The following is a 55,781-nucleotide window of genomic DNA, read 5'->3' as shown; positions in this document are numbered from 1 at the left end:
GGTTTGACCCACAGCCCATCGGGTACTTTGCTCAGCACCAGCGACGCCGTCGGAGCCGGCTCCATCGCCAGCGCCTCGATGACCAGCTGCATCGTCGCGGCACAGCGCCCGAGGGACGTCCGGTCCGCCTGTATCGGGATCAGCGCCGTCTCGGCTGCCGGGAGAACCGCCCGCAGCGCCGCCGGTGAACGGGACGGAGTGTCAATCACGACATGGTCGAAGCTGGCGGCGAAACCTCCCAGTCCATGCCGCAGCTGGGTGCCGGCGATCGTGGCGCTGTCGAACAGGGCCGGCAGCGCGTTCGCCCGGCGCCGCGCGATCCAGTCCCCGGTACCGGAAACGCCGTCGACGTCGAGCACCACCACCCGCCGGCCCTGCAGTGCCAGCTCGCCGGCCAGATTGACCGCCAGCATGGTCCGGCCGACGCCGGGCGTCAGGTTGACCAGAGCGGCGATCATGGCCGCTCCTCCCCGGCGAAGCGGGCTTCCAGCAGCTCGCGCAGCAGCACCGCCATGGTCACGCCGCGGCGGAACGCCGCGATCTTGATCCGCCCGCGCAGCTCCGGTGTGATGTCCACCGTCAGCCGCGCGGTGTAAATTTCCGCCTTGGCCGGCGACGCCTCGCCCCGCCGCACCCAGGCGTCCGGCGTGGGCTCGGGCTCGACGGGACGTGCGCCAAAGCCGATCCGCCCGCCGCTCATCGCCCGGCCTCCGGCTGCTCCGAGGACTCCAGCAGCTCGGCGGCCAGCGCCGCGATCTCGCGAGCCGCGGTCGATTGCGGTTCGCTCTCGAAGACCAGCCGGCCGGAGCGAATGCAGCGGGCGAAGGCGACCCGCTGACCGACGGAGGCCGCCATCGCCGGCGGCACCACTCCGGCCAGCTCACGCTGGGCATCGGCCAGCAGCCGGGTGCGGGCGATGCAGCGGTTAAGGACGAAACGGGCCGACAGGCCGGGCTTCCAGCCACGAGCCTCCTCAAGCAGGCGCAGCAGCTCGGCCGAGGCCCAGGCGTCGAACGGGCTGGGCTGCACCGGAATCAGCACCCGCTCGGCCGCCAGGATCGCCGAGCGCACCAGCCCCGTCACCCGTGGCGGTCCGTCGATCACCACATGCTCGACCCCGGAGGCCAGGTCGGGCACCTCGCGGTGCAAGGTTTCCCGCGCCAGGCCGATCATCGCGAACAGCCGGGGCAGCCCCTCGCGATTGCGCTGTTCCGCCCAGTCCAGCGCCGAGCCTTGCGGGTCGGCGTCGACCAGCAGCACGCGGGATCCCTGGCGGGCCAGTTCGCCGGCGAGATGGGTGGCGAGCGTCGTCTTGCCGACGCCGCCCTTCTGGTTCAGCAGCGCCACGATCATGACCCCGCCCTCCCCGTCCGAGGACGTTTATCCACAGGAGGAGGACTCGAGGAGTCAGCAGCCAAGATTCTGTTATTGTTTAAGTTATAGACGTTATAGGGACGAATCGGCGAGGCGGGCCAAGGGGTTGACTCCGAGTCGGGTGCGCGTTCTCCCGCGATTGGCAGGGCCGATGTCCCGATGCGATCCGAAGGCGATGTCCCGACCGCATTCACACCTTGTCCACAGGCGAGTGTGGGCAGGTTCGCCGCGGTGCGCTCCCGGAAGAACAGCAGCCGCTCCTCGCCGCCGGTGCGCACGATCGACAGCCGCTAGCCCGGCAGGCCGGCGACAACGATGCGCCGGACACCCACGGCGAAGTTGGCGTAGCGGGCCGGACTGCCGCTGCGGGCGTGCAGCCGGCGCAGGCCGATGGCGCCGCCGCCCTGCTGGCGGCCGCCCATCTTGCGCACCAGCCGGTAGAGCCAGCGCGCCAGCCCGCCGGTGAGGGCGAGGTAGCCGGGATCGAGCGTCAGCACCCGCCGCTCGCACACCGCGGCAAACAGCCAGTCCGGCAAGGTCAGGACGACACCAGTCTTGCCCGGCTCCCAGGACTCCAGCCAGCGGAAGCGGGCCGGCCCCTTGGGATCGCCCGCACGCAGCGTGGTTTCCACCCGGGTCGCCGCCAGCCGGTCGAGAGCGGCGCGCAGCAAGGCGTAGTCGTGACGGCCGGTGCCGCGGCCGAGGTCGCGGAGCAGCCGATAAGGGGACACCTCCAATTGCCGGGCTGGCGTCCGCCCGGCGTCGAGGGTGTCGGTCCAGCGGCTGGCCGCCCAGAGCAGGAGGTCGGCGTCCCAGATGGTGGCGAGACTGAGCGCTCCGGTGGGCTCGACGCGGATGGCGACATCGCCCTGTTCGAAAACGATGGGCAGGCGTCGTGGCGTCTTGGCCAAGCTGAACCACGGCCAGACCATCAGGTCGGCCATGTCGCGCAGCGCCGGAGGTTTGGGCGGCGACAGGAAATGCCGGTCCATGGCGGCCTCCCTCACGAGCGGCGGGCCGGCCGCACGGTGCCGGCGCCGGGATCGGACGTGGAGGTGCGCAGGCCCTGGTCGGCCCAGGCCTTCAGATCATCCAGCGCATAGACGACCCGGCCGCCGATCTTGCGGTAACGCGGCCCGGTGCCGTAGTTGCCGACCGCCTGACCCGGCGGTCGATCGAGCCCGCAACCGTCATCGCATGGTCGGCGTGGAGGCGATGCCATCAAGCGCTCGCCTGCCAAGCCCACCGTACAAAAGCGCAACTGTAATGCTAGGGCGGCCAGGGCGCGCACGAGCCCGTCGACATCGATGCGGTCGGTCTTGGCGCGCCGGGCGCGGCGATCGACCGGCAGGCTGGCGGCGTCGAGCACGTGGTTCTCGACGTCGTGAGCGACGAGGAGGCGGTGCAGCCAGAAGCCATCATATCCCGCCTCGTGGCAGTAGACGACCCGAACCGGCCGGCCGAGTGCGGCCTCAACCCGGCTGCAGGCCTGGGTGATCAGCTCGAGCAGGGCGGTGGCATCGCCGCGAGGAGGCCGGGAGCTTGCCGAAGCTGTCCGCTACCCTCGGCCCCATCCAGCCCGAACCGCGGCTGCCCAGCTATGAGGACATGGCGCCCAAGCCGGCCCCGGCCCCGTCGGCAGTTCCCCGCATCGAGAAGAAGGAACCATCTCCACCGGCCCGGCCACAGGCCAAGGCGCCTCCGAAGGAGGACGAGTTACGCAAGAAGGCGATGGAGGCAGGTGTCGGCGGCTGGAGCCGCATGGAGGAGGGCACGACCGTTGCCTCCGCGGCTCAGGCCGGCGCATCGGATTTCGCTACCACCCCCTCTGACTGCTTCGTGCCGCCCGGCACACCGATCCCTTTGCAGACGGTGAACCGGGTTGTAACCGAGCGCGGCGGCATCGACACCGCGTGGGTGACGCAGGACGTCTGGGACGCCGGCTTTGCCTGCCTGGCGGTGCCCGCCGGCTCGACGGTGACGCTGGACGTCGGTGCCACCGTCACCAGGGGGCAGACGCGCTTCGAGGTGGCCAACCCGGTGATCACCCGGCGCTGGCCACGCAACGACACGGCGCGCGTCGCCGCCATCGGCTCGGACATTACCGGTGCGGCCGGGATGGCCAGGTCGGTGGAGGTGACGTGGCTCCAGACCGGCCTGCTGATCGCCGCCAGCACGGCGGTGGACGTCGCGGCGGTCTGAAGGCTGACGATTTCCATCGCGGGCGCTGAGGCGGGCATTCTCGGTACAACCCATGTCCAATGGGCCGGCGGCAAGATCCTCCGGACCGTTGCCCTTCACCGTTGCGTTGAATACGTCGAGTGGCGATCCGGCCACTTGCCTGAGATCTTCGATTTCTTCCTGGCCGAATCACAACTCTCTTGAATCGTCTCGGACATTCGGCCTGGTGGATGCCACCCTGCGGGCGCGGATGTCGGCGCGCACGAGACCAGTGAGATATTGCGCGAGCATGATAACGTCACGGCTGATGTTCTGGATCGAATTCCAGTGGCGCACGTCGCCATTGCCGAAGTCCCATTGCCCTTCAGTCCAAGCTGTGCGACCTTTGAGGCATTCCATACCCTGGGCGAAATCATTCCGGCTGCGTGCGCCGTCGAGCAACGACAATATCTCCATGACGTAGCCCATAGCCTGGATGCCGGCACCATGAACCAAACGCGAGGTTGTCGGTCTCTGCTTTTTCCACGCCTCAGAGAAGACGTTTCCCACCGCATGGTAGAACTCGGACATCAATTCGAAGCATTTCTCTTCGCCATTCTTCCCGTGCATGAGTTCACGCATAACACCATCATTCAGCGAGTTCATGATCACTTTTTGTATGGCGGTGTCAGCATAGGTGCCAGCTGGGTTGGTGTGCTGGTAAATCCGGCCGTGGAAGGGCGACCGTATCTCGAAGTTGAGCTTGGCGGTAAGGGTGCTGGCGACGGAGCGCCTGCTAAGGCGCGCGGGCAACTCGTTCACGGTCGGCAGCAATTCGTAGATCAGCGATTTAGGTAGCGGGCGCGTATTGTTGATGAGCACAAACTGCCGGCGCAATTCGGCTTCGTCACGGCAGATCAGGGCGGAGACGAAAACCTGGAAATTTTTGGATGGCAACTGCTTCAAGGCTGTTAGTCGCTGTTGTCCGTCGACCACCAGCCCAGGTGCGCCGTTTGTCACGTCGACAGATATGCGGCAGACGCCGTGCTCCAGCTTTAACACCTCAATGCCGCGGGTGAACGCCACGATGATTGGGTTTGGCAGTACCGCTTCCGGCCTTTCAAGATAATCCCTAATCTCACGAATATGGCCAGCCATCTGTGGCCGTTGGAAGCCGCTGATCTGCCCCTCCGCGCCGCGAGTGACGCGGTCGATCACCGCAAAACGCAGTACGTCCGACACGCTCGCGGCGAAGGACAGAACGGTGTGCTCAGGACTTTGACAGGCATAGACGGCCGAAAAGTTCATTGTGTTTTTTACTGACACGGGTGAGATCCAGCCTCTCTGATGTGATTTTTGTATACGGCGAGGTTATGAATGCCCCGTCGTTTGTTACGATTGCTGGCGCGAAAGATTATAACCTCAATCGAGATTTTCCGGCAGATGCCACAATCGCAGGATTTCCAGGGGCGTGCGCCCAGCGTAATCCTGTATTGGTCGGCCATCCGCGCTAGCTTTGGATCGCTGCAAGCGTCCTCGGCAGGTCTTTCGATCAGCAAAGGGGCGCTGTAGGCGATCAGGCGTTGCAGCACATCCTCGAGTTCGGCCTCGCCCTGGTCAAAGGCCCGAAGCGCGCCGAGAGCATCAGCTTCCATCCTGGTGAGATCCTCGGCATGGAAGACGCCCATCTTTACCAAGCGCTGCAAACGAGGGTTCTCGATCGATTGCGGGACGCGAATGGCAGTAAAGTACTGTAATTTGCCGTTGCTGCTGGGCAGGTAATAGTTCTGTCTTGCATCCTTGAAAGCGCGAAGCAGCGGAGAAGTGCTGTCGAAGCTGGTGATCCGATAAGGACGAAACGTATCAATTTCGTCGGCCTTCGCGAAGCCCAATACGTGGAGGCGAGTAGCCTCGGGCACTGTGGCGCGGATTTGGGCAAGGGCTGCTCGGATATCCGGTGTTTTAAGCGGGACCATGCCGCCGACGGCAAGATAGCTGTAACCCATGGCCACGAGGCGGCGGGCTGCTTCGGCCATGCTGTCCGGCGACCATCCCTGCACAACACCCAATGGCGTGAAGCGAGCACCAGCGGCCTTGTGCGCGGCCAGGAAGGCATGCGCATTCTCCTGCGTAATGTCGAAGCGCTCACGCGCTATGGCGCTACCGCCCGCCATCCCGCATAGTTTGGTATCGAAATCGAAGATGATGTGATCAACGGAGCAGGCATGCGTGAACCCACACTCTTCATAGTAGGTAACCGTTTCATCAGGTTCATAGGGCGGTGCGACGGCATTGACGTAGGAAAAGGCGCCGCAATCGCCAAACAGGTCGAGCCCGGCATAGTTCGGCCCCTCCAACCGGAGAAAGGCGCGCGCGCCGACACGGCGGAAACGCATGGCTTGGCTGTCCGTGTATTTGCCCCTGATTCGGCGATCACCCACGATGGCACGCGATACAAGAACGCCATCATACGGCGCACTCTCTAAGATCTCATGCGGGTAAATGTCATCCCAATATGGATACCGCCCTGGTGAGCTGCGATCTGCCAGAAAATCATAGCCAGGATCAACCATATCAAGGCAATCAGAAAAAATAAACTTCATCGAATTCCCCGCCTTTGTTTTATATAATGTTATTTGCATTAAAATATCCGCGCAACATGGCGGTATGCTATATATTGTCCTAGCAGACAGATCATTTTTTGATGCTAATTGATTTGCAGTACTTGCAACTGAGCATGGGGAAAGCACTACGAGATGTGGGTGTCTATTCCCTCATCATCCTATGAATTGGGCATAGGGTACCTTCCCGGTGACGAGTAGGTGCGATGCGATTAGATCATTTTCAATCTCTAGTCGTTGGTGTGGCAGCCACTGTAAATCAGTTGCAAATGATACCTCCAGTGCGGCGGGATCAGAAAAGAGGGCGGCCTGCCGGTGCTCGGTTGCTTTTGCCTTAGCAAGATGGGCGCAAATCCGCTTAGCGATTATTCCTTGACCTATGTATGTAAGGATTGCTTCGCCCCTTCGCCGAATACGGTAAACACCAGTTGTCGACGACATCGAGGCAGTAGAGAGTGTTGAAAGCCCGAACCATCCTGACCACGTAAGGCCGACCCAGTCGGGCCCGGATACATTGCCGACGAGTGGCCCTGTTGGGTCTACCCCAGAGGTGTGGCTCTGGTTCAGATCGCTCGTGAGCCCTCCCCGGTAGCGCTTGCCAACGGTTTCCAATCGACGGGTGTTCCCGCTGGACATACGGTAGCCGGGAGGCATTCGACCGAAGTTCATCCGTGGTGAGAAGCCGAACTCCTGTCGATGGACCGCAATGACTAGGGCTTCCATCCCCTTACGTAGGGGCGTGCCCATACCAGGCAGTGGGACGGTTAGCGCCTCATAATCTTGCCCTGTACGGTGAAGTTCAGCCCAGAGCGCCGGAGCAGCGGTATGCGGATCCCGGTAGGGCATCTCGTCGCCGTAGACCCCTGAAAGCATCGCTAATCGCTTTCTGAGCGTCATGGTGCCGGACCCGGTTTGACCAACATAGTGCAAGTATGTTTGGCCAATTTGACGGATAAGATAAATACCCGGCTGCTTACAGCCCGTTTCGAAAGTTGTCGCTGACGTGGTGAGGGTCTGACGTAAAGGCTGTTGGCAGGGGACACACACCCTGCCGGAGGCCGCCGATGTGGACGCCCGAGGACCGCCGGCTGGTTGGCGATTACGGCGCCGGCCAAGCCCTGAGCGATGACCAGTACCGCTTGATCGAGCCCCTGATTCCGTCAGCCAAGCCCGGTGGACGGCCCCGCAGTACGGACATGCGTCGGTTGCTGGACGCCCTGTTCTATGTGGTGCGGACCGGCTGCCAATGGCGCCATTTGCCGCCCCCGCCGGCCTTTCCGCCCTGGCCCACGGTTTACCGCTACTTCCGCGCCTTCCTGGAAGCCGGCGTGTGGGAGGCCCTTCGCCACCATCTGGTGGTGATGCTGCGCGAGCAGGAAGGCCGTGATCCGACACCCTCGGCCGCCATCCTCGACACCCAGAGCGTCAAGACGACGGAAAAAGGGGCGCCCGAGGCTTTGACGCGGCCAAGAAGATCAAGGGCCGCAAGCGTCACATCGCCGTCGACACCTCGGGCTTCCTGCTCGGCGTCCTCGTCCACGCCGCTGACATTCAGGACGCCGACAGCGCCGGAGCGCTGCTGACGCGGATCAAGCGGCTCTACTGCTGGCTGCGCGCCATCTTTGCCGACAGCATCTACAATCGGATGCCGGTGATCCTCGCCTGCTTCCTGCTCGGGCTGACGCTGATCATCGTCCGGCGCATCGCCGGCGGCGGCTTCATCCTCGTTCCCCGCCGCTGGGTGGTCGAACGATCATTCGGCTGGCTCGGACGGTGGCGACGCTTGTCAAAGGATTACGAGGAGCGCACCGACGTCGCCGAGGCCATGGTCACCATTGCCGCCATCAGGATCATGATACACCGCCTCGCTCACCCAAACCGAAAGCGGCTTCCTTCACCAGACTTTTGAAACGGGCTGTTAGGAAAGCGGCCCTTGCCTTGGACGCCCCTAAGAGACTGCCATGGAGTGAAGCCAAGCAGGTTCAGCGCGAACTCTACCCCCGCAAATTGAAAATCAGTATGGCTCAATGGAACTCCGCCAGCTGGAGGTATCCCCCGCGATCCATCGTACTATATACATCCGCGGGTCGTATTGGCATGAATTAGCAGGGCTCCAAGCACACTGACCAGTCATCACCCAGCAGCTCCGGCGTCCTCAGCCGACCTGGGAAAACAGCGTCGTGACCCAGTCGACGAAAACCCGGACGGCCGGGGACAGGTGACGAGCGGTGGGGTAGAGCACGGACACCGGAACGGGAGCGGGGCGGTAGGGCTGCAGAATCTCGACCAGCGCCCCGCGTTCCAGATACGGTGCGGCGATCGGACGGGCGAGGCGGATGACGCCATGCCCCTCCACCGCAAGAGCCAGGTAGGCCAGCGTCTCGTTGACCGCCACGGGGTCGGACACCGTTACCTCAGTGATCTCGTCGTCTCGACCGAACCGCCAGTTCTCCCATGCCGGTCCGGATTCGGCGAAATAGCCGACAACCTCGTGACGGGCCAGATGCTGTGAGTGGCGCTTCACCTGTCATGGCGGCTGCCCGAAGCACCGCATCCATCGTGTCAGCGGCCAATGGCACAATCATTTATGCTCCGGCTACAAGGCGATGTTCGCGCACATGGCGCCTTCCATGCACTTCATGGCCGAGCAATGGCGCCGGCAGCGTTCCCCGCAGAAATCATGAAGCATGGGTCCATGATCCCACCCCCGGATGCGGCGTTGGACTGGCCCGCGCTCCGTGGCTGATCGTCGCCTTCCAGGTCGCCGGTATGACAGCCCTCCCCCATCCTCTTGTTCGACCGGGAATACGACCATCCTCCCGTCCCGACCTGCGATCCGGAGAGCCCCGCCCGCAGCGGCGGGCAAGGCTGGCCGCAGGCTACCGCCGGAGGCGGCGTGGCCTTGCCCGGCGCGAGGGCGAGGTTAGCCTCGGACGCAGCGGACGGGCGGCAGAGCGGCCCCTTCAGGCCGGCGGATGCGAAGTTATCATGGCTGCCCAGCGGCACGGGCATGCCTCGTGAGACACGGGTGTGACACCGACTGGAAAGCACTCAGAAAAAATCAAGTAAGATGCTGCCGTTGCAGGTAGTCCTCGCTCTGCATCTCCATCAGCCGACTCACCGTGCGTTCGAACTCGAAGGCGTGGGTGCCTTCCGGATAAAGCCGCTCGGGCGGGCCTTCGGCGGCGATGACGACGTTGACCTTGTGCTCGTACAGCGCGTCGATCAGCGTCATGAAACGCTTGGCCTCGTTGCGCAGTTCGTCCTTCATCGTGGGCACATGGTCGATCAGGACCGTGTGGAAATGGGTGGCGATGGCCAGATAATCGGCCGCCCCCAGCGGCTTGCCGCACAGGTTCCAGAAATCGACCCAGGCCACGCATTTGGCGGCGCGGTCGATCTCGACCCGGCGGCCCTGCACCGTAAGGCTGCAGGGCTCTCCCGCCGCGCCGCCGGTCAGGTCGGAGAATGCCTTGGCCAGGGCGGCGTCCGATGCGGCGCCCAGCGGGTGGTGGTAGATCGGCACGCCCTTCAGACGGTCCAGCCGGTAGTCGGTCGGGCCGTCCAGCGACAGGATGTCCAGCTTCTCCTTCAGGAGCGCGATGAAGGGCAGGAACAGCTCGCGCTGGAGCCCGTCCTTGTACAGCATGTCCGGCGGCCAGTTGGAGGTCGCCACCACCACCACGCCCAGGTCGAACAGGTTGGTGAACAGCCGGCCCAGGATCATCGCGTCGACGATGTTGGTGACGTGGAACTCGTCGAAGCAGAGCAGCCACGCCTCGTCGGCGAGCGCGCGGGCCAGTTCGGGCAGCGCCTCGTCCGGGCCGTCGCCCTTCCCCTTGCCGGACTGCCGGTGATCGTGGATGCGCTGGTGGATCTCCAGCATGAATTCGTGGAAATGGACGCGCCGCTTCTTGTCGACCGGAGCGGTCTCATAGAACAGGTCCATCAGCATCGACTTGCCGCGTCCGACGCTGCCGTAGATGTACAGCCCCTGCGGCGCGGTGGAGGCGATGTCCGGCGGCGGCGGCGCGGCGCGGCGGCGGCCCAGACCGAACCGTTCCAGCCACCCTCCCCCGGCCGGCCTGTCGTCGCCGGCGGGTTGCGGCTGATAGCCCTTCAGCGCCTGGTACAGGCTTTGGAACTTCTCCGCCGCCAGTTCCTGGTCGGGATCGGGGCGAAGCGTGCCGCTGCCGCGGCGGGCGCGGTAGAGCGAAAGCGGTCCGTCGGTCATGGGAATATGGGCGATCCGGCTGCCAAGATGGTCCCTTACCTAGCGGATGGAGCCGCTCCCGGCAACCGCCGACAGGATGGCGGGCGGGGAATGGCAGGGTGGCGCCACATGCCGTCGACGCCCCCCGGCGGCGCGGCATCTGCGCGCAGTGCGGACGGCAGATGTTTCCGTCCGGTTACACTTTCTTTAGGGTGGCGGTCGGTCTGATCAACACGGGCCGTCCAGCCGCAAGCACCACTGGAAGCCGCCACGCCGATGCCCGTTTCCGGGTCCCCTTCTCCGCCGCTGCCCCGCTCCGCCGCAACGCTGGCGGGGGCGCTGCGTGGCCGGTTGGGATCGGTGCGCTTCCTGATGACGGCCTCCGGCCTCGCCTTCATCCTGGTGGTGAACGCGCTGATCGGCTACGGCGTCCTGCTGGGCCGGCGCGAGGCGCTGGATGCGGGGGAGCGCGCCACCCGCGATCTTGCCCGCATGCTGGAATCGCAGACGCTGCGCACAGCCTTTTCTGTCGACCAGCTGCTGCGCGACCTCGCCTTCGCGCTCGACACGCTTCCCGACGGCGTCCGGCGCGGCAGTCCGGCCATCCATGACCATCTGCGCGGGCGGCGGGATTCCTTCGCGGAGTTGGCCGATCTGGTGGTGGTCGGCGCCGACGGCTTCGCCCTGCACCATTCGGCCGAGGCGCCCTTGCCGACGGCGACGCTGTCGGACCGCGCCTATTTCACCGGGCCGCGCGACGGCGGCGGAGAGGGGCTGCATGTCGGCGCCGCCATCGCCAGCCGGGTGAAGGCAGGGACGCGCGTCATCCCCTTCAGCCGGCGCTGGACGGACCGCAACGGCGGCTTCCGCGGCGTGCTGGTCGCGATGGTCGACCCCAACCGGCTGGCGGCGACGCTGGAATCGCGGGAGATCGACCGCAAGGGCGGCGTGATCCTGGGGCTGGCCGACGGCACCATCCTGCTGGACAGACCGCCGGGCCACAAAGGGCCGGCCCGTTTGACCGACTGGCCGGCGGTCTGGCAGGCATTGGCCGCGCATGACGAGGCCACCATCCGCGACGCCATGCCTGGGTCAGGTCCGGGCGGTGCCCAGCCCGGGGTCGACAGCCTGGTCAGCGTGCGGCGGGTGCAGGGATATCCCTTCGTCATCGTGGCGACGCTGCCGGTGGGGGCGGCGCTGGCCGAATGGCGGCGCGACACGGCAGCCTGGACCGCCATCGGCACGGTCATGACCGTCGCCATCGCCCTGCTGACCGCCTTCGTCGTCCGCCAGCATGCCCGGCGGGAGGAGGATCAGGCCCGTTTGGCCCGTGCCTCGCGCCGGATCCGCGGCATCCTCGAGTCCATGCTGGATGCGGTGGTGACCTTCGACAGCGCGGGGCGCATCGTCACCTTCAACCGGGCGGCCGAATTGATGTTCGGCGTGCCGGAGCGCGAGATGATCGGCCAGCCGATCGAGGCGCTGATCCCCGACGCCCGCGGCGGCGCCAACGACCGCGATCTGACCGCGATACGCCGCGACGGTCATGCCTTTCCGGTCGGCTTCACCGTCAGCGATCTGCGGCTGGGCGGCGGCCCCTGCGCCCCGGCATCCTACCCGGCGTCCGTCGGCGCGCTGCGTCCGGACGAACCGCGCATCTATGTCGGCGTCATCCGCGACATGACCCGCCGCAAGCAGCAGGAGGCGGAACTGATCGCCTCCAAGACCCAGGCGGAACTGGGGAACCGGGCCAAGAGCGAGTTCCTCGCCAACATGAGCCACGAGCTGCGCACCCCGCTGAACGCCATCATCGGCTTCGCCGAGGTGCTGGACAGCGAGTTCTTCGGCGCCGTCAACGACCGGCAGAAGTCCTGCATCGCCGACATCCACGACAGCGGCCGGCATCTGCTGGACATCGTCAACGCCGTGCTGGACATGTCGAAGCTGGAATCCGGTCAGTTCGAGCTGTGCGAAGAGGCGGTCGAGGCGCATGAGGCGGTCGGGCAATGCCTGATGATGGTGCGCGACCGCGCCGCCGCCGGCGGGGTCGCCATCCACAACGAGGTGACGGCTGCCATCGCCACCCTGTGGGTCGACCGCCGGGCCTTCAAGCAGGTGATCCTGAACCTCTTGTCCAACGCCGTGAAGTTCACGCCCAGCGGCGGCAGCATCACCATCACCGCCGGGCTGGACGAGGATGGCGGCTTTGCAATGACGGTGGCCGACACCGGGATCGGCATACCGCCCGATTTCATGGCCGACCTGTTCCAGCCCTTCCGTCAGGCCGAGAATGCCGCGAACCGCAGGTACGAGGGCACCGGGCTGGGCCTGTCGATCTCGAAGAACTTCATCGACCTGCATGGCGGAACGCTGACATGCCGCAGCGCGCCGGGGGCCGGGACCGCGATGACGGTATGGCTGCCGGCCGCGCGTGTGATCGATCGCTCCATCAAGATGGGCGGGCACGCCGCGCCCGCGGCCTGAGACCGCCTGGGCGCACGCGGCCGGAGGACGCAAAACCCATGCGACAGGGGCAGATCAGCGAATGCGCGACGCGGTGAAGCGCCGCGGCGGGTTGACGAAATCGTCCTGGGCGGCGATCAGCTGCAGCTCCCGCGTGCCGATGCGCTTGGTCGTCTCGAAGATGGCGTAGATCGCCGCCGCCGCCTTTTCCAGCGCGGCGGCCGGGTCGAAGGCGGTCAGGTAATGGGCGAGGAACAGCGCCGCCACCGCGTCGCCCGAGCCGTTGGGCGGCGGGTCGAAGGTCAGGCGCGGCGTGGACACCAGCCAGGAGCCGTCGGCGCCGTCCGCCAGCATCTCGATGCTGTCGGGATCGGCATCGCTGCGGGTCAGGCTGGTGACCAGGACCAGCCGCGGCCCGCGCGCCCGCAGCGCCGCGGTGGCGGCCAGCGCGTCATCCAGAGTCTCCACCTTGCGGTCGGTCAGATATTCCAGTTCGAACTGGTTCGGCGTCATCAGGTCGGCGGCGGGAACCGCATGGTCGCGGATGAATTCCGGCAGGCCGGGCCGCACGAAGAAGCCGCGCCCGACATCGCCCATCACCGGGTCGCAGCAATAGATCGCCTTGGGATTGGCGCCCTTCACCCGCGCCGCGGTCTCCACGATCACCTGTCCAAGTTCGACGGCGCCCATATAGCCGGACAGCACCGCGTCCTGAGCCGGCAGCACGCCACGGGCGGCGATGCCGTCGACGATGTCGGCGATATGCTCCGCCGTGAAGACCTGTCCGGTCCAGGCGCCATAGCCGGTGTGGTTGGAGAACTGGACGGTGTTCACCGCCGTGGCGTCGATCCCCAACCGCTGCAGCGGAAACACTGCGGCGCGGTTGCCGACATAGCCATAGGCGACGTGCGATTGGATGGTGAGGACGCTTTTCATGGGACGAAGCGTAAGCGACGGTCCGCCGGGCGTAAAGCCGCCGACTCCAGGGCGAAGACCGGGGTGTGCGGCATGGCTGCCATGCAGGGCGCTGGCCCGTACGCCACTGTGACGGCCTGGCCCATGGACAGGGCGGTGGTCCGCGGCTAAAGCTGCCGTCTCCAACCCTCCGCAAATCCGGAAAACCGCCATGGCCACGACCGTCCGCCCCCGCCGCAGCGTGCTCTACATGCCGGGTTCGAACGCCCGCGCCCTGGAAAAGGGGCGCGGCCTGCCGGCTGACGGGCTGATCCTCGATCTGGAGGACGCGGTCGCCCCCGATGCCAAGGCGACGGCGCGCGACACGATCGCCAGCGCGCTGGCCGCTGGCGGCTATGGCGGGCGGGAGCTGATCGTCCGCGTGAATGGGCTGAACACCCCCTGGGGCTATGACGATCTGCGCATGGCGGCGACCAGCGGCGCCGATGCCGTGCTGCTGCCGAAGGTGGAGAGCGCCGATGCGGTGCGGCAGGCCGAGGCGGTGCTGCGCGCCGCCGGGGCTCCTGCCGGCCAGACGATCTGGTGCATGATGGAGACGCCGCTGGGCATTCTGAACGCCAAGGAAATCGCCGGGGCTTCCCCCGCCGTCGGCGCGCTGGTGCTCGGGACCTCGGACCTCGCCAAGGACCTGCACGCCGCCCACACGGCGCAGCGGCTGCCGATGATCACCAGCCTGGGGCTGTGCCTGCTGGCGGCACGGGCCTACGGACTGGCGGTGCTGGACGGCGTGCATCTGGACCTGAATGACGACGAGGGCTTCGCCGCCTCCTGCCGGCAGGGGCGCGAGCTTGGGTTCGACGGCAAGACGCTGATCCATCCCAAGACGATTGCCGCCTGCAACGCCGCCTTCGCCCCGGACGACGAGGAGATCGTCCAGGCCCACCGCATCATCGCCGCCCATGCGGAGGCCGCGGCATCCGGCAAGGGCGTGGTGTTGGTCGACGGCAAGCTGGTGGAAAACCTGCATGTCGAAAACGCCCGGCGGCTGGTGACGCTGGCCGACGCCATCGCCAAGCTGCAAGCGGCAGGCTAAGGCAAGCACCGCGGCATGACCGTTCCCGAAACGATATAATCGCCGCACCGACAATTCCGGTTGCAGAATTTATCGGTGATTTGGAACCAACCCCCCGGCTGTCCGGTTGTCGATTCAACAAGGCACAGTCGGAGGTTGGTTATGGCCTCGAAAGAGAGCAATCGGACGTCGGGCCGCGGCTTCGCGTCGATGGATCCTGATCGGCAACGCCAGATCGCCAGCAAGGGCGGCGAGAGCGTGCCGGCCGACAAACGCAGCTTTTCAAAGAACCCGGAACTCGCGGCGGAAGCTGGGCGCAAGGGCGGGCGCAGTGTCCCGGCCTCCTCGCGCAGCTTCTCCAAGAACCCCTCGCTGGCGGCGGAAGCCGGCCGCAAGGGCGGACAGGCGAGCCATGGCGGACGGTCGGCCGACCGCCCTGCCGGGGGCGATTGAAGCGCTGTGGATCGTGCAGACGAAAAAGCCCCCGTCCTTGCGGACGGGGGCTTTTTCTTTTCTCACTGCCGATCGGGCGATCAGGACGCCAGCTTGTCCAGCTCGCGCAGGATCGAATCGCCCATGACGGTGGTGGAGCAACGCGCCATGCCCGGGGCCATGATGTCGGCGGTGCGCATGCCGCCGCCCAGCACGTTCTGGATGGACCGCTCGATCAGCTTGGCGTCCTCGTCCAGATTGAACGAGTAGCGCAGGCACATCGCGAAGGACAGCAGCGTGGCGCAGGGGTTGGCCAGATCACGGCCGGCGATGTCCGGGGCGGAACCGTGCACCGGCTCGTACAGGGCCTTGCGGTTGCCGTTGGCATCCGGGGCGCCCAGCGAGGCCGAGGGCAGCATGCCGAGCGAGCCGGTCATCATCGCCGCCTCGTCCGAAAGGATGTCGCCGAACAGGTTGTCGGTGACGATCACGTCGAACTGCTTCGGGTTCTTCAGCAGCTGCATGGCGCCGTTGTCGGCGTACATGTGGCTCAGCTCGACGTCCTGGAACTCTTCCTGGTGCAGCTTGGTCACTTCCTGCCGCCACAGCAGGCCGGATTCCATGACGTTCGCCTTTTCCATCGAGCAGAGCTTGTTGCCGCGCTTGCGGGCCAACTCGAACGCGACGCGGGCGACGCGGCGGATTTCCGAGGTGGTGTAGACCTGGGTGTTGACGCCGCGGCGCTCGCCGTTGCCGATGTCGGTGATGCCGCGCGGCTCACCGAAATAGACGCCGCCGGTCAGCTCGCGGACGATCAGGATGTCCAGCCCGCGGATGACGTCGGCCTTCAGGGTCGAGGCGTCGACCAGCGCGTCGAACACCACGGCCGGGCGCAGGTTGGCGAACAGGCCCAGTTCCTTGCGCAGGGTCAGCAGGCCGGCTTCCGGACGCTTGGTGTAGTCGCTGGGGTTGTCCCACTTCGGGCCGCCGACGGCGCCCAGCATCACCGCGTCCACCGCCAGCGCCTCGGCCAGCGTGGCGTCGGACAGCGGAACACCGTGGGCGTCGATCGCCGCGCCGCCGACCAGGCCTTCGGACACGTCGAAGGTGATCTTGCGCTTGCGGTCCATCCAGTCGATGACCCGGCGAACCTGGCGCATCACCTCCGGGCCGATACCGTCACCGGGGAGGAACAGAAGCTTCTTATTGGCGGCCATGGCGGGCGCACTCCCAAATGTCAGACGTCAAGAAGACAGAAGTTGAGGAGATCGGGGGAGGATGGGGGCGGTCAGCCCCACATCCACGGCTGGCCGGCGCGCTGCTTGCCCTCGTACCCATCGATATGGGCCGCCTGCTGCAGCGTCAGGCCGATGTCGTCCAGGCCGTTCAGCAGGCAATGCTTGCGGAAAGGGTCCAGTTCGAAGGAGATGGTGCCGCCGTCCGGGCCGGTGATGGTCTGCTTCTCAAGGTCGACCGTGATGACGGCGTTCGACCCGCGCGACGCGTCGTCGAGCAGCAGGTCCACCTGCTCCTTCGGCAACTTGATCGGCAGGATGCCGTTCTTGAAACAGTTGTTGTAGAAGATGTCGGCAAAGCTGGGGGCGATGATGCAGCGGATGCCGAAGTCGGCCAGCGCCCACGGCGCATGCTCGCGCGAGGAGCCGCAGCCGAAATTGTCGCCCGCCACCAGGATGCTGGCCTTGCGGTAGGCCGGCTTGTTCAGGACGAAGTCCGGGATCTCCTGCCCGTCGGGGGTGTAACGCATCTCGTCGAACAGATGCTTGCCAAGCCCCGTCCGCTTGATGGTCTTCAGGAACTGCTTCGGGATGATCATATCGGTATCGACATTGATCATCGGCAGCGGCGCCGCAACGCCGGTGAGAACCGTGAACTTTTCCATCGCCAGAAATCCTGTCGCGCAAGAAGGCGCAAGCGTGCGCATGCAGAGCGTGGTGAATAGCAGACCGAACAAGCCATTGCCAGAGGAAGCTTGCCCTTTTCCCGGCACGCAATGAGCGAACAGGCATGCGCGAATGCACTGCCGCGCATCTTTGTTGCGCGAACGCCCAAGGATCGTCCCGGTCCGGCGCGATTGCCGCCCCCGGAACGCAGCGCCGGAACCGGCATTCCCCTTGCGGAGAGCGCGACCGCCACCTAAGGACAATACCGCGCAACAGCAGGGTTGTCCCGTTCCGATGCCGATAGCCGCCTCCCGCGAAGACCGCCCGCCAAGCCGTCAATCGGTCCGCCAATCGGATAGCCGGGCGCGCCTGATCGGCATCGCCTTCCTGCTGCTGGCCCCGCCGGCCTATGGGCTGCTGACGCTGGCCTTCGGCATGGACGCGAACTGGGACCTGCGCAATTACCATTGGTACAACGGCTACGCGATGCTGACCGGGCGGATCGGACGCGACCTGCTCGTGGCGCAGATGCCGAGTTTCTACAGCCCCTTCCTCGACGTGCCCTTCTATTGGCTGGCCAGCCATCTGCCGGCGCGGGTGGCGGGTTTCCTGTGGGGGACGCTGCAGGGGGTCAACCTGTCGCTGCTTTACCTGCTTGCATCATTCTGCCTGCGGAACGTTCCGGATATGAAACGGGCGTTGGTTGCGGTGGCGCTGGCGGTGATGGGGGGACTCGGCGGCGGGACGCTGGGGCTGATCGGCACCACCTTCCAGGACAATGTGGTCAGCCTGGGCGTGCTGGGGGCCGCGGCGATGGTCGCCGGCAGCCTGCCCGGCATCCTGGACGGCCGGCCGCTGCCCAGCTTCGCACGGGTCGCGGCGGCCGGGCTGCTGGCCGGGGCGGCGATGGGGCTGAAGAACCCGACGGTGATCTATGCGGTGGGCCTCTGCCTGGGCTTCCTGGCCCTGCCCGCCCGGCCTTGGCGGCGGCTGTGGCTGGCTTTCTTCTTCGGCATCGGCGTGCTGGTCGGGCTGGCGCTGGGCGGCGGCCTGTGGATGGCCCACCTGTGGCACGATTACGGGAACCCGGTCTTCCCGCACATGAACCACATCTTCCGGTCGCCCTTCGCCGCCATCTCCGACTATGTCAATGTCAGCTTCTTCCCGCCCGGCCTGTGGCAGCGGCTGTTCTTCCCCTTCGTCTTCACCGTCCACCCCCTGACGGTGGGCGAGGTGCCGTGGTTCGACCTGCGGGTGCTGGCGCTGTTCGTTCTGGTGCCGGTCGGGTTCGTCTGCGTGGTCGCCGGCCGGTCGATGGGGAAGCGGAACGATTGGCTGACCGAGGGACCGGCGACCCGCTACCTGCTGACGGCGCTGAGCGTCACCTACGCCTTGTGGGTGGTGATGTTCTGCATCTACCGTTATCTGGTGCCGCTTGAGATGCTGGCCCCGCTGGGGCTGGTGATGGCGGTGGGGCTGCTGCCGCTGGCGCGCCGGCTGCGCATCGGGCTGGCGGTGGCGCTGCTGGCGCTGGTCCAGGTAACGGTGCAGCCGGCCGATTGGGGGCGCGTCGCCTGGGCGGACAAATGGGTGACGGCGGAGGTGCCGTCCATCGAGGATCCGGACGACACCATGGTGCTGATGGCCGGCTATTGGGCCATCTCGCACGTCATTCCGTCCTTTCCGCCGCGCGTCACCTTCGTGCGCATCCAATCGAACTTCCTGCAGCCGGATTCGGTCGGCAACGGCTATCTCGCCATCATGAAGGACAAGGTGGCGTCCCACCGCGGCCCCTTCCTGATGCTGAGCACCATCCCCGACACGGCCGGTGCGGCGAAGGCGGCAGAACTGCTCGGCCTGCGGCTCGACCCGCAGCGCTGCCGTCCGATTCCCAACAATCTGGGCGAGACGCTGAACCTCTGCGCCGTTGACCGGGCGGGCGACAATCGGGAGACAGTGGAATAATCGGCGGGTTTGTGCTGTTTATCGCCGCTGACAGCCGTGCCTGTCCCGTCCCCAGCCAGAAGCCAGCGCCATGACCGTATCGACCCTCGACCGCCCTGCCGACCACCCCGCCCCCATCCCGGCCGCCGACGCGTCCGGATCGCCGGCGGCGGCTGTGCAGGCCGGCCCGGCCCCCACCGTCGCGGTGCTGATCCCCTGCTATAACGAGGAGGCGGCGATCGGCAAGGTGGTGCAGGACTTCCGCGCGGCCCTGCCCGACGCCATCGTCTATGTCTACGACAACAACTCGAAGGACCGGACGGTGGAAGTCGCGCGCGCCGCGGGCGCCGTGGTCCGGCGCGAGCCGCTGCAGGGCAAGGGCAACGTCATGCGCCGCATGTTCGCCGACATCGAGGCGGACGTCTATGTGCTGGTCGACGGCGACGACACCTATCACGCCCCGAGCGCCCCGGAACTGGTCAAGCGCTTGTGGGACGAGCAGTTGGACATGGTCAACGGCGCGCGGGTGACGGAGATCGTCGCCGCCTATCGCCCCGGCCACCGCTTCGGCAACCTCGTGCTGACCGGCATGGTCGCCAAGATCTTCGGCAGCCGCATCGGCGACATGCTGTCGGGCTACCGGGTGTTCTCCCGCCGCTTCGTGAAGTCCTTCCCGGCGCTGGCCAGCGGTTTCGAAACCGAAACGGAACTGACTGTCCATGCGCTGGAGCTGCGCATGCCGATCGCCGAGGTAAAGACCCCCTACAAGGACCGTCCGCCCGGATCGCACAGCAAGCTGAACACCATCCGCGACGGCATCCGCATCCTGCGCACCATCATCATCCTGGTGAAGGAGGAGCGTCCGCTGCCCTTCTTCTCCGCCGCCTTCGGGCTGCTGGCCCTGTTGTCGGTGATCCTGGGCGTGCCGGTGATCGCGACCTATTTCGAGACCGGGCTGGTCCCGCGTTTCCCCACCGCCCTGCTCGCCACCGGACTGATGCTGCTGGCCTTCCTCAGCCTGACCTGCGGCCTGATCCTGGACACCGTCACCCATGGCCGCCGCGAGGCCAAGCGCATGAGCTACCTGTCGCTGCGCGCACCGGGCAACCACCCGCCGCTGGCCGGCCAACGCGGGGACGAGCGCCGGTGATGGCATCGGTCGCAAGCCTTCTGGACAGCCGGCTCGGCCGGCTGGGCGTGCAGTTCGCCAAGTTCGGCGTCGTCGGCGTCATCGGGCTGGTGGTGGACACGGTCGTGCTCTACGCCGGCCTGGCGCTGGGGCTTCAGTTCTTCGCCGCCCGCGTCCCGTCCTTCTTTGCGGCCGCGACCGCCACCTGGGCACTGAACCGCGCCTTCACCTTCCGTGGCGCCGCGAACGAGCCGCTGCACCGCCAGTGGGCCAAGTTCATCGCCGCCAACGCCATTGGCGGCGTGGTGAATTACGGCGTCTCCGTCGGACTGGAATCGAGCGTGCAGACGGTCGCCGAACACCCGTTCCTGGCGGTGGCCGCCGGCTCCATTGCCGGCATGTTCTTCAACTTCGCGGCGTCGAAGCATCTGGTGTTCAAGGGGGCATAAAGGGGGGCGTAGCCATCTGGAGGCGCCCGCGAATCTGCGTTGCGCGGCGCCTTATGGACTTATCCCCGCGGCTCGCCATATAACGGCGGCCATGACCCGCGAATTCCTGAAGATGCACGGCCTCGGCAACGACTTCGTCGTGATCGACGCCCGTTCCGAACCCTACCGCCCCTCGGGCGCGGAGGTGCGCGCCATCGCCGACCGCAAGACCGGCGTGGGCTGCGACCAGTTCATCATTCTGGAAAGCACGGACGCGCCGGGCGCGGATGCCTTCATGCGCATCCACAACGCCGACGGCAGCGAGGCCGCGGCCTGCGGCAATGCGTCGCGCTGCGTCGGCTGGCTGCTGATGGAGGAGAGCGGGCGCGACCGCGCCAGCTTCCAGACCGCCGCCGGGCTGCTGCACGCCTCCCGCGCCGACAACGGCCGCATCACCGTTGACATGGGCCCGCCCCGGCTGGACTGGAGCGCCATCCCGCTGGCCGCCGCCACCGACACGCTGCGGGTCGAGGCGGTCGAGCATGGCGGCTTCTCAGGTCCGGTCGCGGTCAACATGGGCAACCCGCACGCCGTCTTCTTCGTCGACGATGCCGAGGCGGTGCCGCTGGCCGAGGTCGGCCCGGTCTTCGAGAACCACCCGACCTTCCCCGAGCGGTCCAACATCGAATTCGCGCAGGTGCTGTCTCCCACCGCCATCCGCATGCGGGTGTGGGAGCGCGGCGCCGGCATCACCCAGGCCTGCGGCACCGGCGCCTGCGCCACGCTGGTGGCCGCCGCCCGCCGCGGCCTGACCGGCCGCAAGGCCGACATCCTGCTGGACGGCGGCACGCTCACCATCGAATGGACCGAGGACGACCGCGTCCTGATGACCGGCCCGGTGGCGCTTGCCTTCAGTGGCCGGCTGTCGGCTGAACTGGTTTCGGAATGAGCGATACGACTGACAGCACGACCCAGACCGGCCCCGAGATCGTCACCTTCGGCTGCCGCCTGAACACCTACGAGTCCGAGGTGATGCGCAACCATGTGCGCAGCGCCGGGCTGGACGACGTGGTGATCGTCAACACCTGCGCCGTGACCTCGGAAGCCGAACGGCAGGCGCGGCAGACCATCCGCAAGCTGCGGCGCGAGCGGCCCGACGCCCGCATCGTCGTCACCGGCTGCGCCGCCCAGATCGACCCGCAGCGCTTCGCGGCGATGCCGGAAGTCGATCAGGTGCTGGGCAACCAGGAGAAGCTGCAGCCGGAAAGCTGGGGTCTTCCCCCGGCCGAGAAGGTGCTGGTCAACGACATCATGTCGGTGAAGGAGACCGCCGGCCACCTGATCGGCGGCTTTGAGGACCGCGCCCGCGCCTTCGTCCAGGTCCAGCAGGGCTGCGACCACCGCTGCACCTTCTGCATCATCCCCTATGGCCGCGGACCGTCGCGCTCCGTCCCCATCGGCGGCATCGTCGAGCAGGTCCAGGCGCTGGTGAAGGCCGGCTATAACGAGGTGGTGCTGTCGGGCGTCGACATCACCAGCTACGGCCCCGACCTGCCGGGCTCGCCGTCGCTGGGACAGATGGTCCGCCGGCTGCTGGCGCTGGTGCCGGACCTGCCGCGGCTGCGCCTATCCTCCATCGACTGCATCGAGATGGACGACGACCTCTGGCGCCTGATCGAGAACGAGCCGCGCCTGATGCCGCACCTGCACCTCTCGCTGCAGGCCGGCGACGACATGGTGCTGAAGCGGATGAAGCGCCGCCACGGCCGCGCCGATTCCATCGCTTTCTGCGAGCGGGTGCGCTCGATCCGTCCCGACGTGGTGTTCGGTGCCGACTTCATCGCCGGTTTCCCGACGGAGACCGAGGAGATGTTCCAGAACACCATGCGTCTGGTGGAGGAGTGCGGGCTGACTTGGCTGCATGTCTTCCCCTACAGCCCGCGTCCCGGCACGCCGGCGGCCCGCATGCCGCAGGTCGACGGTGCCGTCCGCAAGGAGCGCGCCGCCCGCCTGCGCGCCGTCGGCGAGGCGGCGGAGGCCCGCACGCTGGAAAGCCTCGTCGGCCGCACCGCCACGGTGCTGGTGGAGAAGGACGATCTGGGCCGCACCGAGCATTTCGCCGCGATCCGCCTGGGCCAAACCTTCGCGCCCGGCTCGCTGGTGCCCGCCGCCATCACCGGCATCGAGAACGGCGTGCTGACCGGCACCCCGCTCTGACCTCTCTTATAGTGGACACTCCATGATTTTCCGCTGGTTCGGCCGCAAGAAGCCCGAAGAGACCGCTCCCAAGGAAGAGGCGGCAAAGAACGAATCGGTGAATCTGGACACCGCCACGCCTGCGCCGGAACCGGAAGAGGAAAAGACGCCCGAGCCGCCGGCCGCGCCGCCGCCGCCGATGCCGGAGGTCGAGCCGGTGCCGGAAATGGCGCCCGCCCCGCCAACTCCGGAGATTCCACCTGCGCCGCCGGCTCCGCCCGCGCAGCCGCCTGCCGCACCGGCGCCGATCGCACCGCCTGTGGTGACTCCGCCGGCCGAACCGCCGCCTGTCCCCGCTCCGACGGCCCCTGCCCCGGTCGCTCCGCCTCCGGCGCCGGAGCCGGAACCCGTTCCCGAGTTGCCGCCGGCTCCGATCGCGGCCCCCGCCCCGGCCCCGGTTGCCGCTGCCGAAGAAGCGCCGCCGACCAAGAAGGGCTGGTTCGCCAAGCTGAAGGAAGGGCTGTCCAAGTCCTCGTCCAAGCTGACCGACGGCATCACCGGCATCTTCACCAAGCGCAAGCTGGACGACGAGGCGCTGGAGGAGCTGGAAGAACTGCTGATCACCGCCGACCTAGGCCCCGCCACCGCGGCGAAGGTCACGGCGGAACTGGCGCGCACGCGCTTCGGCAAGGAGGTCTCGCCGGAAGAGGTTAAGGCGACGCTGGCCGCCGAGGTGTCGAAGATCGTCACGCCGGTCGCCAAGCCGCTGGTGCTCGACCCGGCGCTGAAGCCGCATGTCATCCTGGTGGTCGGCGTCAACGGCACCGGCAAGACCACCACCATCGGCAAGCTCGCCCGCCAGTTCAAGGCGGAGGGCAAGAGCGTGATGCTGGCCGCCGGCGACACCTTCCGCGCCGCGGCGGTCAGCCAGCTGAAGATCTGGGGCGAGCGCACCGGTTGCCCGGTCATCGCCCGCGACACCGGGGCCGATGCCGCCGGCCTCGCCTATGACGCGCTGGAGCGGGCACGGGCCGAGAAGGTCGACGTGCTGCTGATCGACACCGCCGGCCGGTTGCAGAACAAGACCGGCCTGATGGAGGAGCTGCGCAAGATCGTCCGCGTCATCAAGAAGCTGGACGAGACAGCCCCGCACACCACCCTGCTGACCCTGGACGCCACCACCGGCCAGAACGCGCACAGCCAGGTCGAGATCTTCCGCGACATGGTCAACGTCAACGGCCTGATCCTGACCAAGCTGGACGGCTCCGCCCGTGGCGGCGTGCTGGTCTCGCTGGCGGAGAAGTTCAAGATCCCGGTCCACGCCATCGGCGTCGGCGAGGGCGTCTACGACCTGCGTCCGTTCGATGCGGACGCTTTCGCCAAGTCGCTGATGGGGCTGAACGCCGACTGAGCGGCGGGGGCAGGATCGTCATCGCCGAATGGGTAAGCACCGGAGGCTGGCCGAAATTCGGCCTTCCCAGCCGGTCGTTCGTACCCCATCTTTGACGGCATGAACGACAAAGCCCCGCTCCAGCCCGGGTCGGCCGGGCGCTTCACCGATGCCAAAGCCGCACTGGCCTGCGTGCGCGACATTTACGACCGCAACACCGCGTATCTGCGGGATCGCTTCGCCGCCTACACCCAGGGCGAGGAGGAAGGCGGACGGAACCGGGCCTACTATCCCTATGTCCGGCTGACCGCCGTGTCGGGGGCCGCGGTCGATACGCGGCTGTCCTACGGCTTCGTCGAGGGGGTCGGCGTCCATTCCACCACGGTGACGCGGCCCGACCTGTTCGAACGCTATCTGCTGGAACAATTCACGCTTCTGCTGCGCAACCACGGCGTCCCGCTGGAGGTCGGCGTCAGCGAGGAGCCGATCCCGATCCATTTCGCCTTCCCCAACGGCATGTATGTGGAAGGCGATCTGCCACCGGACCGGCTGACCAAGCTGCCGGATTTGTTCGATCTGCCCGATCTGGCGCGGATGGACGACACCATCGTCAACGGCACCTGCGACAGCGGGGCGGACGCGGTGAAACCGCTGGCGCTGTTCACGGCACCGCGGGTGGATTTCTCGCTGCACCGGCTGCGCCACTATACGGCCACGGCGCCGGAGCATTTCCAGAACTTCGTCCTGTTCACCAACTACCAGTTCTATGTCGACGAGTTCGTCCGCCTGTCGCGCGAGATCATGGAGCCGACCGGGGACGCCGATCTGGCGGCCTACCGCAGCCAGTATGACAGCTTCGTCGAGCCGGGCGACATCGTCACCACCAACCAGAATCTTGGTGGAACCGTAGATGCCGTCTCAGCCAAGCTGGCGCGCATGCCGCAGATGCCGGCCTATCACCTGAAGCGGCCGGACGGCAACGGCATCACGCTGGTGAACATCGGCGTCGGTCCGTCCAACGCCAAGACCATTACCGACCACATCGCGGTGCTGCGCCCGCATGCGTGGCTGATGCTGGGCCACTGCGCCGGGCTGCGGCATACGCAGCGGCTGGGCGACTATGTGCTGGCCCACGGCTATGTCCGCGAGGACCATGTGCTGGACGCCGACCTGCCGCTGTGGGTGCCGGTACCGGCGCTGGCGGAGGTTCAGCGCGCGCTGGAGACGGCGGTGGAGCGGGTGACCGGCCTGTCGGGTTTCGACCTGAAGAGCATCATGCGCACCGGCACGGTGGCGACCATCGACAACCGGAACTGGGAACTGCGCGACCACCGCGAGCCGCTGATGCGCTTCAGCCAGAGCCGCGCCATCGCGCTGGACATGGAAAGCGCGACGATCGCCGCCAACGGCTTCCGCTTCCGCGTGCCGTACGGGACGTTGCTGTGCGTGTCGGACAAGCCGATGCATGGCCAGCTGAAGCTGCCGGGGATGGCCGACCGCTTCTATCGCGAGCGGGTCGACCAGCATCTGAAGATCGGCGTGCTGGCGATGGAACTGCTGCGCGAGCACGGGATGGAGACACTGCACTCCCGCAAGCTGCGCAGCCTGGCGGAGGTGGCGTTCCAGTAGAGTTGCGAGGGGGGCGGGTGCAGAACCCGCCCCGTCAGCCTCAGGCGGCCACCAGCAGCCCTTCGATCTCCTTGGCCGCACCGGCCAGCGCCTTGTCCTTGGCTTCCGGCCCCATGCCGATGCCCTCGGCGCGGATGAAGGTCACGTCGGTGATGCCGAAGAAGCCCAGCACCGTGCGCAGATAGGCTTCCTGGTGGTCCAGGCCGGCCAGCGCCGGGTTGGTCGAATAGACGCCGCCGCGGCCCGAGGCGATGATCACGCGCTTGCCGCCGGCCAGACCCTCGGGGCCCTTCTCGGTGTAGCGGAAGGTGCGGCCGGCCTGGGCGAGGCGGTCGATCCAGGCCTTCAGCTGGGTCGGGATGGAGAAATTGTACATCGGCGCGCCGATCACGACGACGTCGGCCGCCAGGAACTCGTCGAGCAGAGCGTTGGTCAGGGCCAGCTCTTCGCTCTGACGCGGGCTCAGACCCTCGACGACGCCGAGCTTGACGACCTGCAGCAGTTCGCCGTCCAGGTGGGCCGGCGGGTTGGCGGCGACGTCGCGGGCGACGACGGTGGCCGACGGTTCGGCTTTCACGAGGGCCTCGACGATGGAGGCGGTCAGCTGGCGGGTGACGGACGCGGTGCCGAGCGGGCTGGAGTCGACATGCAGGATCTTGGTCATGGCGGAAGGAGCCTCTTGGTTGTTGCGGCCGTCGGGTCCGGCCGGTTTCTGACACCCAAGATGCTCTTTTGATTTCCGACGATTAAGCCGGGCTGTGCGCGAAAGATCGTCTCTGGAAAGGCAACAATCGGCGGCCAAACGACAATGGGCCGGATCGGGTCAGCGCGTCACCAGGGTCCCGCCGCGGAAGACTGCCATCTGGCCCGGCTGCATCACCGTCCACGCCTCGTCCCTGGTCAACGGGCGGGTGGCGATGACGGTGACGATATCGTTGGGCGTCGTCTCCTTGGAGAAATCGACGCTCATGTCGGCATCGAGCAAGGTGGCGGCGCCGAAGGGGGCCTTGCGGGTCAGCCAGGCGAGGTTGGTGGCGCAGTGGCACCACAGATACCGCCCGTCGCTGAGCAGCATGTTGAACACGCCCAGCGTGCCCAGATCGGCGGCCAGATGGCGGATCAGCTTCATCAGACCGCCGGTGGTCTTCGGTGGCTCCGGATACTGCATGCGGATCTGGTCGAGCAGCCAGCAGAAGGCATGCTCGCTGTCGGTGCTGCCGACCGGCTCGTAGAAGGTCAGGATGCGGTCCTTGATGCCCTTCAGCTGGCCATTGTGGGCGAAGGTCCACACCCGGCCCCACAGCTCACGGGTGAAGGGATGGGTGTTCTCCAGCGACACCCGGCCGCGGTTGGCCCGGCGGATGTGCGAGATCACCGTGCAGGACTTGATCGAATACTGGCTGACCAGCCGGGCGATCTCCGATTCGCTGCTGGGGGCCGGGTCGTGGAAGGTGCGGCAGCCCTTGCCTTCGTAAAAGGCGATGCCCCAGCCGTCGCGGTGCGGACCGGTCTGCCCGCCGCGGCGCATCAGGCCGGCGAAGCTGAAACAGATGTCCGTGGGCACGTTGGCGCTCATGCCCAGGAGTTCGCACATGGTGTCCTCGTCTGCCGCTGGTCGTCGCCCTTGGGAGCGACAAGCTACGACAGGTGGTGCGCAAGGTCACGCGCTGACGTTCACGGTATAGGGCTTCAGGGCTTTGGCCCTCATGGTTTGGGCCCTCATGGTTTGGGCCCTCATGGTTTGGGACAGGGCGGCATGTCCGGCCGCAGGCACCCCTCCATCTTCCCCTCCGCCGGCGCGGCACCGCCCAGCCCGATCCAGGCGTCCACCCGGTCGGTCTCGAACCCGCAGTCGCGACGGTCGCCGACCTGCATCAGCGGGCGGCGGATCAGCAAGGGCCGTGCGACCATCGCAGCGAGCGCGGCGGCCTCGTCCATCGCCTCCGGCACGACCTCGCCGTTCTTCACCGCCGGGGCGGCCCGATTGAACCAGTCCGCCACCGGCCGGTTGCCGAAGAAGGGACGGAGCGTCGCCACCGTCCAAGGCTCGCTCAGCAGGTCGCGGGCGATCACGCGGTGACCGGCCTGCTCCAGCAGGGCCTTCTGCCGGGCGTTGCCGCCGCAGCCGGGCTTCTCGAAGAAAATCACGTCGGCCATCGTCATGTCTCCCGGAACAGCGGCGCGCGGGCGAGCAGCGCGTCGGTTTGCTGACAAATCTCGTCATAGACCTTGCGGTCCAGCTTGCGCAGCCAGCGCGACGGGATCGACTCCACGCCATAGGTGGCGCCGGCCAGCATGCCGGCGATGGCGCCGGTGGTGTCGGCGTCTCCCCCCTGGTTCACCGTCTCCACCACGCAGGATTCGACCGAATCGGTCTGGAAGTAATAGTGGAAGACGGTCTGCACCGTATCGACGATGAAGGCGGTGGACAGGCCGCGATAGGGTTCGAACTTGAACTGGCGATGTTTGGCGATCAGGGCGTTCGCCTCTTCCCGCACCGCGACGATGCCACCGCCCAGAACCAGCCGCCGCACCATCCGGCCCAGCGCGATCACCGCGGAATCGGACAGCTGGTTGCAGTGGGTAATGTGCGACTGCTCCACCGACCAGCGTTCGAACGCCGCATCGTCGCCCAGCGTCGCCAGCGCCACCGGCAGGTTGCGCATCGCCGCGCCGTTGCCGGCGTGGTATTCCGACTCCGGTTCCTCCAGCGTGCCGTGCATGATGAAGCGGCGGATGCCGCGCCGGGTCGTGTCGCCGACATCGACCGGCACCGATTTCAGCCAGACCGCGAACTCCTCGGCGGCGCGGCGGGCCTCCCATTCCGGACCCGACAGGATGGCGCGGCCGAGATGCAGCGACATCTCGGTGTCGTCGGTCACCTGCCCGGCCGCCAGCTTCAGCCAGCCGCCCCCCTTGATGTGCTTGTGGACGCCATATTGGTGGGCGATCTCCCCCTTGGTCAGGAACTCCACCGTCGCCCCCAGCGCATCGCCGCAGGCGAGGCCGAGATAGGCGCCGAGCGCCCTGGATCGGATCTCGGGGGATCGGATCTCGGGGGATCGGATTTCGGGCGTCAAAGTCGTCGGATCGGTCATGCCATCGGGCACAGTGCCCGCCCCTTCCTGGTGCGCCCCTCCGACGGCACGCAGGCCGACGCCGGGCGTAAGGTTGTCAGAGAAGCGACACACCCACCCGATAGTCCCCGCCGATCACCAGATATTCTCCTTCACCCTGGAAAGGGTAACGCGGCAAGATGTCGCGGAAGAAGATCACCTTGGGCAGCGGCACCCAGGCATCGAGGATGTAGTCGCCGAACTGGCCGGCGATGTCGCGGTTGATGGAAAAGGAACACAGGTTGTTCAGCCGCAGCACCGCCGTGCGCTTGTCGGGCCGGGCGACGATGTGGTGTTCCTCGAAATCGTTGACGCCGCGGTACAGCCGGATGTGCGAGGCCCAGTTGGGCATCGGCGCATCGGGCCAGCCGCGGCGGATCGTCCACTGGCAGAACTCGTACAGAAGGTCGAGCTGCAAGTGGATGTTGTTGTTGTGGAAGCGGGTCGACTGCTTCTGCTCGCCATAGGCCGTCCAGGCGTCGGAGGCGAAGCGGCGGATCGGTTCGCCATGGTAGGTCGGCAACAGGCCGAAGCGGCTCTCCACCCAGCCCTTCAGCACCGCCCCTTCCGCCCGGTTGCTGTCGAACATCCAGCCCTTCAGCAGCCGCAGATAGCTGGCGCGGAACCGTCGCTTGCCGTCCGGTCCCTCCGTCCCGGAAAAGTCGGGGTTCACCCCGAACACCTCGGCCATATGGCGCTGGAAGATGTCGGATGCCGTCAGCGCGTCGGGGCTTTCGTCCAGCGCCTCGAACAGGGCGGCGTGCTCGCTGCGGGTGGCGCCGATGCGCAGGCGCCGCGGCTCGTCATTGTAGGCTTCGCTGCACAGCACGGCGGCCGGGACATTGACGAGGTTGGTGCGGTGGGCGCGCAGAGCCAGCGGAGAATCGGGCGGCGAGTCGGAATCCGCCGCCCGGCCGCTTGAATCGCGCATCACGTCCCCATCCGTCACGCCCGGCCGCTCCGTCCAAATGTCATTAATTCTTATATGGATATTGTATAAGCCGGCGCGTGCCAAGCCTTCACCGCTGCAACCGGCGGGGGCGTGTCGCCGCATGTCGCAATATTGTCCATTTGAAGCCGAACTTTCCGTCCCCATACTCAGTACAGCGACGCTTACGATCCGGCGGCACCCGCATGGCCTTCTGGCCGACCAAGTATGACGACAGCCGGCGCCGGCGCACCCAGCCCGTGCCCGCGCAAACGCTTGTCCGGCCCCCGCCGCCCGCCGACGCCGCGGCCCCAACGCCCGCCAGCCCAGACAGCCGCCCGCCGCGCGGCATCGCCGAGGCGCGCACCGCGCTGCGGCTTGCCCAGTTGCTGCGCGGGTCGATCACGCCCCTGCGCGGCGATGCCGTGCTGGAGTTGCTGGAGCCGCACCGGCCGCGGCTGGTGCCCAAGCCGATCAACCCGCTGCCGGGACTGGTCGGGCAGCCGCCCGGCCGCCTGATGGAAGCGCTGCTGCGGCCGATCGGGCAGATCATCACCGACGTGCTGCTGCCGGGCGTGCGCGACCATCTGATCGACAGGCTGGTGACCGGCCGCACCGACCATGAGGAAAGCCTGCCGGGCGCCGTCGACCTTGCCGAGGCGATGCGGACGCTGGTCAGCCGGATGCGCGGCGGCGGCAAGGGTCATCTCCAGGCGGTGATCGCCGCCATCGAGGCCGATGCCCGCGCCACCGCCGACAGCCTGACCAAGGACGGCCGCCCCATCGACGTCGGCGGCATCGACCGGCTGGCCCGCGCCCTGCTGCGCTTCGAAGTGCGGCGGATGGCGCTGGAGGCGCTGGGCGGCGGCAGCGCCTTGCAGGACGTTGTCTATCAGTCGCGGCGGCTCGCCCGCTACTCGCTGCGCCGCGCCACCGAGGCGATCGAGGGGTTCGTTTCCGACCGCGGGCTGAAGACGCTGCACGCCAGCCTCGCCACGCTGGCCCAGGCCGACGGGCTGATCGTCATCGCGCTGCGCAACCTGGACGACCAGGAGGAGACGAAGGAGGAGTCCGGCCCCTTCGTCGAGCCGGCCGACCGCAAGGCGATGAACGACTGGCTGTCGGCGGCATGGCGGCTTTCCGACACTTTGTTCGATCTGGTCGGCAAGGCGGCGGCCGGCGGCGAGTTGGACGACCTGTTGTTCGCGGCCCTGCTGCGGCAACTGCGCAGCCTTCACCATTTCTGCGCCGACCTCAGCCATGCCGGCCGCCCCGCTGCCGTGGACACGCTGAAGCAGCGGCTGGTCGACCGCTGCGACGCGCTGGCCCGCCTGACCGGCGAACGTCTGGTCGAGGCGCTGCTGGGCAAGCCCGCCGATCCGGCCCTGGCCCGCCGCCTGATGGCGCGTGGCCGTCTGCTGGCGCAGCTTCTCTACGACATGGACCGCGACGAGGCGGTGGAGGAACTGGCGCTGCGCATCGTCGTCGCGGCGGAGGCGTTGGGCGAAGGGCGGTAGGCTTCGGCAGTGGGGTTGCCCCCTCCCTAAATCACCACCCCACAAAAGACCCGACAAAATGTCGGGCTTTGTCGTGTGTGTCGGGACCCCGACAAAGAGACAGCACGCGCCGCCGCACGAAATATCCATTCATTATCAAATACTTGCTGATTTTCTTCGCTCTGGCACGGGTCGTGCAATCCAGGAAATCCGAAGCGGCCACGAACCGGCCGCACCGGATCGAAGCACAGTCCCACGACCCAAGCACAGGAGCGACCCACATGGCCAAAGCGCCTCTGCGTCAGATCGCCTTTTACGGCAAGGGCGGTATCGGTAAGTCCACCACCTCTCAGAACACGCTGGCCGCTCTGGTCGAGCTTGGTCAGAAGATCCTGATCGTCGGCTGCGACCCGAAGGCCGACTCGACCCGCCTGATCCTGCACGCAAAGGCTCAGGATACCGTGCTGCACCTGGCCGCCGAGGCCGGTTCGGTGGAGGACCTGGAGCTCGAAGACGTCGTCAAGATCGGCTACAAGGGCATCAAGTGCGTCGAGTCCGGCGGTCCGGAGCCGGGCGTCGGCTGCGCCGGCCGCGGCGTCATCACCTCGATCAACTTCCTGGAAGAGAACGGCGCCTACGACGACGTGGACTATGTGTCCTACGACGTGCTGGGCGACGTGGTCTGCGGCGGCTTCGCCATGCCGATCCGCGAGAACAAGGCCCAGGAAATCTACATCGTTATGTCGGGCGAGATGATGGCGCTGTACGCCGCCAACAACATCGCCAAGGGCATCCTGAAGTACGCCCACAGCGGCGGCGTGCGCCTGGGCGGCCTGATCTGCAACGAGCGTCAGACCGACAAGGAGATCGATCTGGCCGAGGCCCTGGCCAAGCGCCTGGGCTCCAAGCTGATCCACTTCGTGCCGCGCGACAACATCGTGCAGCATGCCGAGCTGCGCCGCATGACCGTCATCGAGTACGCGCCGGAGAGCAAGCAGGCGGAAGAGTACCGCCAGCTCGCCAGCAAGGTGCACAACAACTCCGGCCAGGGCTGCATCCCGACCCCCATCACGATGGAAGAGCTGGAAGAGATGCTGATGGACTTCGGCATCATGAAGACCGAGGAGCAGCAGCTCGCCGAGCTGGCTGCCAAGGAAGCGGCGAAGGCCGGCGCCTGATCCCGGGCGTAGCGACGGTTGCCTACCGGCCCCCCTGCCCCATCGGCGCAGGGGGGACCGCCTGAACACTGGCCCTTTTCCCCAGCCCCGCACGACGTCGACCCAACGACTGCCCACCGGTTCCGGCCGGGCGACGTCGGCGTGGGAGGGAGGGGCTCGGTCACGCGCTGCAGTGGCGCGGAATATTCAAGCAGGAGGCCGGCTATGAGCCTGTCCGAGAACACCACGGTCGACGTCAAGAACCTCGTCAACGAAGTCCTCGAAGCCTATCCCGAAAAGTCCCGCAAGCGCCGCGCCAAGCACCTGAACGTGCTGGAGGCCGAGGCCAAGGATTGCGGCGTCAAGTCGAACGTCAAGTCCATCCCCGGCGTCATGACGATCCGCGGCTGCGCCTACGCCGGTTCCAAGGGCGTGGTGTGGGGTCCGATCAAGGACATGATCCACATCTCCCACGGCCCGGTCGGCTGCGGCTATTACTCCTGGTCCGGCCGCCGCAACTACTACATCGGCGACACCGGCGTGGACAGCTGGGGCACGATGCACTTCACCTCCGACTTCCAGGAGAAGGACATCGTCTTCGGCGGCGACAAGAAGCTGCACAAGGTCATCGAGGAAATCAACGAGCTGTTCCCGCTGGTGAACGGCATCTCGATCCAGTCGGAATGCCCGATCGGCCTGATCGGCGACGACATCGAGGCGGTCGCCCGCGCCAAGTCGGCGGAAATCGGCAAGCCGGTCATCCCCGTGCGCTGCGAAGGCTTCCGCGGCGTGTCCCAGTCGCTGGGCCACCACATCGCCAACGACGCCATCCGCGACTGGGTGTTCGAGAAGACGGAACCCAAGGCCGACTTCGTCTCCACCCCCTATGACGTCACCATCATCGGCGACTACAACATCGGCGGCGACGCCTGGTCTTCGCGCATCCTGCTGGAGGAGATCGGCCTGCGGGTGATCGCCCAGTGGTCGGGCGACGGCACGCTGGCGGAGCTGGAGAACACGCCGAAGGCCAAGGTCAACCTGATCCACTGCTACCGCTCGATGAACTACATCGCGCGCCACATGGAAGAGAAGTACAATATTCCTTGGATGGAATATAACTTCTTCGGCCCGAGCCAGATCGCCGAATCCCTGCGCAAGATCGCCGCTCTCTTCGACGACAAGATCAAGGAGAACGCCGAGAAGGTCATCGCCCGCTACCAGCCGATGGTCGATGCGGTCATCGCCAAGTACAAGCCGCGGCTGGACGGCAAGAAGGTCATGATCTACGTCGGCGGCCTGCGTCCCCGCCACGTCGTCGATGCCTATCACGACCTGGGCATGGAGATCATCGGCACCGGCTACGAGTTCGCCCACAACGACGACTATCAGCGCACGCCGCACTATGTGAAGGAAGGCACGCTGATCTACGACGACGTCACCGCGTTCGAACTGGAGAAGTTCGTCGAGGCGATGCGTCCCGACCTCGTCGCGTCGGGCATCAAGGAAAAGTACGTGTTCCAGAAGATGGGCCTGCCGTTCCGCCAGATGCACAGCTGGGATTATTCCGGCCCGTACCACGGCTATGACGGCTTCGCGATCTTCGCCCGCGACATGGACCTGGCCATCAACAACCCCGTCTGGGGCGTGATGAAGGCCCCGTTCTGACCATCGGCCTCTGGAACAGGAGAATTTGAGAATGACCGACAAGCTTTCGCAGAGCGCCGACAAGGTCCTCGACCACTACACCCTCTTCCGGCAGCCCGAATATGCGGCGATGTTCGAGAAGAAGAAGACCGAGTTCGAGTACGGCCATTCGGACGCGGAAGTCGCCCGCGTTTCGGAATGGACCAAGTCCGAGGAATACAAGGCGAAGAACTTCGCCCGTGAAGCGGTCGTCATCAACCCGACCAAGGCCTGCCAGCCGATCGGCGCGATGTTCGCCGCCCAGGGCTTCGAAGGCACCCTGCCCTTCGTCCATGGCTCCCAGGGCTGCGTCGCCTACTACCGCACCCATCTGACCCGCCACTTCAAGGAGCCGAACAGCGCGGTCTCCTCGTCGATGACCGAAGACGCGGCGGTGTTCGGCGGCCTGAACAACATGATCGACGGCCTGGCGAACGCCTATGCGCTCTACAAGCCGAAGATGATCGCGGTGATGACCACCTGCATGGCCGAAGTCATCGGCGACGACCTGCAGGGCTTCATCGCCAACGCCAAGAACAAGGAAAGCGTCCCGGCCGACTTCCCGGTGCCGTTCGCCCACACCCCGGCCTTCGTCGGCAGCCACATCGTCGGCTACGACAACATGATCAAGGGGATCCTGAGCAGCTTCTGGGGCACGTCGGAGAATTTCGACACGCCCAAGACCGAGCAGATCAACCTGATCCCGGGCTTCGACGGCTTCGCGGTCGGCAACAACCGCGAACTGAAGCGCATCGCCGGCGAGTTCGGCCTGAAGCTGCAGATCCTGTCCGACGTGTCCGACAATTTCGACACGCCGATGGATGGCGAGTACCGCATGTATGACGGCGGCACCACCATCGAGGAGACCAAGGAGGCCCTGCACGCCAAGGCCACCATCTCCATGCAGGAGTACAACACCACCCAGACCCTGCAGTTCTGCAAGGAGAAGGGCCAGGAGGTCGCCAAGTTCAACTACCCGATGGGCGTCACCGCCACCGACGAGCTGCTGCTGAAGCTGGCGGAACTGTCGGGCAAGCCGGTGCCGGCCAGCCTGAAGCTGGAGCGCGGCCGCCTGGTCGACGCCATCGCCGACAGCCATACCCACCTGCACGGCAAGCGCTTCGCCGTCTACGGCGACCCGGACTTCTGCCTGGGCATGACCAGGTTCCTGCTGGAGCTGGGTGCGGAGCCGGTGCACATCCTGTCCACCTCCGGCTCCAAGAAGTGGGAGAAGCAGGTCCAGAAGGTGCTGGACGGCTCGCCCTTCGGCGCCTCGGGCGCGGCCTACGGCGGCAAGGACCTGTGGCACCTGCGCTCGCTGATCTTCACCGACAAGGTGGACTACATCATCGGCAACAGCTACGGCAAGTATCTGGAGCGCGACACCAAGGTTCCGCTGATCCGCCTGACCTATCCGATCTTCGACCGCCACCACCACCACCGCTACCCGACCTGGGGCTACCAGGGCGCGCTGAACGTGCTGGTGCGGATCCTGGACCGGATCTTCGAGGACATCGACGCCAACACCAACATCGTCGGCCAGACCGACTACTCGTTCGACCTGATCCGCTGATCGGTTCGCCGGCAGCAGCCCAGGCATCGGTTCCAGCCTACCCGACGGGCCGGGGTCTCCATCCCCCCGGCCCGTCGGCAACCTCCCCAACCCGGAGAGCGCCGGCGACGGCACGCTCCGGGTATTTTTGTTTGAGCGGATGCCGGGAATTACATGGAAATGATCGCGGTAAACTTGGCCAGAATTGGTCGCTTGGCTTTCATAGAAATATTCTATTGGAATCAATCAAACCAATTCCTAAGAGCCAAGACGATTATAAATAATGCCGTCGATAAAATGTATAGACACGAATTGCAAAATGCGAGTGCACCTTCCCAAAATGCGTCGCATCGTTGCTGCGCCCTGAACACCACGCCCGGAACCTTGGGATTGGCACTTATTGACTACCATCATTTCTTACGCTCTGATAATGCATCTTTAGCAAGCGTTCAGGCGTGCCGCGAGGCAGGGGGGCGGAGATGTTCGGTTTCATTCAGTCGATCTACGGCAAGGACGCCGAAAGCCAATCGGTGTTGGCAGCGCTGGACCGTTCCCTGGCAATGATCGAGTTTGCGATGGACGGGACGATCCTGACCGCCAATGCGAATTTTCTGACGGTGATGGGCTATTCATTGCCGGAAATCGTCGGACAGCATCACAGGATGTTCGTCGACCCGTCCGAACATGCCAGCCCGGCCTATCGGGAATTCTGGGACCGTCTGAACCACGGCGAATTCCAGCGGGCGCTGTACCGGCGCATCGGCAAAAGCGGCCGCGAGGTCTGGATCGAGGCTACATACAATCCCGTCCTCGACGCCGCCGGCCGTCCCTGCAAAATCGTCAAGATCGCCACCGACGTCACGGAAAGACAGGCCGTCAACGCCGACTTGCGCGGCAAGGTCGATGCGCTTTCGCGCTCGCAGGCTGTGATCGAATTCAATCCGGACGGCACCGTCATCACCGCCAACGAGAACTTCCTCAAGGTGCTCGGCTACAGTCTGGACGAGATACGCGGACGCCATCACAGCATGTTCGTCGATCCGCAGGAACGCGAGGGGGCCGCCTATCGCGATTTCTGGCACCGGCTGAACAAGGGGCAGTTCGAATCCGCCCAATACCGCCGCATCGGCAAGAACGGTCGCGTCGTCTGGATCCAGGCATCCTACAACCCGGTTTTCGATGGTGCCGGCCGCCTGTGCAAGGTCGTGAAGTTCGCGACCGACATCACCGACCAGATCACCTTGCTGGACCGCCTGAAGACCCTGATCGACACCAACTTCACCGAGATCGAACAGGCGATGAGCGGCGCCCACCGACAGGCCGACACCGCCGCCGCCGCATCGTCGGAGACCAGGGGAACGGTGCAGACCATCGCGGCCGGGGCGGAGGAACTGGCAGCGGCAGCCCGTGAGATCGCCGACAGCATGTCGCGGTCGCAGCAGGCGGCGGATGCCGCCGTGAGCGAGGCCGACAACGCCGACCGTGCCGCGACCCGTTTGTCGGAAGTGGCGAAGGCGATGGGCGGCATCGTCGAACTGATCCGCTCCATCGCCGGACAGATCAACATGCTGGCTCTGAACGCGACCATCGAGGCGGCGCGGGCGGGCGAGGCAGGCAGGGGCTTCGCCGTGGTCGCCAACGAGGTCAAAAATCTGGCCAACCAGTCGGCCAATGCGACTGCCCAGATCTCCCGCGAAATCGAGGGAATGCGATCCGTCTCCGGCGATGTCGTGTCTTCCCTGGCGGCGATTCGCACGGCGATGAACAATCTGCGCGAATTCGTCGTCATGTCCGCCGGCGCGGTCGAGGAGCAGACCACCGTCACCGCCAGCATTTCCGCCAACATGCAGGGCGCATCGACCTCGGTGGGCGTGGTCGACCGGAACATCACCGCGATCTCCGCCGCCTTCGCACAGGTCGGAACCGCCATCGCCTCGACCAAGGAGGCGGCGCAAGTGCTCGCCCGCTGACCGTGCCGGAGGGCCGGTCAGCCATTTCGCCTCAACCTCCCCGGCTCAACCGTCGCGCAGGGCAAAGCCGACCACCCGCTGCAAGGCGAGATCGGCGGCGGCCCGCCAGTTCCCTCCGCCCAGTTCGACCGAGACCGGCGGCAGGCCAACCGACGGGGCGGCCCTGCCGTCGCGGATCGGACGGGCTCGCAGAAGCAGGCGAGGATGTGAGGTGCCGCTCCAATCCTGGCGGCCTTCGAAGACCAGCAGCAGGATCGGGCCATCGACCGCGGGCGGATTTTCCTCCGGTTCCCCGTCGTCAGGCGGCACGGCCCGCAGGCCGAGACGCACCACCGCCTTGCCATGACCGGCAGTCTTGCCCGCGACGAGATCGGCGGCGGCTGCACACAAGGTCTCGGCCTCCGGCGGGACGGGGCGCTGGTCGGGGTCGAGGAAACGGCAGGCGATCCCGATTTCATGGCCGGGCTCCGTCGCCAGCCGGATCACCGCGTCATTCTGCGCGGCCACGGCCTGCGTTGCCGCCAGCGTCAGCAGCAGTCCGCTCATCATCCCTCGGCTACCGAGCCGCCCGAACCGTGTCATCATGAAGTCCCATCGCAGCGAACCGTCCTGATACGGCGGCCCCCGCCCCTTCCCTGCGTGTGCCTCCCGCCGAGTGCTGTGCGACACCCGACAAGCCGCGGCCGGCCGGGAGCGATTGTCAGCTATCGGACAGCGATGGAAAATATGACAATCGTTCCCCATCAATAGCTTACCCACTGGCACGTCCCCTGCATCACATGCCCGCAGAGCCATTTCCGGCGCCAGGATGGGAGAGCGGGCATGCTCCAGGACAAGATCCAGGACGTCTTCAACGAACCGGGCTGCGCGACCAACCAGGCCAAGTCGGCCAAGGAGAAGAAGAAGGGCTGCACCAAGTCGCTGAAGCCGGGGGCCGCGGCCGGCGGCTGCGCCTATGACGGTGCGATGATCGTGCTGCAGCCGATCGCCGACGCCGCCCATCTGGTCCATGGCCCCATCGCCTGCCTGGGCAACAGCTGGGACAATCGCGGCTCGCAATCGTCCGGCCCGCAGCTCTACCGCACCGGCTTCACCACCGACCTGTCGGAACTGGACGTCATCGGCGGCGGCGAGAAGAAGCTCTATCGCGCCATCAAGGAGATCGTTCAGCAATACGACCCGCCGGCCGTCTTCGTCTATCAGACCTGCGTGCCCGCCATGACCGGCGACGACATCTCCGCGGTCTGCAAGTTCGCCACCCAGAAACTGGGCAAGCCGGTGATCCCGGTGGAGGCGCCGGGCTTTGTCGGATCGAAGAATCTCGGCAACAAGCTGGCCGGCGAGGCCCTGCTGGAGCATGTCATCGGCACGGTCGAACCGGAGTACACCACCCCCACCGACGTCTGCATCATCGGCGAATACAACCTCGCCGGCGAGCTGTGGCTGGTCAAGCCGCTGCTGGACGAGATCGGCATCCGCCTCTTGTCCTGCATCTCCGGCGACGGGCGGTACAACGAGGTCGCTCAAGCGCACCGTGCCCGCGTCACCATGATGGTGTGCAGCCAGGCGCTGGTGAATGTCGGCCGCAAGATGCAGGAACGCTACGGCATCCCCTATTTCGAGGGCTCCTTCTACGGCGTCTCCGACATGTCGGACACGCTGCGCACCATGGCCCGCATGCTGGTGGAGCGCGGCGCCGACAAGGGGCTGATCGACCGGGCCGAGGGCGTCATCGCGCGGGAGGAAAGCCGCGTCTGGCGCCGGTTGGAACCCTACAAGCCGCGGTTCGAGGGCAAGCGCGTCCTTCTCTTCACCGGCGGGGTCAAGAGCTGGTCGATGGTCAGCGCGCTGGAAGGCGCCGGACTGACCATCCTCGGCACCTCCACCAAGAAATCGACCAAGGAGGACAAGGAGCGCATCAAGAAGATGAAGGGCGAGGAGTTCCACCAGTGGGACGACCTGAAGCCGCGCGACATCTACAAGATGCTGGCCGACAATCAGGCCGACATCATGATGTCCGGCGGCCGGTCGCAGTTCATCTCCTTGAAGGCCAAGGTTCCCTGGCTCGACATCAACCAGGAGCGCCACCACGCCTATGCCGGCTATGACGGCATCGTCAATCTCTGCGAGGAGATCGACAAGACGCTGTCCAACCCGATCTGGGGCCAAGTCCGCCAGCCGGCGCCGTGGGAATCCGGCCCGTCCTCCACCTTGATGGCTGCGGAGTGACGCCGATGTCGCACATCCAGCGCTTCCCCTCCGCCGCCAAGGCCGCCTCGACCAACCCGCTGAAGATGAGCCAGCCGCTGGGCGCGGCGCTCGCCTATCTCGGGGTCGACCGCTGCCTGCCGCTGTTCCATGGTTCGCAGGGCTGCACCGCCTTCGGGCTGGTCCTGCTGGTCCGCCACTTCCGTGAGGCGATCCCGCTGCAGACCACCGCGATGGATCAGGTCTCCACCATCCTCGGCGGCTACGAAAATCTGGAACAGGCGATCCGCACCATCGTCGAGCGCAACAAGCCCGCCATGATCGGCGTCGCCACCACCGGCGTGACCGAGACCAAGGGGGAGGACATGGGCGGCCAGTACACGCTGTTCCGCCAGCGCAACCCCGACATGGCCGACACCGCCCTGGTCTTCGCCAACACCCCCGACTTCGCCGGCGGCTTCGAGGACGGCTTCGCCGCCGCCGTCACCGCGATCGTGGAGCGGCTGGTCGAACCGTCGCCGGTGCGCATCCCGACCCAGGTCAATGTGCTGGCCGGCAGCCATTTGTCGCCCGGCGATGTCGAGGAACTGCGCGACATCATCGAGGGCTTCGGCCTGTCGCCGATCATCCTGCCCGACCTGTCGCTGTCGATGTCCGGCCGCCAACCGACCGACTTCACCGCCACCTCGCTGGGCGGCGTGACGGTGGAGCAGATCCGCGCCATGGGCGCCTCGGCCGCCACCATCGTGGTCGGCGAGCATATGCGGGTCGCCGGCAATGCGCTGGAATTGAAGACCGACGTGCCCAGCCATTTCTTCAGTCGGCTGACCGGGCTGGAGGCGACCGACAAGCTGGTCCGCCTTCTGATGGAGCTGTCGGGCAAGCCGGCGCCGGTCCGTCTGCGGCGCCAGCGCGAAGCCCTGGTCGACGCCATGCTGGACGGGCATTTCTTCTACAGCCGCAAGCGCATCGCCGTGGCGCTGGAACCCGACCTGCTCTACGCCGTCACCGGCTTCCTAGCCGACATGGGGGCGGAGGTGGTCGCCGCGGTATCGCCGACGCAGAGCCCGGTTCTGGAGCGGCTGAAGGCCGCCACCATCATGGTCGGCGACCATTCCGACGTGGAGACGCTGGCGCGCGACGCGGACCTGATCGTCTCCAACTCGCACGGGCGCCAGGGGGCGGCACGGATCGGCGTGCCGCTGCACCGCATGGGCCTGCCGATGTTCGACCGGCTGGGGGCGGGGCTGCGGGTGCAGGTCGGCTACCGCGGCACGCGCGAGCTGCTGTGCGACATCGGCAACCTGTTCCTCGCCCGCGAGATGGATCACGAGCACGGCCACGAAGCGGACGAATCGCACGGCTGCGGAGGCGGATCATGCGGATGCAACGCCGTCTGAGCGTGGTGCAGGCCCCACGCCCGACACCCCATCCGACACGAGGAGGATCGATGAAGGTCGCTTTCTGCACCCAGGACATGCAGCACGTCGATGCGCATTTCGGCTGGGCCAAGAACATCGCCGTCTATCAGGTCGACCGCCAGGGCCATGCCTTTCTGGAGACCTTCCAGTTCGGCGGCTCAATGTTCGAGGACGGCAACGAGGACAAGCTGGTGCCCAAGCTGGAGGCGCTGGCCGACGTCGCCATCATCTACCTGTCGGCCATCGGCGCCTCGGCCGCCGCCCGCGTGGTGGCGAAGAAGATCCATCCGGTGAAGGTCGAGGCCAGTGAGGCCATCCCGGTCCTGCTCGACAAGCTGGTCCAGACGCTGAACGGCAATCCGCCGCCCTGGCTGCGCAAGGCGATGGGCGAGACGCCCGAATTCCACTTTGACGAGGAGGAGGCCTGAGTATGGCTGACGTTGCCGAGATATCCGTCGCCGACCAGTTCGTGAAGACGCTGGTCCTGCTGTTCCGCGCCGAGGACAGCTATGGCGCCTGGGAAGGCAAGCCGGACGAGGCTCTGCTCGCCCCCTTCATCCTGGACAAGGAGGCGCGCGCCGCCATTCCGATCATCGGCGATCCCGACCCGGACACGCTGTGGCGGCTGGAGCTGTTCTACAAGGCGGTCGGCGTCACGGTCGAAAAGCAGACCGGCATGATGGCCTCGCCGATGATGAAGATGAGCCATGAAGGCTTCGGCCGCATGATCCTGACCACCGGGCGGCTGGTGGTGGTGTCGAAGACCCTGCGCGACGTGCATCGCTTCGGCTTCCCCAGCCTGGAGAAGCTGGCCGCCGACGGCGCCAAGCTGGTCGAGGACGCGGTGGCGCTGATCCGGGAATACCCCGAGGTCGCGAACCTCTGAGCCGGACATTCAAACCCCTGGGATTGCGACCATGAGCGACATCGACGCGTTGAAGGATGAGATCAAAAAGCTGAACGCCCGCGCCACCCAGAAGAAGATGAACCTGCACGATCTGTCGGAAGAGCTTCCGCAGAATTGGCAGAGCATTCTGACGGTGGCGCAGGAAACCTATGACGCCTTCAAGATCCTGACCGAGAAGCGGGCGGCGCTGAAGGCGCTGGAGACGGCATAACCCCTCCATTTTCAAAGACTGGCTTAGGCGCACCCTTTCCCGAGAGGAGCATTCCCATGGCTGAGTTCCTGACCGGCACCACCCGCGGTGGTCAGAGCTGGACCCCGAAATTCGTCCAATCCATCGACCAGAAGCAGTGCATCGGCTGCGGTCGCTGCTTCAAGGTCTGCGGGCGCGGCGTGCTCGACATGATCGGGCTGACCGAGGACGGCGACATCGTCGACGCCTTCGACGACGAGGCCGAGAAGAAGATCATGACGGTCAAGGAAGCGGCCAACTGCATCGGCTGCGAAAGCTGCTCCAAGGTCTGCTCTAAGAGCTGCATCACCCATGCGCCGGTGGCGGCGTAGGGTTCTCGCCCACCTGCCCCCTCCCTTCCCATGCTTCGCATGGGCCCCTTCCCTCCCCCGCCCTCGGCCGGCCAAAGGCCGGTCCGATCGCGGTAGAGGGAGTCGGTCGCAGAGCGGCGGCAGTCCCCCTCTCCCGCGATAGCGGGGGAGGGTCAGGGAGGGGGCCTCACTTCTGCCAAGCCCCCACTCCCCTCAGTACGCATACTCCTTGAACACCGGATCGACGCTGCCGCCCCAGGGGCCGTTGAACTTCTCCAGAAGTTCGTCGGCCGGGCTGCGGCCGGTCTCGGCGATGACCTGCAGCGTGTCGAGGAAGTGGGTCTCGTCGTCGCCCCAATTGTCGTTGCGGGCGCGCCGCGCCAGACCATCGCGGGCGATCGCCAGCATCTCCAGCGCCACGTCGCGCACCGTGCCGTTGCGGAAGCTGGTGCGCAGGCCCGACCGCGGCACATCGGAACGCAGATGCGCGCGTTCCGCCGTCGTCCAGTCCTTCACCAGATCCCACGCCGCATCCAGCGCCACCTGATCGTAGAGCAGCCCGACCCATAGGGCCGGCAGCGCGCACAGGCTGCGCCACGGACCGCCGTCGGCGCCGCGCATCTCCAGATACTTCTTCAGACGCGCTTCCGGGAAGGCGGTGGTGGTGTGATCGGCCCAGTCGGTGATCAGCGGCAGTTCGCCCGGCAGCGCCGGCAGCTTGCCCTCCAGGAAGTCGCGGAAGGACTGGCCGGCCGCGTCGATGTAAACGCCGTCGCGGTAGACGAAGTACATCGGCGTGTCGAGCAGATAGTCGACATAGCGTTCGAAGCCGAAGCCGTCTTCGAACACGAAGGGAATGTCGCCGGTGCGGTCCGGATCGGTGTCGGTCCAGATGTGGCTGCGGAAGCTCTGGAAGCCGTTCGGCTTGCCCTCGGTGAAGGGGGACATGGCGAACAGCGCGGTCGCGATCGGCTGCAAGGCCAGCGACACGCGGAACTTCTTCACCATGTCGGCTTCGGACGCGAAGTCCAGATTGACCTGCACGGTACAGGTCCGCGTCATCATGTCGAGGCCGAGCGAGCCGACCTTCGGCATGTAGTCGCGCATGATCTTGTAGCGGCCCTTGGGCATCCAGGGGATGTCGTCGCGCTTCCATTTCGGCTGGAAGCCCAGCCCCATCATGGCAATGCCCAGTTCGGAACCGATCTCCTTCACCTGGCGCAGGTGGCGGTGCACCTCGGCACAGGTCTGGTGCAGGGTCTCCAGCGGGGCGCCGGACAGTTCGACCTGCCCGCCGGGCTCCAGCGTGATGTTGGCCTTGTCCTGGACCAGGGCGATGATGTTGCCCTTCTCCTCCACCGGCTGCCAGCCGAAGCGGGTCATCCGGGTCAGCAGTTCACGGATGCCGTCCGGCCCGTCATAGGGCAGCGGCCGCAGGTCGGAGGTGCGGTAGGCGAATTTCTCGTGCTCGGTCCCGATGCGCCAGTCCGGCGCCGGCTTGCAGCCGGATTCGAGATAGGCCGCAAGCTGGCGGCGGTCGGTGATGGGTTCGCCGCGCGTGGTCGGGGGTGCGGACATGAAGTCTCTCGCGGGAAGTGGACGGAGGATCGGCCGGGTGACGGCCGGTTACGGGATCGGCGCGCGGAATGGCGGACGCCGGTCGCTTCCCCCGGCAGTCCAGTCCCCGGCCAAGGACTGCCAGCAAGCCAGCGCCGCCACCACCGCCGTGTCGGCCCGCAGGATGCGCGGACCCAATCCCACCGGAACAACAAAGGGAAGTTTGGCGAGTTCGTCAAGTTCCGACTGGTCGAAGCCCCCCTCCGGCCCGATGAGCAGGGCTGCAGGGCCTGCAGGGGCATCGCGCAGCACCTCGGCGATGGGACGGGCGGAGCCGGCCTCGGCACACAGATAGAGCCGGCGGTCGGCCGGCCAGCCGGCCAGCGCGCGGTCCAGCGGCAGCGCCTCGCCCATCTCCGGCACGCTCAAGCGCTCGCACTGTTCGGCCGCCTCCACCGCGTTGGCGCGCAGCCGGTCGATGTTGACGCGGTTGGGGTCGGTTCGGCGGGTGAAGACCGGCCACAGGCGGGAAACGCCCATCTCGGTCGCCTTTTCGGCGACGAAGTCGATGCGGCCCTTCTTCAGCGGAGCGAAGAGGAGCCAGAGGTCGGGGGTCGAGTCCTGCTCCCGCCGCTGCTCCGTCACGGTCAGCGAGCACCAGCCCTTGCCGAAGCCGTCGATCACCGCCCGCCATTCGCCGTCGCGGCCGTTGAACACCGCCACCGGATCGCCGCGGTCCAGCCGCAGGACATGGCGCAGGAAATGCGCGCGCTCATGGTCCAGCCCGACCGACTGGCCTTCGGCCAGCGGGCTGTCCACATACAGGCGGGTCTTGATCGGGTCGGCCATGGTCTTCGTCTCCGCGGGGCGGCGCCGACTATAGCCGGCCGCGGGCGTGCAAGTCAGCAGATCAGAAGCCGGTCATGCGGATCGGTGGCAGAGATCAAGGAGCCGAGATCAGGGCGTCGATCTGGCGGCGCAGGTCGTTGGGCTGGACAGGCTTGTGCAGGATGCGGATCTGATCCGCCTTGGCGGCGGCCATCAGTTCGGCACCGGTGTCGCCGGTCAGGATGATGGCGGGCACGGTGGCTCCGCAGGCCTCGCGCACCGCCCGCACGGCGGTGATGCCTGACCAGCCGTCGCGCAGCCGGTAATCGGACAGGATCACATCAGGCGCCGGACAGCCGGGGAGCTTCGCCAGGACGGTTTCCACATCCTCCGCGGCAAGCACCTGATAGCCCCAGGTGTCCAGCATGATCTCCATCCCGGCCAAGATGATCGACTCGTCATCGATGACGACGGCGAAACGGTCCGGTTTTGTGCTCATGTCCATTTGCGATTGCAAGCCGCTGAGGTTTTGATAAAGAAACAGTATTGGCACGATTTTGGCGCGCGCAAGTCCCGGAACTGCAATTTTTCATAGCTTAAGCCCGGGTGTTCGGCCGCAATGTTGCCGGACTTCACTCCGGTCCCACGCGGTGCGCCGCACTTGCCGCACAGGCGGCAGCCCGATACCTTCGCCCTGATTGCCTGTTCAGACATCTCCATAGCACAGCGGAAACACCGCCGTCATGCCCACTGCTTCCACCGGCCCGACTCTTCCCGATTCCGGATTCACCGACATCCGGCAGGATGGCTGGATCGCCCGCCGCATTCCCGCCCGGTTGCGCCCCTATGTCACGCTGGCGCGACTCGACCGCCCGATCGGGACATGGCTGCTGCTGTTCCCCTGCTGGTGGAGCGTGGCGCTGGCCATGCCACAGCCCTTCCGGGACTGGCCGTCGCTGCTCTGGCTGATGGCGCTGTTCGGGGTCGGCGCGGTGCTGATGCGCGGTGCGGGCTGCACCGTCAACGACATCCTGGACCGCAAGTTCGATGCGATGGTGGAGCGCACCCGCTCGCGCCCGATCCCGTCGGGACAGGTGTCGGTGCGTCAGGCGCTGGCCTTTCTGGTGGCCCAGCTTCTGGTGTCGCTGCTGGTTCTGGTCCAGTTGGGGACGACCGCCATCGGGCTAGGCGTGCTGTCGCTGCTGCTGGTCTTCACCTATCCGCTGATGAAGCGGATCACATGGTGGCCGCAGGCCTTCCTGGGCCTGACCTTCAACTGGGGCGCGCTGATGGGCTGGGCGGCGGTGCAGAACGATGTCGGTTGGCCGGCCGTGGCGCTCTATGTGACGGGCATCGCCTGGACGCTGGGCTATGACACCATTTATGCCCATCAGGACAAGGAGGACGACGCCCGCATCGGCGTGAAGTCCACCGCGCTGCGCCTGGGCGACCAGAGCAAGATCTGGATCTACGGCTTCTACACCCTGACCTATGTCGGCATCGGCATCGCCGGCCGTCTGGCCGGCCTCGGCGGGCTGTTCCTGCCGGTGCTGTCGCTGGCCGCCCTGCAGCTGGCCTGGCAGGTCGCGACTTGGCGGCCGGACGACCAGGGCGACTGCCTGGACAAGTTCAAGTCCAACCGCTGGTTCGGCTGGCTGGTGCTGGCGGCGATCCTGGCGGGGAAGATTTAAGGGGACGTGGTGGGGGCAATCGGAGTTGCCCCCCAACTCCTGCATCAACAACATAAACAAAAAGGGCGGAGCAAAGCCCCGCCCTTCCTGAAAAACTGAAATCCGCCCCGTTCAGCGCCCGCTGGTCTCAGCCAGTTGGGCGACGGAGTTGCCGGAGCCGGGCTTGCGACCGGGAGCGACGGTGCGGCGGTTGCCGGGGGAGGAGACTTCGGCGACCGTCACCGGGGCGGCGTGCACGCTGGCCGGCTTGCGCGACGGAAGCACGGCGACATCCATGCGCTGAGGCTTCTGCGGCGCGTGGGAGGCGACGGCGGTGGCCGGCAGGCTCTGCGGCTTGCGGCCGGGGACCGAGACGGCGTGGCCCTTCTGCGGGTGCAGCGAGGCTTCCAACATGCGCGGGCCGGTGGCCTTGCCGCGGCCGCGCGGGCTGCTGGCGAAGCCCTGGTCCATACCGCGGTCGCCGGCATCCAGCATCCGGCCGCCGCGCGGCGCTTCCTCGCCTTCCGGCATGATGAAGCCATAGGCGGCATAGACGCGCAGGCCGAGTTGGTCGGTCGGCTCGTGCCAGACGCGGACGGCGGACCAGTCGTTGTTGCGGGACACATCGACCACCCGCATGCCGCGGCGAAGCCCGTCGCCATCCAGCCAGCTGTGGTCGACCTCGATGGTGCGGCGGTCGATCACCGCGCTGACCAGCGAGACGTGACCGCGGCGCATGTGGCCGGTGCGCTTGAAGACGAGGACGGAGCCGACGGCGGGGCGGTGTTCGCGGTCATACTGGCCGGCGGCATGGTCCCACCAGGTCCAGGCGTCGCCGCGAATCGTGAAATCGGAGATGGAGCGGACCGTACGAACGCAATCGCCGTCTTGTGCGGCAGCCGTCGACACGGTAAGGGGGCTGAGCGCGATCAAAGCCGCAAACGAAAGGCCGATGGCGGTTCCCCTCTGCCGCATGACTCCCCCAATCCCTCTGTTTTCCCCTTGGCAGAACGGGTAACACGGGTTCGCAGCTGTGTCTACACCGTTTGAATAATGTAACATTCATAAGCCATCGGCCGTCATCCCCCCAACAGCGGAGTCCCTTGGGAATCCTCGTATGAACAATGCATCCCCGCCAGATTTCGTCCGCGACAACACGACGCTGACGACCACTCCGCTGTTGCCGGAAATCAAGCTTCATCTTGCCACCGAGGTCACGCCACTCTGGGAGGCGACCGAAGAGACCTTGGCCGCCACGAATTTGCCACCGCCGTACTGGGCTTTCGCTTGGCCGGGGGGACAAGCTGTGGCTCGGCTGTTGCTCGACCGGCCGGAACTGGTGGCCGGCAAGTCCGTGCTCGATTTTGCCGCAGGCACCGGGCTGGTCGGCATCGCCGCGATGAAGGCGGGGGCGGCGCGGGTGCAGTCCTGCGACATCGACCGCTTCTCGCTCGCCGCCATCGCGCTGAACGCCGAAGCCAACGGGGTGGAGGTCAAGCCGGTCAGCGCCGATCTGGTCGGCCGCCCCCTGCCGGGCATCGACGTGGTTCTGGCCGGCGACGTCTGCTACGAGAAGCCGATGGCGGAGCGGGTGACGGCGTGGCTGCGCGAGGTCGCCGCGACCGGCACGCTGGTGCTGCTGGGCGACCCCGGCCGCGCCTATGCCCCCGCCGGCGGGATCGAGAAGGTGGCCACCTACACCGTCCCGACCTCGCTGGAGCTGGAGGACCGGGAGACGCGCGAAACGGTGATCTGGCGGCTGCTTCCTAACGATTGAGTCGGGACACGGCCAGCCGCAGGTCGGCCAGGAAGGTCGGCTGCTCCACCAGCTGGCCGCGCAGCAGGTAGCTGGGGTGGAAGGTCGGCACCACCTCCACCCCGTCCAGCAGGCGGCAGGGCAGCACCTTGCCGCGCAGCTGCAGGATGCCGTTCTCTCCGGTCAGGGCCCAGGTCGGGGTGCGGCCGAGCGCAACGATCACCGACGGGCGGTAGTCGGCCAGGGTGGCGCGCAGATGCTCGATCTCGCCGGCGAATTCGGCGAGCAGCCGGTCCGACGTGCCGAAAGCGCCCCAACTCTCGTCGATCTCCCGCCCCTCCTTGCGGGCGCGGGCGCGCGAGGAGAAGAAATGCGCGACCTTGTTGCCGGGCGGCTGGTAACGGAAGACGTTGGCGACGAGGCATTCCGCCCGTTCGATGCCGACGGCGGCCAGCGACTCGTCCAGCAGCTTGCCGCTGCGGCCGACGAAGGGGGTGCCCTGCCGCGCCTCCTCTGCTCCCGGCGCCTCGCCGACGATGGCGAGCCGCGGCCCGTCCACCGGCTTGGTCGGATACTGGTAGTCGGCGAAGGGCAAGTCGGTGCGCAGGTCAGTCATCGGATCGCTTCCCAAATTCCCGGCAATGGGTGCAGGCGGGGCGGCGGGCTTGCCGAAGCATCGGCCCGACCCCAAGCTTGTAGGCGGTGAGGTTCTAGCCCAGACCGTCCAGCCCACCAACACCAGCCTACCAACAAGGGAGAGATCGGGATGACACCGCAAGCACCGACGACAGAGGAACTGGCGGGCAAGACCTGCGAGCCCTGCCGCGGCGGGATACCGCCGATGGACCAGGCGATGGCCGCCTCCTATCTGGTGCAGGTGCCGGGCTGGGTCCTGAAGGAGGATCCCGACCGCATCGAGCGCGACTTCAAGTTCCCGGACTTCGCCCAGGCCCAGGCCTTCGCCGTCCAGGTCGGCGACCTCTGCGAGGCGGAAGGACACCATGCCGAGATCCGCTACGGCTGGGGCCACTGCTCGGTTGCCTTCTGGACCCACAAGATCAGGGGGCTGCACGAGAACGACTTCGTCATGGCCGCCAAGGTCAACGGGCTGGCCGATGCGCCCTATGTGCCGGCGTCGGTGGGGACTCCGCCGCCGCCTTATGTGCAGGGGGCGTGAGGAGCAGGCTTCGGATGCCCCCTCCCTCCGATGGCTTCGCCGCGGGACCCTCCCTCCCCGCTTTCAGCTGGAGAGGGGAAAGCTTGCAAAGCGGCGGCAGTCCCCTCTCCCTCGAAGAGGGGGAGGGTTAGGGAGGGGGCATCGCCAGCCGAAACCTACCCCCACAACTCCGCGACCGGCGGCTGGACCACCGCGCCGTCATAGACCAGTCCCGGTTCGCGGTCGCGGGCCAGCAGCAGCGGACCGTCCAGATCGACGTAGCGCGCGCCCTGCCCCACCAGCATCGCCGGCGCCATGGCGAGCGACGTCGCCACCATGCAGCCGACCATCACCTCGAAGCCCATGGCGTGGGCGGCACGGGTCATCGCCAGTGCCTCGGTCAGGCCGCCGGTCTTGTCCAGCTTGACGTTCACCACCCGATAGAGCCCGCGCAGACGCTCCAGCGACTCCAGCCCATGGCAGGATTCGTCGGCGCCGAGCGGCACCGGACAGTCGATGCCGAGCAAAGCCTCGTCCTGGCCGGCCGGCAGCGGCTGCTCGATCATCTCCACGCCCAGCCCGGCGAGCACCGGGGCAAACTGGTGAAGCTGGTCCAGCGTCCAGCTCTCGTTGGCGTCGACCACCAGCCGGGCGGCGGGAGCGGCGGCGCGGACGGCGCGGACGCGGTCGAGATCGCCCTCCCCCGTCAGCTTCATCTTCAGCAGCGGATGGCGCGGCGCCCGCTCGCGGGCCGCGGCGGCCATCGCTTCGGGCTCGTCGACGCTCAGCGTGTAGCAGGTGACCAGCGGCCCCGGCGGCTCGGCCAGCCCGGCGAGTTTCCAGGCCGGCACGCCGCTGCGCTTGGCCTCCAGGTCCCAGAGCGCGCAGTCCAGCGCGTTGCGGGCGGCGCCCGGCGGCATCTGCCGGGCCAGCGCGTCGCGGTCGAGCCCGCCGGCCACCGCGTCGGCCATCGCCTCCAGCGCGGCGGCGACTCCGTCGACGCTTTCGCCGTAGCGGGCATAGGGCACGCACTCGCCGCGGCCACGGTGAGGACCATCGGTCACCTCCGCCACCACCACCGCGGCCTCGGTCTTGGCCCCGCGCGAGATGCGGAAGGCTCCGCGGATGGGGAAGGTTTCCCGACGGACGGTCAACTGCTGGGCGGACATGATCGCGAACCCCGAAACGGAACAGGGCCGGAAGTGTATCCCGGCCCTGTTCCCGAAGGCGACAGTCAAGACGGCAGGATCACCGCTCCTGAATGATGACCCCGTACCAGCCAAGGCCCTTGTAGGTCTCGTAGCCGGGGGTCAGGGCGTAGCCGACCAGCCGGTTCTTGTCGTCGATATAGTGACCCATGGTGGAGGCGTTGCGGCGCAGCGGCACCGTCTCGGTCAGCAGGCCGCGGCCGTCGGACGAGGCGATCACCCGATGGCGGGCGTCGAGCAGCAGGCAGCGCGACTTCTCGCGTTCGCCGGCCTCCAGCCGCACGCCCTCGACCACCGCGGCGGCCTGTGGCTCCCAGTCGAAGAAGATGCCGAGCACGCCGATGGCATCGCCGTCCGCCTCGCCGTCACGGCGGATGGCGGTGGCGTAGGTGGCGACGACGCGGTCGTCCAGGCTGCGGTTGCGGGCGACGTCGCCGACGGTGAACTCCCCGCCGCTGCGGGTGGCCAGCGCCTGGCGGAACCACGGCTCGTCCGACACGTTGGCGCCGCGCGCGCCGGGATAGCGGTCGGGCCGGCCGTTGGCGATGACGTTGCCGTTGCGGTCGGCGATCCACAGGTCGAGATAGACCGTGTAGGATTCCAGGATCACGCCCAGCCGGCGCGAGGCATGGCGGCGCGCCTCCTCCGTCGGGTCGGCGGCGCAATCGACCACCGCGCTGTCGGTCGCCCACCAGCGCACGTCGCAGGACCGCTCATACAGGTTGCGATCGATGATCTCGATCATGTTGAGCGACAGGTCGGCCAGCCGCTTGCCGTGCATCTCCTGCACCATGGCGCTGCCGGTGGTGGTCAGATGGTCAACGCGGGCGACGATCTCCGACCGCAGCTCCTTGGTGATGCTGTTGACCTGCGTCGAGATCTCCGACACCTCGTTGGCGACGACGGCGAAGCCGCGTCCGGCGTCGCCGGCCCGCGCCGCCTCGATCAGGGCGTTCATGGCCAGCATCTTGGTGCGCCGGGTGATGTCCTCGATCAAGGACACCTTCTTCGACGCAACATCCAGCACGCCCCGCGACAGCTCGAAAAGATCGGTGCCCGCCATGCTCATCGTCTTGTCCCCCGTCATGACCGTCCCTGCTTCCTCCAAATCAAAAGCCGTGCCAACGGTCACCGGCACCCAGCGAACGGCCCGCCCTCCCGGTTTCCGCGGCGCTTGGCCGCAGATGACATGACGCCATCCGGCATTTCGGGAGAGTTGTACGGTTAAGCTGCTGAAACAGCAGGCATGCTGGCGTCGGGTTGCTCAACAGGTTGCGAACTTGCCATGGGCGCGGCATCCATGTTGCCGACACGTAACACGAATTCTTCGCAAATTCGCAACAAAAATTCTTATCTGCACGGCAACTCGTCAGATCAATTCCGCATTGCAAAATCCCATGCACATGCTGTGCACATTCGCCGGGCAGTTGATGCGGAGCACGTCACCGCCCCGCGGGAAATGCACCACGGAAAAGCCGTCAGGCCACGCGGTGCATTTCGTCCAGGAAACGCTGGACCTCGCGGGTCAGGCGGTCGGCTTCGGCGGCCATGCGTTCGGACGCGGCGAACACCTCGTGCGCGGTGCCGCTGGTGCGGCCGGCGGCGTCGGTGACCTCGCGGATGTCGTCGGACACCGCGCGGGTGCCGGCGGCGGCCTGTTCCATGTTGACGACGATCTCGCGCACGGCGGAGCCCTGCTGCTCGATCCCGGCGCTGATGCCGGCGGCGATCTGGTTGATCGACTGGATGGTGCGGCCGATGCCGACGATGGCGCCCACCGCCTCGTCGGTGGAGGACTGGATGCCGGCGATCTGGGCGGCGATGTCGCCGGTGGCCTTGGCGGTCTGATCGGCCAGCCGCTTCACCTCCTGCGCCACGACGGCGAAGCCCTTCCCCGCCTCGCCGGCGCGGGCGGCCTCGATGGTGGCGTTCAGCGCCAGGAGATTGGTCTGGCTGGCGATGTCGTTGATGAGGGTGATGACGTCGCCCACCGTCCGCGCGGCGCCGGACAGGTTGCCGACCAGCGCGTTGGAGCGCTCGGCCTCGCCCGCCGCGTTCTCCGCGACCTGGGCGACCTCGCCGATCTGGCGCGCGATCTCGGCGATGGAGGCGGACAGCTCCTCCGTCGCGGCGGCGACGCTGCCGACATTGCTGCCGGTCTGGGCGGCGGAGGCGGCAACCGACGATGCCTTGCCGGTGGCCTGGGTCGCGTCCGTCTCCATGGTGCGGGCGGAGACCTCCAGTTGGTGGGCGGTGTCGGCCACCTCGCTGCACACGCTCTGGATCTGGCCTTCGAAGCGCTGGGTCACGCCGGCGAAGCCCGCCACCTTCTGCGAGATGCTCTCCGTCGCCGCATTGATGGTGCGGCTGGCGTGCAGGAAACCGCCCTGCATGCCGCGCAGCATGATCCGGCGGAAATACTTGTGTTCCGACACCGCGTGCATGGAGGCGGTCGCCTCGCGCACGAAGGCGTCGGTGCGGTCGATGGCGTCGTTGGTGGCGTGCATCAGTTCGCCCAGCGCCCCGCCCTCGCGGATGCCGATCACCCGCGCCTCGAAATCGCCGGCGGAGATCGCACGGTTCACCCGAGTCAGCTGGTCCACCACCGCACAGGCGCGGCGCAGGAACAGCAGCGCCCCACCCAGCGCCGCCAGTCCGGCCACGGCCAGCCCGGCGCGCAGGGCGATCCCGCCGAGCCCCAGCAGGTCGACCGCCAGCAACGCCGCCAGCGCCACCCCGCCCAACATCGCAAGGCCGCCGGCCTTCGTCAGGGAGGACGCCCCGGGGGGGGACGACTTAGAGGGAGAAGACGAATTCGTCATACCCGATCCCCTTCTCCGCCAGCAGGGCGAGGACGGCGGCGAATCCCGCCTCCATCCCCTTCTTGCGGTCGGCATGGCTGTTCTCGATGTCCAGAAGCTGGCGGTAGAGCGGGATGACCTTCTCCAGCGCCGACCGTTCCGGCACCCGGCGGGAGGAGTGATAGCCGATCACCCGCCCTTCGGCGTCGAAGCTGGGCGTGACATGGGCGAAGACCCAGTAATGGTCGCCGTTGCGGGCGCGGTTGACCACATAGGCGAAGATCTCCTTCCCCGCCGCCAGCGTGTCCCACAACAGCTTGAAGACGCAGCGCGGCATGTCGGGATGGCGGACGATGGAATGGGGGGCGCCCATCAGGTCGGCCTCCTCATAGCCGGCGACCCGCTGGAACACCCGATTCGCGTAGGTGATCCGCCCCTTCAGATCGGTCTTGGAAACGATGACTTCATCCGGGTCGAAGAAGCGTTCCACCCCCGTCAGGGGGACGTCGCGTCGTGCCATATGCCTTCCGGTCTCCCGCTTCCAGACCCGCCCGGCCCAGACCGGCCCCAGTCCGGCATGGTCCTGTGTACGCCGTATTGCAGCGCGAACCGGGCGGCAGGAACGGATTATTTCCGGATCGACATGCCGCGCGATGCCCCGCACCGCGGGCGCCGCAACGAAATGCACTTTAATGTGACGGAAGCTGTCAGGAAAGGCCCTACCCATTGCGGTGCCGAAATATTTGGGTGACCATCATCCGGTTGGATGAGAATCGCCTATTCCGGCGGATAGGGGATGGTCAGCAGCCGCCCGGCCGGCGGGTTGTCCACCGTCACCACCGTCCCATCGGGCCAGCGCACCTCGACCTGCTCCACCTCATGCAGGGCGCCCAGCCCGAAATGCGCGACCGGTTCGCCCTGGCAGAGATAGCCGGACCCGGCGCTGACGACCCGGCGCTGCCGGCGCCCGCCCGCGGTCAGGTTGACGACGGCGCCGCGGGCCGGCGCGCCATAGGGGGTCAGCGGCTGCACGCGCAGCCAGCCATTGTGCGAGGCGGCCGGACGATAGATGGACAGCGGCTGCGCCACGGCATCCGGCCCGCCATGGGCGGTGCCGTGCGCCAGCACCAGTTCCAGCCGGCCGTCGCCGTCGATGTCGGCCGCGACCGCGCCGGTGCCCAGCCCCTTCGGCTCGGCCGCGTCACCCAGTTCCAGCTCCTGCCACTGGTCATTGCGCCAGCCGAACAGGCGGTTGGGCTCGCCATGGGCGTGGAAGAACAGCTCCTCATAGCCGTCATTGTCGAAATCCGCGGCGACGACGGTGAAGATGCGGCCGGGCATCGACAGATCGGCGTCGGCCGATTCGACGAAGGCGCCGCCCATGCGCTGGTGGAACAGGCGCTGCGCCCCGTCCCAGGTGCCGACCACCAGATCGAACAGCCCGTCGCCATCGACGTCCAGCGCCACGACCGCGCGTCCGGACGGGCGCGAGTCGGCGATTCCGCGCTCCTCGGCGATCTCTTCGAAATTGCCGTCGCCCAGGTTGCGGAACAGCTGGTTGGGGCCGCCGTCGTTGACCGTCACCAAATCCATATGATCGGAGACGATGGGCAGGGTGACGACGCCGCGCGCCGCCCCAATGGAGTCGAGGCCGGCCTCCTCCGCCCCATCCTCCAGCCGGCCGCGCCGGGTCAGCTCATACAGGCGCAGCGGCCCGCCGTCGGTCGCCACCAGGAAGCCGTAGCGGCCATGGCCCCAGCGGTCGAGCGCCGCCACCGCGCCGGCAGCGGTGTGGTTGGCGGCACCGGCATTCTCCGCCTGGGCGAACAGGTCGAGCCAATGCTTGCCGAAACAGGCGAACAGCCGGTCCGCCATGTCCTTGGCACCGGTGGCGCGGTCGCAATTGACGACGTAAAGCTCCTCCCGCCCGTCGCCGTCGATGTCGGCGGCAGCCAGCCCC

General features: G+C 66.8%; 54 protein-coding genes (2 of these 54 cut by a window edge). 26 read left to right on the top strand and 28 right to left on the bottom strand.

The features are described 5' to 3' along the window. From B9N97_RS16635 to B9N97_RS37025, 5 genes are all read right to left on the bottom strand, one after another. Positions 1 to 458: the 5' portion of a nucleotide-binding protein gene (locus B9N97_RS16635; RefSeq protein ID WP_085088587.1), read on the bottom strand. Its footprint begins 196 nt before the window's first position; only the first 458 of its 654 coding nucleotides appear in the window; it begins with the start codon at positions 456 to 458; its stop codon lies off the left edge, out of view. After that, positions 455 to 700, bottom strand: a complete 246-nt coding sequence (locus tag B9N97_RS16630) for a ribbon-helix-helix protein (RefSeq protein ID WP_085088584.1) — start codon at positions 698 to 700, stop codon at positions 455 to 457. The genes B9N97_RS16635 and B9N97_RS16630 overlap by 4 nt, the downstream gene beginning before the upstream one ends. Then, a complete protein-coding gene (gene parA, locus B9N97_RS16625) occupies positions 697 to 1,353 on the bottom strand; it encodes a ParA family partition ATPase (protein ID WP_085088581.1) in 657 nt (218 codons plus the stop codon). Before parA ends, B9N97_RS16630 begins: the two co-directional genes overlap by 4 nt. Before the next feature lie 311 nt (positions 1,354 to 1,664). Further along, positions 1,665 to 2,366 carry a replication initiator protein A gene (locus B9N97_RS16620; RefSeq protein ID WP_085088578.1) on the bottom strand — a complete coding sequence of 234 codons (702 nt, stop codon included), beginning with the start codon at positions 2,364 to 2,366 and terminating at the stop codon, positions 1,665 to 1,667. 11 nt (positions 2,367 to 2,377) lie between these two features. After that, positions 2,378 to 2,743: a hypothetical protein gene (locus B9N97_RS37025; RefSeq protein WP_432264193.1), complete on the bottom strand. Its 366-nt coding sequence runs from the start codon at positions 2,741 to 2,743 to the stop codon at positions 2,378 to 2,380. 173 nt (positions 2,744 to 2,916) lie between these two features. Between B9N97_RS37025 and B9N97_RS16610 the strand changes: the two genes are divergently transcribed. Then, a complete protein-coding gene (locus tag B9N97_RS16610) occupies positions 2,917 to 3,576 on the top strand; it encodes a TraB/TrbI/VirB10 family type IV secretion system protein (RefSeq protein ID WP_085088575.1) in 660 nt (219 codons plus the stop codon). A 168-nt stretch (positions 3,577 to 3,744) separates the two neighbouring features. On the opposite strand, the gene dbpB is transcribed toward B9N97_RS16610, so the two are convergent. Further along, positions 3,745 to 4,860, bottom strand: a complete 1,116-nt coding sequence (dbpB, locus tag B9N97_RS16605) for a DGQHR domain-containing protein DpdB (RefSeq protein ID WP_208621226.1) — start codon at positions 4,858 to 4,860, stop codon at positions 3,745 to 3,747. Then, positions 4,851 to 6,137 (bottom strand): tRNA-guanine transglycosylase DpdA, encoded by a 1,287-nt coding sequence (gene dpdA / locus B9N97_RS16600; RefSeq protein ID WP_085088569.1) that lies wholly within the window; start codon positions 6,135 to 6,137, stop codon positions 4,851 to 4,853. The genes dbpB and dpdA overlap by 10 nt, the downstream gene beginning before the upstream one ends. 1,082 nt (positions 6,138 to 7,219) lie before the next feature. Between dpdA and B9N97_RS16595 the strand changes: the two genes are divergently transcribed. Then, positions 7,220 to 8,064, top strand: a protein-coding gene (locus tag B9N97_RS16595) for an IS5 family transposase (protein WP_244560564.1) whose coding sequence is annotated in 2 segments (ribosomal slippage) — positions 7,220 to 7,595 and positions 7,595 to 8,064 — 846 coding nt in all. Because the reading frame shifts where the segments join, the coding sequence is not laid out codon by codon here. A gap of 246 nt (positions 8,065 to 8,310) precedes the next feature. On the opposite strand, the gene B9N97_RS16590 is transcribed toward B9N97_RS16595, so the two are convergent. After that, the gene (locus B9N97_RS16590; protein WP_085088567.1) at positions 8,311 to 8,679 is read right to left on the bottom strand and encodes a LysR substrate-binding domain-containing protein; all 369 of its coding nucleotides are present in this window, start codon (positions 8,677 to 8,679) and stop codon (positions 8,311 to 8,313) included. Positions 8,680 to 9,216: 537 nt separating this feature from the next. Further along, positions 9,217 to 10,389, bottom strand: coding sequence for a cell division protein ZapE (zapE, locus tag B9N97_RS16580; protein WP_085088564.1), 1,173 nt, complete (start codon positions 10,387 to 10,389; stop codon positions 9,217 to 9,219). 255 nt (positions 10,390 to 10,644) lie between these two features. Here zapE and B9N97_RS16575 point away from each other — a divergent pair, with 255 nt between their 5' ends. Next, on the top strand, positions 10,645 to 12,852 hold the full coding sequence (locus tag B9N97_RS16575) for an ATP-binding protein (protein WP_085088561.1): 2,208 nt from the start codon (positions 10,645 to 10,647) through the stop codon (positions 12,850 to 12,852). A gap of 54 nt (positions 12,853 to 12,906) precedes the next feature. On the opposite strand, the gene pdxY is transcribed toward B9N97_RS16575, so the two are convergent. After that, positions 12,907 to 13,767 (bottom strand): pyridoxal kinase PdxY, encoded by an 861-nt coding sequence (pdxY, locus tag B9N97_RS16570; RefSeq protein WP_085088558.1) that lies wholly within the window; start codon positions 13,765 to 13,767, stop codon positions 12,907 to 12,909. Between the two features lie 190 nt (positions 13,768 to 13,957). Between pdxY and B9N97_RS16565 the strand changes: the two genes are divergently transcribed. Then, complete coding sequence (locus B9N97_RS16565; protein ID WP_085088556.1) at positions 13,958 to 14,839, top strand: HpcH/HpaI aldolase/citrate lyase family protein; 882 nt, start codon at positions 13,958 to 13,960, stop codon at positions 14,837 to 14,839. Between the two features lie 141 nt (positions 14,840 to 14,980). Further along, on the top strand, positions 14,981 to 15,271 hold the full coding sequence (locus B9N97_RS16560; protein ID WP_085088553.1) for a con-10 family general stress protein: 291 nt from the start codon (positions 14,981 to 14,983) through the stop codon (positions 15,269 to 15,271). An 80-nt stretch (positions 15,272 to 15,351) separates the two neighbouring features. Here the strand turns inward: B9N97_RS16560 and leuB are convergent, their stop codons facing one another. Beyond that, on the bottom strand, positions 15,352 to 16,467 hold the full coding sequence (gene leuB, locus B9N97_RS16555) for a 3-isopropylmalate dehydrogenase (protein WP_085088550.1): 1,116 nt from the start codon (positions 16,465 to 16,467) through the stop codon (positions 15,352 to 15,354). Between the two features lie 71 nt (positions 16,468 to 16,538). After that, complete coding sequence (gene leuD / locus B9N97_RS16550) at positions 16,539 to 17,150, bottom strand: 3-isopropylmalate dehydratase small subunit (RefSeq protein WP_085088547.1); 612 nt, start codon at positions 17,148 to 17,150, stop codon at positions 16,539 to 16,541. Positions 17,151 to 17,445: 295 nt separating this feature from the next. Here leuD and B9N97_RS35670 point away from each other — a divergent pair, with 295 nt between their 5' ends. The 7 genes from B9N97_RS35670 (at position 17,446) to B9N97_RS16515 (ending at position 25,867) form a co-directional block, all read left to right on the top strand. Beyond that, a complete protein-coding gene (locus B9N97_RS35670) occupies positions 17,446 to 19,116 on the top strand; it encodes a hypothetical protein (RefSeq protein WP_167393320.1) in 1,671 nt (556 codons plus the stop codon). Positions 19,117 to 19,186: 70 nt separating this feature from the next. Beyond that, positions 19,187 to 20,245 carry a glycosyltransferase family 2 protein gene (locus B9N97_RS16540; RefSeq protein ID WP_085088544.1) on the top strand — a complete coding sequence of 353 codons (1,059 nt, stop codon included), beginning with the start codon at positions 19,187 to 19,189 and terminating at the stop codon, positions 20,243 to 20,245. Further along, entirely contained in the window at positions 20,245 to 20,673 is a 429-nt protein-coding gene (locus B9N97_RS16535; RefSeq protein WP_085088541.1) for a GtrA family protein, read from the top strand. The genes B9N97_RS16540 and B9N97_RS16535 overlap by 1 nt, the downstream gene beginning before the upstream one ends. A gap of 91 nt (positions 20,674 to 20,764) precedes the next feature. Further along, on the top strand, positions 20,765 to 21,601 hold the full coding sequence (gene dapF, locus B9N97_RS16530) for a diaminopimelate epimerase (RefSeq protein ID WP_085088539.1): 837 nt from the start codon (positions 20,765 to 20,767) through the stop codon (positions 21,599 to 21,601). Next, positions 21,598 to 22,869 (top strand): tRNA (N(6)-L-threonylcarbamoyladenosine(37)-C(2))-methylthiotransferase MtaB, encoded by a 1,272-nt coding sequence (mtaB, locus tag B9N97_RS16525; RefSeq protein ID WP_085088536.1) that lies wholly within the window; start codon positions 21,598 to 21,600, stop codon positions 22,867 to 22,869. Before dapF ends, mtaB begins: the two co-directional genes overlap by 4 nt. Before the next feature lie 22 nt (positions 22,870 to 22,891). Continuing rightward, complete coding sequence (ftsY, locus tag B9N97_RS16520; protein WP_085088533.1) at positions 22,892 to 24,259, top strand: signal recognition particle-docking protein FtsY; 1,368 nt, start codon at positions 22,892 to 22,894, stop codon at positions 24,257 to 24,259. A gap of 99 nt (positions 24,260 to 24,358) precedes the next feature. Then, entirely contained in the window at positions 24,359 to 25,867 is a 1,509-nt protein-coding gene (locus tag B9N97_RS16515) for an AMP nucleosidase (RefSeq protein ID WP_085088530.1), read from the top strand. 40 nt (positions 25,868 to 25,907) lie between these two features. Here B9N97_RS16515 and B9N97_RS16510 read toward each other — a convergent pair whose 3' ends face one another. The 5 genes from B9N97_RS16510 to B9N97_RS16490 all read right to left on the bottom strand — a co-directional run bounded on the left by B9N97_RS16510 (position 25,908) and on the right by B9N97_RS16490 (position 29,914). Further along, on the bottom strand, positions 25,908 to 26,531 hold the full coding sequence (locus B9N97_RS16510) for an FMN-dependent NADH-azoreductase (protein WP_085088528.1): 624 nt from the start codon (positions 26,529 to 26,531) through the stop codon (positions 25,908 to 25,910). Between the two features lie 159 nt (positions 26,532 to 26,690). Further along, complete coding sequence (locus B9N97_RS16505; RefSeq protein WP_085088525.1) at positions 26,691 to 27,461, bottom strand: class II glutamine amidotransferase; 771 nt, start codon at positions 27,459 to 27,461, stop codon at positions 26,691 to 26,693. Positions 27,462 to 27,601: 140 nt separating this feature from the next. After that, positions 27,602 to 28,024, bottom strand: coding sequence for an ArsC/Spx/MgsR family protein (locus B9N97_RS16500; RefSeq protein WP_085088522.1), 423 nt, complete (start codon positions 28,022 to 28,024; stop codon positions 27,602 to 27,604). 2 nt (positions 28,025 to 28,026) lie between these two features. Beyond that, positions 28,027 to 28,920 carry an ADP-ribosyl-[dinitrogen reductase] hydrolase gene (gene draG, locus B9N97_RS16495; protein ID WP_167393362.1) on the bottom strand — a complete coding sequence of 298 codons (894 nt, stop codon included), beginning with the start codon at positions 28,918 to 28,920 and terminating at the stop codon, positions 28,027 to 28,029. 121 nt (positions 28,921 to 29,041) lie between these two features. After that, positions 29,042 to 29,914, bottom strand: a complete 873-nt coding sequence (locus tag B9N97_RS16490; RefSeq protein ID WP_244560742.1) for an NAD(+)--dinitrogen-reductase ADP-D-ribosyltransferase — start codon at positions 29,912 to 29,914, stop codon at positions 29,042 to 29,044. Between the two features lie 203 nt (positions 29,915 to 30,117). On the opposite strand from B9N97_RS16490, the gene B9N97_RS16485 reads away from it, so the two are divergent. From B9N97_RS16485 to B9N97_RS16465, 5 genes are all read left to right on the top strand, one after another. Next, positions 30,118 to 31,428 carry a hypothetical protein gene (locus B9N97_RS16485; RefSeq protein WP_085088513.1) on the top strand — a complete coding sequence of 437 codons (1,311 nt, stop codon included), beginning with the start codon at positions 30,118 to 30,120 and terminating at the stop codon, positions 31,426 to 31,428. A 260-nt stretch (positions 31,429 to 31,688) separates the two neighbouring features. Continuing rightward, positions 31,689 to 32,585: a nitrogenase iron protein gene (gene nifH / locus B9N97_RS16480; protein ID WP_085088510.1), complete on the top strand. Its 897-nt coding sequence runs from the start codon at positions 31,689 to 31,691 to the stop codon at positions 32,583 to 32,585. A 204-nt stretch (positions 32,586 to 32,789) separates the two neighbouring features. Further along, complete coding sequence (gene nifD / locus B9N97_RS16475; protein ID WP_085088507.1) at positions 32,790 to 34,229, top strand: nitrogenase molybdenum-iron protein alpha chain; 1,440 nt, start codon at positions 32,790 to 32,792, stop codon at positions 34,227 to 34,229. 31 nt (positions 34,230 to 34,260) lie between these two features. Further along, positions 34,261 to 35,820, top strand: a complete 1,560-nt coding sequence (gene nifK, locus B9N97_RS16470; RefSeq protein ID WP_085088504.1) for a nitrogenase molybdenum-iron protein subunit beta — start codon at positions 34,261 to 34,263, stop codon at positions 35,818 to 35,820. Between the two features lie 458 nt (positions 35,821 to 36,278). Further along, positions 36,279 to 37,769, top strand: a complete 1,491-nt coding sequence (locus B9N97_RS16465) for a methyl-accepting chemotaxis protein (protein ID WP_085088501.1) — start codon at positions 36,279 to 36,281, stop codon at positions 37,767 to 37,769. 45 nt (positions 37,770 to 37,814) lie between these two features. Here B9N97_RS16465 and B9N97_RS16460 read toward each other — a convergent pair whose 3' ends face one another. Further along, positions 37,815 to 38,318 carry a hypothetical protein gene (locus B9N97_RS16460; RefSeq protein WP_085088498.1) on the bottom strand — a complete coding sequence of 168 codons (504 nt, stop codon included), beginning with the start codon at positions 38,316 to 38,318 and terminating at the stop codon, positions 37,815 to 37,817. A 273-nt stretch (positions 38,319 to 38,591) separates the two neighbouring features. Here B9N97_RS16460 and nifE point away from each other — a divergent pair, with 273 nt between their 5' ends. The 6 genes from nifE to fdxB are packed head-to-tail and all read left to right on the top strand — an operon-like array spanning position 38,592 to position 42,866. After that, positions 38,592 to 39,998 carry a nitrogenase iron-molybdenum cofactor biosynthesis protein NifE gene (gene nifE / locus B9N97_RS16455; RefSeq protein ID WP_085088495.1) on the top strand — a complete coding sequence of 469 codons (1,407 nt, stop codon included), beginning with the start codon at positions 38,592 to 38,594 and terminating at the stop codon, positions 39,996 to 39,998. A gap of 5 nt (positions 39,999 to 40,003) precedes the next feature. Continuing rightward, positions 40,004 to 41,377, top strand: coding sequence for a nitrogenase iron-molybdenum cofactor biosynthesis protein NifN (nifN, locus tag B9N97_RS16450; RefSeq protein ID WP_085088492.1), 1,374 nt, complete (start codon positions 40,004 to 40,006; stop codon positions 41,375 to 41,377). Between the two features lie 50 nt (positions 41,378 to 41,427). Further along, positions 41,428 to 41,826: a nitrogen fixation protein NifX gene (gene nifX, locus B9N97_RS16445; RefSeq protein WP_085088489.1), complete on the top strand. Its 399-nt coding sequence runs from the start codon at positions 41,428 to 41,430 to the stop codon at positions 41,824 to 41,826. Between the two features lie 2 nt (positions 41,827 to 41,828). Then, the gene (locus tag B9N97_RS16440; protein WP_085088486.1) at positions 41,829 to 42,284 is read left to right on the top strand and encodes a NifX-associated nitrogen fixation protein; all 456 of its coding nucleotides are present in this window, start codon (positions 41,829 to 41,831) and stop codon (positions 42,282 to 42,284) included. A 31-nt stretch (positions 42,285 to 42,315) separates the two neighbouring features. Continuing rightward, on the top strand, positions 42,316 to 42,516 hold the full coding sequence (locus B9N97_RS16435; protein WP_085088483.1) for a CCE_0567 family metalloprotein: 201 nt from the start codon (positions 42,316 to 42,318) through the stop codon (positions 42,514 to 42,516). Positions 42,517 to 42,572: 56 nt separating this feature from the next. Beyond that, positions 42,573 to 42,866: a ferredoxin III, nif-specific gene (gene fdxB, locus B9N97_RS16430; RefSeq protein WP_012973385.1), complete on the top strand. Its 294-nt coding sequence runs from the start codon at positions 42,573 to 42,575 to the stop codon at positions 42,864 to 42,866. 192 nt (positions 42,867 to 43,058) lie between these two features. Here the strand turns inward: fdxB and B9N97_RS16425 are convergent, their stop codons facing one another. The 3 genes from B9N97_RS16425 to B9N97_RS16415 form a co-directional block, all read right to left on the bottom strand. Continuing rightward, a complete protein-coding gene (locus tag B9N97_RS16425; protein ID WP_085088481.1) occupies positions 43,059 to 44,423 on the bottom strand; it encodes a glutamate--cysteine ligase in 1,365 nt (454 codons plus the stop codon). Positions 44,424 to 44,471: 48 nt separating this feature from the next. After that, positions 44,472 to 45,251 carry a 16S rRNA (uracil(1498)-N(3))-methyltransferase gene (locus tag B9N97_RS16420; protein ID WP_085088479.1) on the bottom strand — a complete coding sequence of 260 codons (780 nt, stop codon included), beginning with the start codon at positions 45,249 to 45,251 and terminating at the stop codon, positions 44,472 to 44,474. 94 nt (positions 45,252 to 45,345) lie between these two features. Then, complete coding sequence (locus B9N97_RS16415) at positions 45,346 to 45,729, bottom strand: response regulator (RefSeq protein ID WP_244560741.1); 384 nt, start codon at positions 45,727 to 45,729, stop codon at positions 45,346 to 45,348. 244 nt (positions 45,730 to 45,973) lie between these two features. Between B9N97_RS16415 and ubiA the strand changes: the two genes are divergently transcribed. Further along, a complete protein-coding gene (ubiA, locus tag B9N97_RS16410; RefSeq protein ID WP_085088474.1) occupies positions 45,974 to 46,921 on the top strand; it encodes a 4-hydroxybenzoate octaprenyltransferase in 948 nt (315 codons plus the stop codon). 111 nt (positions 46,922 to 47,032) lie between these two features. Here the strand turns inward: ubiA and B9N97_RS16405 are convergent, their stop codons facing one another. Further along, positions 47,033 to 47,875, bottom strand: a complete 843-nt coding sequence (locus B9N97_RS16405) for a CHAP domain-containing protein (protein WP_085088472.1) — start codon at positions 47,873 to 47,875, stop codon at positions 47,033 to 47,035. A 142-nt stretch (positions 47,876 to 48,017) separates the two neighbouring features. On the opposite strand from B9N97_RS16405, the gene B9N97_RS16400 reads away from it, so the two are divergent. Then, positions 48,018 to 48,677, top strand: a complete 660-nt coding sequence (locus B9N97_RS16400; RefSeq protein WP_085088469.1) for a class I SAM-dependent methyltransferase — start codon at positions 48,018 to 48,020, stop codon at positions 48,675 to 48,677. Here the strand turns inward: B9N97_RS16400 and B9N97_RS16395 are convergent. Then, complete coding sequence (locus B9N97_RS16395; protein ID WP_085088467.1) at positions 48,667 to 49,272, bottom strand: uracil-DNA glycosylase; 606 nt, start codon at positions 49,270 to 49,272, stop codon at positions 48,667 to 48,669. The genes B9N97_RS16400 and B9N97_RS16395 overlap by 11 nt on opposite strands. Before the next feature lie 150 nt (positions 49,273 to 49,422). On the opposite strand from B9N97_RS16395, the gene B9N97_RS16390 reads away from it, so the two are divergent. After that, on the top strand, positions 49,423 to 49,833 hold the full coding sequence (locus B9N97_RS16390) for a 4a-hydroxytetrahydrobiopterin dehydratase (protein WP_085088464.1): 411 nt from the start codon (positions 49,423 to 49,425) through the stop codon (positions 49,831 to 49,833). Positions 49,834 to 49,988: 155 nt separating this feature from the next. Here B9N97_RS16390 and dgcA read toward each other — a convergent pair whose 3' ends face one another. From dgcA to B9N97_RS16365, 5 genes are all read right to left on the bottom strand, one after another. Further along, entirely contained in the window at positions 49,989 to 50,981 is a 993-nt protein-coding gene (dgcA, locus tag B9N97_RS16385) for an N-acetyl-D-Glu racemase DgcA (RefSeq protein WP_085088461.1), read from the bottom strand. Between the two features lie 79 nt (positions 50,982 to 51,060). Continuing rightward, the gene (locus B9N97_RS16380) at positions 51,061 to 52,107 is read right to left on the bottom strand and encodes a methyl-accepting chemotaxis protein (protein ID WP_085088458.1); all 1,047 of its coding nucleotides are present in this window, start codon (positions 52,105 to 52,107) and stop codon (positions 51,061 to 51,063) included. A 391-nt stretch (positions 52,108 to 52,498) separates the two neighbouring features. Beyond that, on the bottom strand, positions 52,499 to 53,767 hold the full coding sequence (locus B9N97_RS36765; RefSeq protein WP_280174791.1) for a methyl-accepting chemotaxis protein: 1,269 nt from the start codon (positions 53,765 to 53,767) through the stop codon (positions 52,499 to 52,501). Between the two features lie 49 nt (positions 53,768 to 53,816). Then, entirely contained in the window at positions 53,817 to 54,341 is a 525-nt protein-coding gene (locus B9N97_RS16370) for a PAS domain-containing protein (protein WP_085088452.1), read from the bottom strand. A gap of 257 nt (positions 54,342 to 54,598) precedes the next feature. After that, a protein-coding gene (locus B9N97_RS16365) for a CRTAC1 family protein (protein WP_085088450.1) crosses the window boundary here: on the bottom strand, positions 54,599 to 55,781 show its 3' portion. The gene runs 203 nt beyond the window's last position; only the last 1,183 of its 1,386 coding nucleotides appear in the window; its start codon lies off the right edge, out of view — the gene reads right to left on this strand; it ends in the stop codon at positions 54,599 to 54,601.

It is taken from the genome of Azospirillum oryzae (assembly GCF_900177515.1).
GTDB classification, from domain to species: domain Bacteria; phylum Pseudomonadota; class Alphaproteobacteria; order Azospirillales; family Azospirillaceae; genus Azospirillum; species Azospirillum oryzae_A.
The sequence above is the reverse complement of the archived record's forward strand: the minus strand, read 5'-3'. Positions and strand labels throughout refer to the sequence as shown.

Bases quoted from the DNA above. Each gene is read 5' to 3' on its own strand.
- B9N97_RS16620 (WP_085088578.1), bottom strand. From the start codon at position 2,366: ATGGACCGGCATTTCCTGTCGCCGCCCAAACCTCCGGCGCTGCGCGAC.
- B9N97_RS16460 (WP_085088498.1), bottom strand. From the start codon at position 38,318: ATGATGAGCGGACTGCTGCTGACGCTGGCGGCAACGCAGGCCGTGGCC.
- B9N97_RS16380 (WP_085088458.1), bottom strand. From the start codon at position 52,107: ATGACGGGGGACAAGACGATGAGCATGGCGGGCACCGATCTTTTCGAG.
- B9N97_RS16490 (WP_244560742.1), bottom strand. From the start codon at position 29,914: ATGCGCGATTCAAGCGGCCGGGCGGCGGATTCCGACTCGCCGCCCGAT.
- nifK (WP_085088504.1), top strand. From the start codon at position 34,261: ATGACCGACAAGCTTTCGCAGAGCGCCGACAAGGTCCTCGACCACTAC.
- dpdA (WP_085088569.1), bottom strand. From the start codon at position 6,137: ATGAAGTTTATTTTTTCTGATTGCCTTGATATGGTTGATCCTGGCTAT.
- nifN (WP_085088492.1), top strand. From the start codon at position 40,004: ATGTCGCACATCCAGCGCTTCCCCTCCGCCGCCAAGGCCGCCTCGACC.
- leuD (WP_085088547.1), bottom strand. From the start codon at position 17,150: ATGGAAAAGTTCACGGTTCTCACCGGCGTTGCGGCGCCGCTGCCGATG.
- ftsY (WP_085088533.1), top strand. From the start codon at position 22,892: ATGATTTTCCGCTGGTTCGGCCGCAAGAAGCCCGAAGAGACCGCTCCC.
- B9N97_RS16630 (WP_085088584.1), bottom strand. From the start codon at position 700: ATGAGCGGCGGGCGGATCGGCTTTGGCGCACGTCCCGTCGAGCCCGAG.
- nifX (WP_085088489.1), top strand. From the start codon at position 41,428: ATGAAGGTCGCTTTCTGCACCCAGGACATGCAGCACGTCGATGCGCAT.
- B9N97_RS16540 (WP_085088544.1), top strand. From the start codon at position 19,187: ATGACCGTATCGACCCTCGACCGCCCTGCCGACCACCCCGCCCCCATC.
- B9N97_RS16565 (WP_085088556.1), top strand. From the start codon at position 13,958: ATGGCCACGACCGTCCGCCCCCGCCGCAGCGTGCTCTACATGCCGGGT.
- B9N97_RS16390 (WP_085088464.1), top strand. From the start codon at position 49,423: ATGACACCGCAAGCACCGACGACAGAGGAACTGGCGGGCAAGACCTGC.
- dgcA (WP_085088461.1), bottom strand. From the start codon at position 50,981: ATGTCCGCCCAGCAGTTGACCGTCCGTCGGGAAACCTTCCCCATCCGC.
- fdxB (WP_012973385.1), top strand. From the start codon at position 42,573: ATGGCTGAGTTCCTGACCGGCACCACCCGCGGTGGTCAGAGCTGGACC.
- B9N97_RS16515 (WP_085088530.1), top strand. From the start codon at position 24,359: ATGAACGACAAAGCCCCGCTCCAGCCCGGGTCGGCCGGGCGCTTCACC.
- pdxY (WP_085088558.1), bottom strand. From the start codon at position 13,767: ATGAAAAGCGTCCTCACCATCCAATCGCACGTCGCCTATGGCTATGTC.
- B9N97_RS16500 (WP_085088522.1), bottom strand. From the start codon at position 28,024: ATGGCCGACGTGATTTTCTTCGAGAAGCCCGGCTGCGGCGGCAACGCC.
- B9N97_RS16575 (WP_085088561.1), top strand. From the start codon at position 10,645: ATGCCCGTTTCCGGGTCCCCTTCTCCGCCGCTGCCCCGCTCCGCCGCA.
- B9N97_RS16435 (WP_085088483.1), top strand. From the start codon at position 42,316: ATGAGCGACATCGACGCGTTGAAGGATGAGATCAAAAAGCTGAACGCC.
- B9N97_RS16370 (WP_085088452.1), bottom strand. From the start codon at position 54,341: ATGGCACGACGCGACGTCCCCCTGACGGGGGTGGAACGCTTCTTCGAC.
- B9N97_RS16425 (WP_085088481.1), bottom strand. From the start codon at position 44,423: ATGTCCGCACCCCCGACCACGCGCGGCGAACCCATCACCGACCGCCGC.
- leuB (WP_085088550.1), bottom strand. From the start codon at position 16,467: ATGGCCGCCAATAAGAAGCTTCTGTTCCTCCCCGGTGACGGTATCGGC.
- B9N97_RS16510 (WP_085088528.1), bottom strand. From the start codon at position 26,531: ATGACCAAGATCCTGCATGTCGACTCCAGCCCGCTCGGCACCGCGTCC.
- B9N97_RS16465 (WP_085088501.1), top strand. From the start codon at position 36,279: ATGTTCGGTTTCATTCAGTCGATCTACGGCAAGGACGCCGAAAGCCAA.
- nifH (WP_085088510.1), top strand. From the start codon at position 31,689: ATGGCCAAAGCGCCTCTGCGTCAGATCGCCTTTTACGGCAAGGGCGGT.
- B9N97_RS16395 (WP_085088467.1), bottom strand. From the start codon at position 49,272: ATGACTGACCTGCGCACCGACTTGCCCTTCGCCGACTACCAGTATCCG.
- parA (WP_085088581.1), bottom strand. From the start codon at position 1,353: ATGATCGTGGCGCTGCTGAACCAGAAGGGCGGCGTCGGCAAGACGACG.
- B9N97_RS16535 (WP_085088541.1), top strand. From the start codon at position 20,245: ATGGCATCGGTCGCAAGCCTTCTGGACAGCCGGCTCGGCCGGCTGGGC.
- B9N97_RS36765 (WP_280174791.1), bottom strand. From the start codon at position 53,767: ATGTTGGGCGGGGTGGCGCTGGCGGCGTTGCTGGCGGTCGACCTGCTG.
- B9N97_RS16415 (WP_244560741.1), bottom strand. From the start codon at position 45,729: ATGAGCACAAAACCGGACCGTTTCGCCGTCGTCATCGATGACGAGTCG.
- zapE (WP_085088564.1), bottom strand. From the start codon at position 10,389: ATGACCGACGGACCGCTTTCGCTCTACCGCGCCCGCCGCGGCAGCGGC.
- B9N97_RS16560 (WP_085088553.1), top strand. From the start codon at position 14,981: ATGGCCTCGAAAGAGAGCAATCGGACGTCGGGCCGCGGCTTCGCGTCG.
- nifE (WP_085088495.1), top strand. From the start codon at position 38,592: ATGCTCCAGGACAAGATCCAGGACGTCTTCAACGAACCGGGCTGCGCG.
- nifD (WP_085088507.1), top strand. From the start codon at position 32,790: ATGAGCCTGTCCGAGAACACCACGGTCGACGTCAAGAACCTCGTCAAC.
- B9N97_RS16485 (WP_085088513.1), top strand. From the start codon at position 30,118: ATGGCCTTCTGGCCGACCAAGTATGACGACAGCCGGCGCCGGCGCACC.
- B9N97_RS16505 (WP_085088525.1), bottom strand. From the start codon at position 27,461: ATGTGCGAACTCCTGGGCATGAGCGCCAACGTGCCCACGGACATCTGT.
- B9N97_RS35670 (WP_167393320.1), top strand. From the start codon at position 17,446: ATGCCGATAGCCGCCTCCCGCGAAGACCGCCCGCCAAGCCGTCAATCG.
- B9N97_RS16440 (WP_085088486.1), top strand. From the start codon at position 41,829: ATGGCTGACGTTGCCGAGATATCCGTCGCCGACCAGTTCGTGAAGACG.
- B9N97_RS16400 (WP_085088469.1), top strand. From the start codon at position 48,018: ATGAACAATGCATCCCCGCCAGATTTCGTCCGCGACAACACGACGCTG.
- ubiA (WP_085088474.1), top strand. From the start codon at position 45,974: ATGCCCACTGCTTCCACCGGCCCGACTCTTCCCGATTCCGGATTCACC.
- mtaB (WP_085088536.1), top strand. From the start codon at position 21,598: ATGAGCGATACGACTGACAGCACGACCCAGACCGGCCCCGAGATCGTC.
- B9N97_RS16405 (WP_085088472.1), bottom strand. From the start codon at position 47,875: ATGCGGCAGAGGGGAACCGCCATCGGCCTTTCGTTTGCGGCTTTGATC.
- B9N97_RS16420 (WP_085088479.1), bottom strand. From the start codon at position 45,251: ATGGCCGACCCGATCAAGACCCGCCTGTATGTGGACAGCCCGCTGGCC.
- dapF (WP_085088539.1), top strand. From the start codon at position 20,765: ATGACCCGCGAATTCCTGAAGATGCACGGCCTCGGCAACGACTTCGTC.